This is a genomic window from Plantibacter sp. CFBP 8798 (assembly GCF_014841195.1).
GTDB classification, from domain to species: domain Bacteria; phylum Actinomycetota; class Actinomycetes; order Actinomycetales; family Microbacteriaceae; genus Plantibacter; species Plantibacter auratus.
Genome location: NZ_JACYTS010000001.1, coordinates 1,121,756 through 1,179,426 on the forward strand (window position 1 = coordinate 1,121,756; position 57,671 = coordinate 1,179,426).

A 57,671-nucleotide genomic window follows, 5' to 3' on the forward strand; every position below is an offset into this window, starting at 1 on the left:
CATCGCAGCTCTCGCTCGCGGCTCGCAGCCACGGGCTCGTGATCGTCGCCGGACCACGGTTCGGGATCGACGGGGCGTTCGAGCGCTACCTGCGCATCCCGATCAGCTATCCGTGGGCCCAGACCGAGCAGGCGGTCGAGCTGCTGACGCAGACCTGGCACTCCGCGATGTTCGGGCACGTGCCGGCTCTGGACTACCTCGAAGACGTCGTCTGACCTCGTCGCCGACGAGCGTGACACCGCTCCACACGCAGCGCTCGTGCGTGCCGTGTCCAGCCTCCGCGCGAGACCGCCGTCGGACGGGTGTGCGGTGACATAATTACAGCGTCCGCACCTCTCGCAACAACCGAAAGCGGCTCCGTGCACCTGCTCTCCGTCCTCAGCATGAAGAACCGCGCGTTGATCGCGCTCGTCACCATCGTGGCCGCCGTGTTCGGCGTCCTGGCGGTGGGCGGCCTCAAGCAGGAGCTCATCCCGTCGGTCCAGTTCCCGCAGCTCGCGATCATCACGAGCTACCCGGGTGCGGCACCCGAGGTCGTCAACGACGACGTCTCGACCCCGATCGAGACCGCGATCCAGGGCGTGCCCGGTATCGAGTCCACCTCGGCGACGTCGAGCACGAACTCGAGCCTCATCAGCGCGACCTTCACCTACGGCACGGACCTCGCCACCGCCGAGCAGAAGATCACCCAGGCGATCAACCGCATCAAGTCGACCCTGCCCGACACCGTCGACCCGCAGGTGGTCAGCGGCAGCATCGACGACCTCCCGGTCATCCAGATCGCCGTATCCGGCGCGGCCGACCAGGACTCCCTGGCCGAGGTGCTCTCGAGCTCCGTGGTCCCCGACATCAAGGACGTCGACGGCGTCCGCGACGCGGCGATCGTCGGCGAGGTGGGCAAACGGGTCACGATCACCCCCGACGACGCCAAACTGGCCCTCGCGGGGCAGACCAGCCGGGTCATCGGGACGACGCTGCAGCAGAACGGCTCCCTGCAGCCCGCGGGCGACATCACCGAAGGCGACAAGACGTTCTCCGTGCAGACGGGCACCAAGCTCACCTCGGTCGACGACATCGCCGCCCTGCCGATCACGGGCGCCTTCGCCGCCGACGGCTCCGTCCTGACCATCGGCGACGTCGCGACGGTCGCCCTGAGCGACGACCCGATCACGTCGATCTCGCGCGTCGACGGCGAGCCGGCGCTCACCATCGCCGTCACGAAACTGCCCGCGGCGAACACCGTCGAGGTCTCGCAGGGCGTGCGCGACATCCTTCCCGAGCTCGAGCGGACCATCGGCTCCGACGCCAAGCTCACCGTCGTCTTCGATCAGGCGCCCTACATCGAGCAGTCCATCGAGGCCCTGACGACGGAAGGCCTGCTCGGCCTCGTCTTCGCGGTGCTGATCATCCTCGTGTTCCTCCTCGACGTCCGGGCCACGCTGGTGACGGCGATCTCCATCCCGACGTCCGTGCTCATCACCTTCATCGGTCTCCAGGTCGCCGAGTACTCGCTCAACATCCTCACGCTGGGCGCGCTGACGATCGCCATCGGGCGCGTGGTCGACGACTCGATCGTGGTCATCGAGAACATCAAGCGACACCTCTCGTTCGGCGACAACCGCACGGGTGCACAGCGCGCCGGGTCGATCCTGAGCGCCGTCCAGGAGGTCGCGGGCGCGATCACCGCCTCGACCATCACCACGGTGGCCGTGTTCCTGCCCATCGCGTTCGTCGGCGACGTCACCGGAGAACTCTTCCGACCCTTCGCCCTCACCGTCACGATCGCGCTGCTCGCGTCGCTCCTCGTCGCGCTCACCATCGTGCCCGTGCTCGCCTACTGGTTCCTCCGCGCCCCGAAGGCCCAGCGCCTCGCAGCCGCAGCCGCAGCGGAGGAAGCGCCCTCCGACGCGACGAGCGGACCGGTCCGGAGCCGACGCGAGCGCCGGGTCAGCGTGCAGGACGAAGACGACCTCGAGAAGCCGTCACGGCTCCAGAAGGCCTACCTCCCGATCATCCACTGGACCCTCAAGCACTCGGTCACCACCCTGCTGCTCTCGGTGCTCGTGCTCGTCGGCACCTTCGCGCTGACGCCGTTCATGAAGACCAACTTCCTCGGTGACTCCGGCCAGAACACCCTCACGGTCACGCAGACCCTGCCGGTCGGCACGAGCCTCGACGCCCAGGACGCGGCGGCGAAGCAGGTCGAGACGAAGCTGCGCGACATCGACGGCATCGACACCGTCCAGCTCTCGATCGGGTCGAGCGGAAGCTCGTTGCGCGACGCGTTCTCGGGCGGCGGTGGCGGAGCCATCACCTACTCGATCACGACGAGCGAAGACGCCGACCAGACGGCACTCCAGAAGACGGTCCGCAAGGACCTGTCCGGGCTCGACGACGTCGGCGAGATCGAGGTCGCCGCGTCCGCGGGCTTCGGCGGGTCGAGCGACATCGAGATCGACATCACCTCCGCACGGCAGAGCGATCTCGCGGAGGCCGCCGACGCTATCCAGCAGGCCGTCACCGGCCTCGACGGCATCGACCAGGTCACGAGCAACCTCAGCGAATCGCGGCCCTACGTCCAGGTGGCCGTCGACCGCGACGCCGCCGCCGCAGCAGGGTTCAGCGAGGTCGCGCTCGGTGCGTACGTCTCGCAGCTCATGCAGCCGACGACGGTGGGATCCATCGTCATCGACGACACCACGCTCACCATCTACGTCGACGCCCAGGACCCGCCGACCACCGTCGACGCCCTCGCGGCGACGGAGGTCCCGACCGCCACCGGCCCGAGACGCCTCGACACCCTCGCGACGGTCTCGCAGGTCGACGGACCCGCGACGATCTCGACCGTCAAGGGGCTGCGCTCAGCCACGATCAGCGCGACTCCGGGCAGCGACAACCTCGGTACCGCCAGCGCCGAGGTGCAGACGGCGATCGACGACGTCAAGCTGCCCGCCGGCACCACGGCGACCCTCGGGGGTGTCACGGCATCGCAGAGCGACGCGTTCGGACAGCTGGGCCTCGCGCTCCTCGCCGCGATCCTCATCGTCTACGTCATCATGGTCGCGACGTTCCGTTCGCTGCGGCAGCCGCTCCTGCTGCTCGTGTCGGTACCGTTCGCCGCGACCGGCGCGATCGGGCTCCAGATCATCACCGGCGTGCCGCTCGGCGTCCCGTCGCTCATCGGCGTGCTGATGCTCATCGGTATCGTCGTGACGAACGCGATCGTGCTGGTCGACCTCGTGAACCAGTACCGGCGACGCGGCATGACGGTGATCGAGGCCGTCGAGCACGGTGCCGCACGCAGGCTCCGCCCGATTCTCATGACGGCGCTCGCGACGATCTTCGCCCTCACCCCGATGGCACTCGGCATCACCGGACACGGTGGCTTCATCTCGCAGCCGCTCGCGATCGTCGTCATCGGCGGGCTCGTCTCCTCGACCATCCTGACGCTCGTCGTGCTCCCCACCCTCTACAACCTCGTCGAGGGGTTCCGGGAACGTCGCGAGCAGCGGCGGGCTGCAGCCGAGCCGAAGCCGACGCCACGCACGGTCGCCGCGATCGAGGGGCCGCGGGCAGTGACTGTCCCCGCCGAGGAGCCGGTCCTCGTCGGCGCCGGTGGCGGAAGCGCTGCAACCGCGCCGAGCGTGCCTGACGCATCCGTTCCGTCGGCCTCGGCGGACGTGGCTCCGGTGGACGCGGCTCCAGACGGCGCCGCTCCGGCTGACGCGGAACCGGCGGATGCCGCACCCGAGCCGCCGGTCGTTGCGCCGACTGAGCCGGCGGCGGATCGACCGATGACGCGCCCGGCTGCGCACGAAGCCCACGAAGCCCACGAGGTGCACGGGGCGCATGTGGCGACGGGTGACGAGCTGCCGCGCACCGAGGCGATCACCCTTCCCGACGCGGTCTCCGAAGGCCCTGCGGACGAGGTCGCTCATTCCGGCGAGCACGCAGCCCCTGCGGTGCAGCCTGAGCCGGAAGCGACGGCTGAGCCGGTCGCCGAGCCCGAGCCGATCCTGGAGACGGAGCCGGCCGGAGAGGCTGAGGCGGCGGAGAAGTCCGAGCTCCCTGCTGACTCCAGCCCGACGAGCGACACCCAGCCGACGCCTGACGCTGAGCCGAAGCCCGATGCCGACCCGGCGCCCGGGACTGAGCCGTCTTCGGGCACCGAACGGCCGAAGCGCCGCCGCGCGCAGTGGCCGTGATCGACCACCTCCCGCTCGGTCGATGAGCTGAGGTTCGAGCCCCTCGACACGAAGCCCTCGGGAACGCCGTCACCGGCGCCCGAGGGCTTCGTCGTGTGACGCCCGATTCAGCGGAGATCGCCGACCGCGCCGGTGACCGCCCGCACGACCTCGCCCGACTGCACCAGCGCGGCGACCGCCTCGATCTCGGGGGAGAGGAACCGGTCGGGTCCGGGACCCGTGACCTGCTCACGCACCCGGCGGAGCACCGCCCCGGTGCCGACGGCCGGCTCGAGCGGGCTGCGCAGGTCGAGGCCACGGGCCGCCGTCATGACCTCGATCGCCAGCACGCGGCCGAGACCGTCGATCGCCCGGCGGAGCTTCCGCGCCGCCGCCCAGCCCATCGAGACGTGGTCCTCCTGCATCGCGGAGGACGGGATCGAGTCGACGGACGCCGGGTGCGCCAGCCGTTTCAGTTCACTCACGATGCCGGCCGCCGTGTACTGGGCGATCATGAGGCCCGAGTCGACACCCACCTCGTGCGCGAGGAACGGTGGGAGGCCGTTGCTCCGGCTCCGATCCAGGAAGCGGTCGGTGCGGCGCTCCGACATGGACGCGACATCGGCGACGGCGATCGCGAGGAAGTCGAGCACGTAGGCGACCGGGGCGCCGTGGAAGTTCCCGTTCGACTCGACCCGCCCGTCCGGCGTGAGCACCGGGTTGTCGACGGCACTCGCGAGCTCCCGCTCGGCGACCATCGCGGCGTGGTCGACGGTGTCCCTGGCTGCACCGTGCACTTGCGGGGCGCAGCGCAGTGAGTAGGCGTCCTGCACCCGGGTGCACTCGGGACCCCGGTGGCTCGCGACGATCGGGGAGCCGTCGAGCAGCAACCGCAGGTTCGCGGCGCTCTCGGCCTGACCCGCCTGCGGGCGCAGGGCCTGCAGGTCTGCGGCGAACACCGCGCCCGTGCCGAGCAGGCCCTCGACGCTCATCGCCGCGGCGACGTCGGCGGTGCGCAAGAGCATCCGCAGGTCGTCCACGGCGAGCGCGAGCATCCCCAGCATGCCGTCGGTGCCGTTGATGAGCGCGAGCCCCTCCTTCTCGGCGAGCTGTACCGGCTGGAGGCCGGCGTCCGCGAGCGCCTCCGCAGCGGAGCGCGTGCGCCCGGACGCATCGGTCACCTCGCCCTCGCCCATCACCGCCAGCGCGCAGTGCGCGAGGGGTGCGAGGTCGCCGGAGCAGCCGAGCGACCCGTACTCGCGCACGACCGGGGTGATGTCGGCGTTCAGCATCGCCGCGTAGGCGCGGACCGTCTCCACCCGCACCCCGGTGCGGCCCGTCATGAGCGTCGAGAGGCGCAGCGTCATGAGGGAACGCACGACCTCCCGCTCGACGACCTCGCCGCTGCCTGCGGCGTGCGAGCGGACGAGGCTCGCCTGCAACTGCGCGCGGCGCGCCGGCTCGATGAACGTGGTCGCGAGCGCACCGAACCCGGTCGAGATCCCGTAGTGGGGCTCGGGGTCGGAGGCGAGCGCCTCGATGATCCGACGTGATGCGGCGACACCGTCGAGGGCCGCGCCGTCGAGGTCGATCCGTGCGCCGTGCCGGGCGACGGCGACGACCTCGTCGATCGACAGCGGCCCGGCGCCGAGGGAGACCGAGGTCGGGCCGGGGGGTTCGGAATACGAGCGACCGGAGGTCGTCGGGTCGCTGGTGGTCGGGGTCGCGCCGGGCTGGATGTCCATGTTCCGATGGAACACCCGGGCGCCCACCGCGGCGGTGCGCGTAGAGTCGTCCGTGTCTGGGATGACAGACATGGACGACCAGGCGGCCGCGTCCGAGCCGCGGAGACGAGGTCAACGGTGAGTCAGGTCCCGGCAGCCGACGCCACCCTGCGCGTGCTGAGCCATCTCGCCGGCGCCCGCGGCCCGCTTCCGGCCGCGGCCATCGCCTCGGCACTCGACCTGCCGAGATCGACGGTCTACCACCTCCTCAGCGTGCTGCAGGAGCACGGCTTCGTGGTCCACCTGCCCGAAGCCCGTCGCTACGGGCTCGGGGTCGCCGCCTTCGAACTCTCCGGTGGGTACGCGCGCCAGGAGCCGCTCAGCATGCTCGGGCGCCCGTTGCTCGCCGAGCTGGTCGACCGGGTGGGTGAGAGCGCGCATCTCGCCGTGCTGCACGGCCGGGACGTGCTCTACATCGTCGACGAGCGGGCACCGCGTCGGCCGCACCTCGTCACCGACGTCGGTGTGCGCCTCCCGGCTCACCTGACCGCCAGCGGCTGCGCGATCCTCGCCGCGCTGCCGGCCGGCCAGCTGCGCGCCCTGTTCCCCGACCAGGCGGCGTTCGTCGATCGCACCGGCCACGGGCCGAAGCGGTACCGCGAGCTGCGACAGCTGCTCGCCCAGACGACGCAGGACGGGTATGCGCGCGAGGCGGGCGGGGTGACGCTCGGCCTCGCGAGTGTCGGGGTGGTCGTCCGTGACCACACGGGCTGGCCGGCGGCGGCGATCGCGGTCACCTACGACGCCGATACCGGGCTCGACCCGGCGTGGTTGGCCCGCGAGATCCACCCGGCGGCGGCCGAGCTGTCGCGCCGGATCCGGGGTCGCTGAGCGCGCGGCGGAGCGGGCGGGCGGTGCGGCGGCTCCGGAACCGTGGTCAGGCGACCGAGCGCAGGATGAGCTCGAGTAGTGCGGTCGCATACGCGTCGGGCGCCGTCGCGGCGCTGAACCGTCGCAGTTCGCCGCCGAGCTCGACCACGACGGTGTACGCCTCGGCGTCGCCCAAGGACAGGAGGACGTCGAGTTCGTCGTCGAGGGTCGGCTCACCGTCGGTCGGTGCAGCGGGGGAGACCGCGCGTTCGAGCGACCGGAACGAGCCGCGCAGCAGAGCGCGCAGCTGGTGCTCCGACGGCAGCCAGAGCGTCTCCTCCTGGTCGACGGAGTCCAACGCCCATTCGGTCGTGCCGTTGAAGCCGAAGCTGCGGCCACCCGGGTGCTCGTGCACCTCGACGGTCATCTCGCTCACCGTGAACACGTCGCCGGCGAGCTCGCCGCCGTCGATGGTGAAGCGGTCGCCGGGTTCGGGGGTCCAGCGCAGGCCGGCGGTGCGGAGCGCTCGGGCGAGGTCAGCGGAGATCATCAGTCCAGTATCGCCGACCACCGTGCGATGCGGCTGGCAACCCCTCGATTCGGACGGAACCCTGTGCGAGGGTGGATGAACTCTTCGAAGGGTCCGATGATGCCCGCACCTGATGATGGCCTATCCGGTCGGTTCCCTGCGCGCGGCCGCGTGACCACACGACGGTTCGAGGGTGCGACTGGGATGCAGGAGGCGTCGGGCGCGCTGCGATTCGTGGACGTGGACCCCGACCGGTTCTCGATGACCGTCGACTCGGTCGTGCTCGGCGAGTACGTCCTCCATCGCAACACGGTCGGGCCCGGGACGTTCGACGTCCTCGCCGACGCCTATGGGCTCGATGAGCCGGTCGCGACGATCGTGATGCTCATCGAGGGTGCGGCCAGTCTGGTCCACGGCCGACAGCAACTCGACCTGCTCCCCGGGACCGGGACGCTCACGGAGGGCGCCGAGACCTACCGGACGACGATCCACGACCACGCGACCTATCTGTACGTGTTCGTGCCGATGCGTGCGCTCCGCCGCCTCGGCATCGCCCCGACGAGCGCCCTCGGACCGTTGGCACCGTCGCCGCTGCTGCGGGCCAGCGCCGCATTCCTCGTGGAGGTCATCTCCGCGTTCGAACCGATCGGCGGCGCCGCGCAGCTCAGACTCTGCCGGGTGATCGACACGATGCTCGCGACCCTCTACGCGGAGAACGACCTCTTCCGGGCCGAGGGTGAGGCCGGACGGGTTCCGCTCCGACTCCGGATCATCGAGCACATCGCCGCGTCCTTCGCCGAGCGGGAGCTGCGACCGGAGACGCTGGCGCGTCGCTTCAACATGTCGACCAGGTCCCTGCAACGGGTGTTCGAAGGCTCGGGCACGAGCGCCGCCGGCGAGATCGCCGAGCGGCGGGTGCAGCTCGCGCTCGCCCTCCTGTCGGACCCCGACCACCGGGGCCTGTCGATCGCTGAGGTCGCGGCCCGCTGCGGCTACCACTCGCAGGCGCACCTCCGTCGAGCGGTCGTCGCGCATACCGGTCTCAGCCCGAGCCAGTTCCGAGAGCAGACCAAGGCGGAGGACGCCTGAGGTCGCAGCGCCGTCCGAGTGCGCCGGATCAGCCTGCGGTGCGCCCGCTTCGTCGCGGAGCCGTCAACCAGGGCCGCAGCAGCCTCGTGACGAGTGGCAGGAGCCAGTAGGTCATGATCGGCGTCAGGATGAGCGTCGAGATGAGCACGTGGAGGAACACGCCGAGCGGTTCCCAACCGGGCACGAGGGCCGTGACGAGGAGGGTGAAGACGAGGTTGAGCGGGAAGAAGCCCAACCAGATGCTCACCGCCTGCTTCCAGCGCGGCGGTGCCGGCGGGATCGGGTCCGGGTCGCCGGAGAGCTCGGCCTCCTCGACGCGGAGGATCCCGTCGGGCGCGTCGAACCACCCCTCGATCCCGCTGCGCCGCTCGACGCGGGACTGCTCCATGAACTCGCGGCCGCTCGAGAGCCACCAGGCGCGTTCCTTCGACTCCTCCCAGTCGGTGAGCGTCTGTTCGTCCGCGAAGCGGTAGAGCATGTACCAGACGTCGCTCTCGGCGCCGGCGCGCACCCAGCCGGAGCCGAGGAAGCCGGGGTATCGGTTCGCCAGGTTGATGCCCGCCTGGACCCAGATGGTGGCCTCGGAGATCGACGCCGGGTTGACGCGTCGCTCGATCGAGACGGTGATGGGATCGTGTTCCATGCGCCCAGTAGACCGCACTCGTGTTTCGATCTCGTGTCCCGCTGCGGCCCCCGTAGAGTCGAGGCATGGCGACTCCTGACTTCGTACTGGCCCTCCGCGAGCGGATCGGGCACGCACCCCTCTGGTTGACGGGGGTGACCGCCGTCGTCCTGCGCGGTCTCGGGACGCCTGAGGCGGAGGTCCTGCTCGTCCGGCGACAGGACAACGGGGCGTGGACGCCGGTCACCGGCATCATCGACCCGGGCGAGGAGCCCGCGGTCGCGGCGGAGCGCGAGGTCCTCGAGGAGGCGGCCGTGGTCGCCGTCGCCGAGCGTCTCGCCCAGGTGCAGGTGCTCCCGCAGAACGTCTACGACAACGGCGACGTCACGCAGTACATCGACCTCGTATTCCGATGCCGCTACGAGTCGGGCGAGCCGTATCCGGCTGACGGCGAGAACTCCGAGGCGCGGTGGTTCCCGCTCGATGCCCTGCCCGAGCAGGTCTCGCAGAACTTCCGCACCCGGATAGCGCTCGCCGCCTCCGACGAGCGCGAGGCCCGCTTCACCCGCTGACGTCCCTCCACCTGCCCGCGAACTGTCACTTGAGGCTAGTTCCGGCGCCCGTGACTAGCGTTTGGTGACAGTTCGCGGGCTGGAGGGGGTGGCTGCGGCGATGGCGTCGGCGGCTCGGACGAGGGTGAGGTGCGAGAGCGCCTGCGGAGTGTTGCCGACCTGTCGAGCCTGCTGCACGTCGTACTCCTCGGACAGCAGGCCCAGGTCGTTGCGGAAGGACAGCAGCCGGTCCATCAGCTCGCGGGCGTCGTCGAGTCGGCCCGAGGCCGCGTACTGCTGCACGAGCCAGAACGAGCACGCGAGGAAGGGGTGCTCGTCGCCCGGCAGACCGTCGACCCCGCTCGTCGTGCGGTAGCGCAGGAGCAGACCGTCCTGGAGGAGGTCCTCCTCGATCGCGGCCACCGTCGCGAGCATGCGCGGGTCGTCGGGCGCCACGTAGCCGATCTGCGCGAGGACGAGCAGCGACGCGTCGACCTCGGTCGTCCCGGCATGCTGGACGTAGCACCCGCGTGCGTGGTCGACGTTCTCGCGCTCGATCGTCTCGCGGAGGGTCTCGCGCAGGGCCTCCCAACGTTCGACGGGCCCGTCCATGCCGTGCTCGCGAACCGCTCGGACGCCGCGGTCGAGCGCCGCCCAGATCATGGCGCGCGAGTGGGTGAAGTGCTGCTCGTCGCCCCGCACCTCCCAGATGCCGCGGTCGGGGCGGTTCCAGTGCTCCTCGAGGACGCCGAGCAGCGCGCGCTGGAGGCTCCACGAGAAGTCGTCGTCCGCGAGACCGACCGAGCGCGCCTCGTCGAGGGCGATCATCACAGACCCGAAGACGTCGCCCTGGTACTGCGTGTAGGCGCCGTTGCCGACGCGCACGGGGGCGGCACCGAGGTAGCCGGGGAGGCTGTCGAGCTCCTCCTCCACGAGGTGGCGTTCGCCGGCGAGGCCGTACATGATCTGCAGGTCGTTCGGGTCACCGGCTATCGCCCGGAGGAGCCACCTGCGCCAGTCGTGCGCCTCCTCGGTGAAGCCGTGCTGCATGAGGGCTTCGAGGGTCAGCGAGGCGTCGCGCAACCAGACGTAGCGGTAGTCCCAGTTCCGGACGCCCCCGAACGACTCCGGCAGGCTCGTGGTCGCGGCGGCGACGATGCCCCCGGTGTCCTCGTGCGTGAGGGCGCGGAGGACGAGTAGCGACCGCACGACCGCCTCCTCGTACTCGTCGGCGGGATCGCAGCGGGACGCCCAGTCGCGCCACCAGGCGATCGTGTGGTCGATGCGCGGGCCGACGTCGACCGGGTCCGGCACCTCGCGGTGCGAGGGGTACCAGGTGAGGGTGAGGTCGACGGTGTCGCCCGCGGAGACCTCGACGGTCGCCGAGTGGGCGTGATCGGACGCCGTCAGGTGCACGCCCCGGACCACGACGGCGTCGGGGCCGGCGACGGCGACGATCCCGGATCCGTCCGGGAGCTGCCGCACCCACGGGATCGCGTCGGCGTACCCGAAGCGGAGGCGAACCTCGACGTCGACCGCGACGGTGCCGCTGAGCCCCTCGATCCGGCGGACCACATCCGCCCGGCGGTCGCCGTGGGGCATGAGGTCGGTCACACGCACCTGGCCGTCGGGGGTCGTCCAGACGGTCTCGAGGACGAAGGTGTCGTCGAGGTAGGCGCGGCTCGCCGTCGCCCGAGCATCGGCAGGCCGGACCGTCCAGCATCCGTGGTCCTCGGTGCCGAGCAGCGCACCGAACATCGACGGCGAGTCGAACCGGGGGAGGCACAGCCAGTCGATGCTGCCCTCCGACGAGACGAGCGCGGCGGTGTGGCAATCACCGATGAGGGCGTAATCCTCGATGGGGCTGGGCATGCACCCATGCTGCCACGCCGCCGCGCGCCTGCCTGGGAGTGATGCTCCGTGACTTCTCAGGGTGGATCGGGTAACGTAGGTGAGTCGGCTCTAGACACCGCGTTTGTACCGCGGAGGGTTATGTCAGTCTGGTGGGCCGGTTTCGTCGGAGAGAACTCCGCGAACACACACATGATGTGGACGGCCCCGGCCAGTGATCGCCCGGGTATGAGCATGCCGCAGCGCAGCCGAGGTTTCGGATGGCGCTGTGTGAGTCATGCAGGTTGTTCATGCGAACGAGTTATAACCCGGAAAGCATTTCTCCATGCCCAAGAACAACACCCCCGCCGGCAAACGCCCGGCCAAGAACTTCGACCCCAAGTCCAAGTACGGCGAGAACAAGCGGCCCTTCGGTTCGCGTCCCGGCGCGAAGTCCGGCAGCAAGAGCGAAGGCCACCGCGGCTACCGTCCCGACGCCGGTGGAGCGCCGCAGAAGTCTCGCTGGAACGCAGACGAGCGTGCCGAGCGCGCCGCCCGCTTCGAGTCGGAGGAGCGCGGCGACCGCGCACCCCGCGGCGACCGCAACGAGCGTCCTGCCTACAACCGTGGTGGCGACCGCAATGAGCGTCCCGCGTACAACCGTGGTGGCGACCGCACCGAGCGCCCCGCGTACAACCGTGGTGGCGACCGCAACGAGCGCCCCGCCTACAACCGTGGTGAGCGGACTGAGCGTCCTTCGTACGGCGACCGCAACGAGCGTCCTGCGTACAACCGCGGTGGCGACCGGAACGAGCGTCCTGCGTACAACCGCGGTGGCGACCGGAACGAGCGTCCTGCGTACAACCGCGGTGAGCGGTCCGAGCGTCCGTCGTACGGTGACCGCAATGAGCGCCCGTCGTACAACCGCGGCGAGCGGACCGAGCGTCCCTCCTACGGTGACCGGAACGAGCGTCCTGCCTACAACCGTGGTGAGCGGTCCGAGCGTCCCTCGTACGGTGACCGCACCGAGCGTCCCGCGTACAACCGTGGTGGCGACCGCAACGAGCGTCCGGCCTACAACCGGGGTGAGCGCACGGAGCGTCCCTCGTACGGTGACCGCACCGAGCGTCCCGCGTACAACCGCGGTGAGCGCACGGAGCGTCCCTCGTACGGTGACCGCACCGAGCGTCCCGCGTACAACCGTGGCGAGCGGACCGAGCGTCCGTCCTACGGTGACCGCCCGGCCCGTCAGGGTGACCCGCGTCAGGCGAACCGCACCGACCGCCCCGCGCGTTCCTACGACGACCGTCCGAAGCGTCCCTTCGAGGAGCGTCCGGCGCGTTCGTACGACGACCGCCCGAAGCGGTCCTTCGACGACCGCCCGAAGCGGTCCTTCGACGACCGCGGCGCGTCCGACGCCGGCCGTGGCAGCGACTACTACCCGAAGCGCGACGCCGGCTCCTACACGCCCCAGGACGACGTGGTGCTCGAGCGCCTCGAGGCCGACGCGATCCAGGCCGGCGACGTCGAGGGTGTGACGTTCGAGAGCCTCGGCCTCGGCGGCAACATCGTCCGTGCGCTCGCCGAGCTCGGCGCCGACAGCCCGTTCCCGATCCAGGCGGCGACCATCCCGGACGTCATCGCGGGCCGCGACGTACTCGGCCGTGGCCGCACCGGCTCCGGGAAGACCATCGCCTTCGGTGCCCCGCTCGTCGAGAAGCTCATGGAGAACGGTGGCGGCAAGAACCGCAAGCCGGGTCGCAAGCCCCGCGCCCTCATCCTCGCCCCGACGCGTGAGCTCGCCCTGCAGATCGACCGCACCGTGCAGCCCATCGCGCGCGCCGTCGGCCTCTTCACCACGCAGATCTACGGCGGTGTCCCGCAGGGTCGCCAGGTCGGCGCACTGCAGCGCGGCGTCGACATCATCGTCGGTACGCCCGGTCGCATCGAGGACCTCATCGAGCAGGGTCGCCTCGACCTCTCGCAGGTCACGGTGACCGTCCTCGACGAGGCCGACCACATGTGCGACCTCGGCTTCCTCGAGCCCGTGCAGCGCATCCTGCGTCGCACCGCGCCCGACGGCCAGAAGCTCCTCTTCTCCGCCACCCTGGACAAGGGTGTCGCAGCCCTCGTCAACGAGTTCCTCCCGAACCCGTCGGTGCACGAGGTCGCCGGTGAGGACCAGGCGTCCTCCACGATCGACCACCGCGTGCTGGTGGTGGAGCACAAGGGCAAGGACCGCCTCATCGAGGAGCTCGTCAACCGCACCGAGAAGACCCTCGTGTTCGCCCGCACCCGGGCGTACGCCGAGCGTCTCGCGGAGCAGCTCGGCATGGCGGGTATCCCCGCCGTCTCGCTCCACGGCGACCTCAACCAGGCGCGCCGCACGCGCAACCTGGAGAAGCTCACCTCGGGTCGGGTCAACGTGCTCGTCGCCACCGACGTCGCCGCCCGCGGCATCCACGTCGACGACATCACGCTCGTCGTGCAGGCCGACGCCCCGGACGAGTACAAGACGTACCTGCACCGTGCCGGCCGCACCGGTCGTGCCGGCAAGATCGGTCGCGTCGTCACGATCATCCCCAAGGCCCGTCGCCGCCGGATGACCGAACTGCTCGACCGCGCTGAGATCGAGGCCGCGTTCGACGACGCCGCCCCCGGCGACCAGCTCGTCGAGGACATCGCCACCGCGTAGTCCGCACCGCATCAGGAACGCCCGCCGAGCTCACGCTCGGCGGGCGTTCTCGCGTGTCAGGGGGTGAGGGCCGCGCGTTCGTCGTCGCGCGGCGCGAGGACGACGGCGTCGTCGACTCCGTCGAAGGTCCGGACCGGGCGCGTGGCGTCCCAACGCTGCCAGCCCGGGTCGCCCGCCTTCGCGAACGCGACCCAGGCGTCGTGCATCGCGGTCGCGAGCGACTGCGGCGCCGAGGGGCCCGCCATCCGGACGGCCTCCGGCGAGTCGAGGTGGTCGAACACGAAGCCGATCTCCATCGCGTGGGCGGCTCCGAGGGCACCGTGCCCGTCCTCGCCGACGGGGCTCCGCCAAGCGAACTCGTACACCCACGTGTCCGCACCCGCGGCTGCACGCGCGTCGGCGACCCGGTTGAGTGGCGCGCGCAACAGGACGTCCGTCGCCATCGCACCGAGGATCTCCCCGGTCGAGGCCTTCGGACGGTTCCGTCGGAAGGTGCGGACCGTCGCCGCGGGGATCCCGAGCTTGAGGCGTGCCGCGAGCAGATGGACGCGTTTGATCGTCGGGAGGAGTCCCGTCGGAACGAACCACAGTCGGTACTCCTCCGTCGTGCTGCCGATGAGGACGGGGATGCCGGCCGCCCGTCCGGCGAGCAACGCGTCGAACGGACTGTCCGGTACGAGTGGTGCGGCTGTCGCGACCGCGAAGCCGGCGCCGCCGTTCAGCGGGTTGCCGCCCGCCATGGCCCGCTCCTGCGCGGCCACGAGCCCCTCCGGTGGAACACGTCGGAAGCCTGTTCGGGTGGTGGGGACCCCCAGATCCTTCGCCATGAGCTTCGAGATGCGGCCCGCCCGCTCGCGCGTCTGCGCCTCCAGTGGCCCGCTCTGGATGATCGCCCGGCGCATCACGGCTGGAGCGTCCGGGTGGGTGAGGAGCGTCGCCACCGAGGCGCCGCCCGCGGACTCGCCGAACACGGTGACGTTGTCGGGGTCGCCGCCGAACCGGGCGATCTCGTCCTGGACCCAGGTCAGGGCCGCCAGTTGGTCGGCGATGCCGAGGTTCAGCGGGACGTCGTCGAGCACCGAGAACCCCTCGGACCCGAGACGGTAGTTGACGGAGACGAGGACGACGCCGTCGCGAGCGAATGCGGTGCCGTCGTAGGCGTCCAGCGCGTTCGAGCCGTGGACGAACGAGCCTCCGTGGATCCAGACCATCACCGGGCGCAGGGCGGTCGACGGCTCAGTCGGTGTCCACACGTTGACGTTGAGGATCTCGTTCCCCGGCACGGTCACCGTGGAGAGGAGGTCGCCGACCGCGCCGGCATACGGGGCCTGCGGTGCGGTGGCGCCGGGCCGGGTCGCGTCCCGCGGCTCGTCCCAGGGCTCGACCGGCTGGGGGAGGCGGAACCGGTCGTCGCCGAACGGCGCCGCCGCATACGGGATGCCGAGGAAGCTGGAGACACCGCCCGCACTGCGTCCGGTGACCGGGCCGCTGCCGGTGTCGACGGTGATCGGCGTGGGCTGGTCGTCCGACCGGGTGTCGTCGTCGGCCGGTTCCAGCCCAGGGTCGATGCTCATACGCGTCCGTTCGTCGATGCTCGGGTGACCAACTGTATCGACGGTGGTCGTACGCGCGCCTGTGCATCGGACGGGAGACGGGTGCGGAAGACTGGAACGATGCAGATCCGTCCGTTCACCCCAGCCGACACCGACGCCGTCATCGCCCTCTGGCACACCGTGGGGCTCACACGACCGTGGAACGACCCGGCGAAGGACATCGAGCGCAAGTCGACGACGCAGCCCGAGCTGTTCCTCGTCGCGGTGGATGCCGTCGGTGCCGTCGTCGGCACCGCGATGGTGGGGTACGACGGCCACCGCGGATGGGTGCACTACCTGGCGGTGTCGCCGGCCCAGCAGGGTGGTGGACTCGGTCGGGGGCTCATGGCCGAGGCCGAGCGCCTGCTCATCGGACTCGGGTGCCCGAAGATCAACCTCATGGTCCGGACGGGCAACGACCGGGTGATCGGGTTCTACGAGGCGCTCGGGTACGGCACCGACGAGGTCGCGCTGCTCAGCAAGCGGCTCATCCCCGACGCCTGAGGCTCCGGGTCAGAAGAGGGTCGGCTGGACCTGTAGGCCGGTCGTGACGAACTCCGGGGCGCGCTTCCGCAGCTCGGCCCGCTCGCCGTACCCGTCGCGCAACATGCCGAGCGCCGACGAGCGGACACCCCCGGTGGCCGGGTCCTCGGTGCCGCGCTCGAGCCCGTGGTCGCGGATCATCGGGCGGATGCGCGCTGCCAGCCACTTCCGGTACTCCTTCGGGGCGTAGGCGCCGTCGGCGTACATCGAGGTATACCGCTCGACGAGCTCGGGGTGCTCCCGCGACAGCCACTGCATGAACCAGGGTTTGACGCCGGCCTTCAGGTACAGGGTCGAGAAGAGGACGGTGCTCGCGCCGGCCTCGCGGATGCGCGACAGGGCGAGGTCGAGGTGGTCGACGGTGTCGGTCAGGTAGGGGAGGATCGGCATCATGAAGACCCCGACGTCGAAGCCGAGGTCGGCAGCGGCGCGGACGGTCGCGAGTCTGGCCGCCGCCGTCGGGGTGCCGGGCTCGATCGACTGCTGCAGCTCGTCGTCGTAGATGGCGATCGACATGGCGAGGTCGACCGGCACGCGCTCAGCGACCTCGGCCAGGAGGGGCAGGTCGCGCCGGAGCAGCGTGCCCTTCGTCAGGATCGAGAACGGGGTTCCCGAGTCGGCGAGGGCCTTGATGATCCCCGGCATGAGGCGGTACTTGCCCTCGGCGCGCTGGTACGGGTCGGTGTTCGTGCCGAGTGCCACCGGGTGCCTGCCCCAGCTCGCCTTCGCGAGCTCCTTCTCGAGGACCTCGGCGACGTTCACCTTGACGATGAGCTGCGAGTCGAAGTCCTTCCCGGCATCGAGGTCCAGGTACGAATGCGTCGGTCGGGCGAAGCAGTACACGCAGGCATGGGAGCAGCCCCGATAGGGGTTGATGGTCCACCCGAACGGCATCACGGACTGGCCGGGCACGCGGTTGAGTGCGGACTTCGCGAGCACCTCGTGGAAGGTGATCCCGGCGAACTCGGGCGTCTGGACGCTGCGCACGAGGTTGTTCAGCTTCGCGAGGCCCGGCAGCGCCGACGTCGTCTCAACCCCGAGTTCCTGTCCGCTCCACCGCATGCCTCCATTAGAACATACGTTCGAGTGCTGCGGGTGACTCCGGACGATCAGTTCCGGATGACGGGACCCGGACCGGCGGTGAGGGTGCACCACAGGAGAGCGGCGCTCACGAGCCAGAAGGCGACCATGAAGCACCAGTCTCGGGTGCGGAACGGGATGCGGGTCCGCTCCGTCCGCTGCGGATGGGCGCCGAACGCGCGGGAGTCCATGGCGAGCGCGACCCGCTCCGCGTGACGGATGGCACCGGCCAGCAGCGGCACGACGGTGCCGGCGGCCCGGCGGACGGCGGCGATCGGTCCGCGACCCTCGGCCATGCCGCGGACCCGGTGGGCGGAACGGATGACCTCCAGCTCGTGCCCGAACCGCGGCACGAACCGGTAGGCGGCGAGCGCCGTGTACCCGATCCGGTAGGGCACGTGCAGCTGCTGGATCATCGCGCGCACGAACTCAGGACCGGTCGAGGTGAGGCCGCCGATGCAGGCGAGGAGGAGGAGGGCCGCGAGTCGCAGTGCCGTTGCGAGGCCGACGAGCAGCGCCCCGAGGAAGAACCGGTAGTCGCCGACCTGGAACAGCAGGACGGACTGGTCGACGCGGCTCGGGTCGGTCCACAGGCCGAAGCTGAACGACATGATCGAGACGAGCAGCGGCAGCGCCACGAAGAGCAGGAGGGCGACCGTCCGCGTGAGTCGGGCCCCGACGAGGATGACCACGACCGCGAGGGCGATGAAGAGCGCCGGCGTGACGGGGTCCCTCGTGAACGCGAGCAGGATCATCACCGGGAGCGGAGCGCCGAGCTTCGCGAGCGGGTTCAACCGGTACAGGAATCGACCGGCCGGTGCCGTGCCCGAGGCGTACGGGTCGATCGTCGAGGCGCTCATCGGGCGGCCGCCCCGGGCAGGTCGTCGAGTCTCGACAGGTGGCGCCAGTCGGGGTGGTTCTCCAGCGAGCGCATCGCCTGGGCGAGCGGTGGTGGGCGGAGCCCCGCGCGGCGCAGGAGCTCGTCGTCGCCGAGGACCGCGGCGGTCGTGTCGTGGGCGAGTAGGCGACCACCGGCCATCACCGCGACGTGACTCGCGTGATCGGCGACGAGCTGGAGGTCGTGGGTCACGACGACGACCGTGGTGCCCTGCGCGTTGAGTCCGGCGAGGAGGTCCAGGAGCTCGTTCGCCCGCGCCCGGTCCTGACCGAAGGTCGGCTCGTCGAGCGCGAGCACCGGAGCTCCGGCGATGAGGGCGCTCCCGACGGACAGCCGGCGCTTCTGGCCGCCGGACAGCAGGAACGGATGCACGTCGCGTGCGGATTCCAGGCCGAACCGCCGCAGCAGGTCGTCGACGCGCCGCTCGATCTCGGTGTCGTCGACGCCCCGGATCCGCAGGCCGTGCGCGAGTTCATCGTGGACGGTGTGGGTGATGAACTGGTGCTCGGGGTTCTGGAAGACGAAGCCGATGTGCGCCGCGATCGTCCGGACGTCGCTGCGCCCCGGGTCGATCCCGCCGACGTCGATGCGCCCTCGTGGAGGACGGACCACCCCGGCGATCGCCTGGAGCAGGGTCGTCTTGCCGGCACCGTTCGTCCCGATCACCGCGAGGAAGTCGCCCGTCCCGACCTCGAGGCTCACCTCGTGGAGGATCGGGGTGCGCCGGCGGCCGCGACCGCGTTCGACACTGAGCCGGTCGACGCGGACCGCCACCGACCGCTCGGCGGTGACCGGGGCGGCGGGTGCTGTCGGCAGCGCCGGCAGTGCGGTCGCGTCGAGTGCTGCGGTCAGCTCGGCAGGTGTCAGGGGGAGGGCCGGCAGCAGGACACCGCCCTCCCGCAGTCGCAGGGCCGCGAGCGTCGCGATCGGGAGCCAGACACCCATCGCGAGCAGTTCGTCGAGGTGGCCGAGCAGGATGTCGCGGGTCGGGCCGTCGAAGGCGAGCCGCCCGTCACGATCGAGGACGACGACCCGGTCGACGAGGTCGATGGCGGCGTCGAGGTTGTGCTCGACGAGCAGGATCGCATGCCGCTTCCCGGCGCCGTCGGGTCCGGAGGCGAGTGAGCGGAGGGCGGCGTAGACCTCCTCGATCCCGGCCGGATCGAGGTTCGCCGTCGGCTCGTCGAGGACGAGGAGGTCGCTCCCCATGGCCAGGGCGCAGGCGATCGCGAGTCGCTGTCGGCCTCCGCCTGAGAGCCGGTCGGGGTTCTCGGCCCGGCGCTCCCAGAGCGCGACCTGCCGGAGCGCGCGTTCGGCGCGGGACAGCACCTCCTCGACGGGGAGCAGGAGGTTCTCCGGGCCGAAGCACACCTCGTCGAGGACCGTTCCGGTGACGATCTGCGCGTCGGGGTCCTGGAACACCATCGCCACGTGCTCGCTCAGCTGCGCGACCGTCGAGGTGGCCGTGTCGAGCCCGCCGGTGACCACAGCACCCTCGAACTCGGCCGGGACGGCGTGGGGGACGAGGCCGTTGAGGGCAAGCGCGAGCGTCGACTTCCCCGAGCCGCTCGGCCCGAGCAGGAGGACAACCTCACCGGGTGCGACCTGGAACGACACGTCGTCCGGGGTCCACTCCTCACGCTCGTCGTGGCGGATGCGCACCCGCCGGACGACGGTGGCGGGGTGCGTCGGCGGTACGGGGTCCACTCAGGCCCGCGTGCCGGCCGAGCCGCGGTCGCGCTGCAGGGGTTTCGCGATGGACCGCCCCACACCGGCTCTCGCGAGGGCCGCAGCGACCGCCCGCCCGAGCGCGGTGAAGGCGATCGGGCTGAGGACGAAGAGCGCGATGTAGACCGTCTGGGCGAGGGGCGCGAAGTGCTCGATCCCGAGGACGACGAGCACGGAGCCGCCGAAGACGAGTCCGGCGATGCCCGCTGCCAGGTAGAAGACCCAGGCCCTCCAGACGCGGTAACGCGACACGGCGAAGGGTATCTCCTGCAGGAGCCCGATCGCGAGGCCGGTGCCGAAGTACCGGAAGAACCACTGCGGGCTGAACGCCGCTGAGACGAGGCCGGCGGTGAGCCCGGTCATGAGGGCCACGCCACCACGTCGGAGGAGCGCCTGCGAGACGACGCCCGGCAGGAAGTACACGCCGATGATGAGGCCGTAGAGCACGGGGGCGGTCGCGGAGATCGTGCCGCCGACATACCCGGAGACGACGAAGACGAGGCCGCCGCCGACGCCGATGGCGGCGCAGGTCAGCAGCAGTCGCGTACTCAGACGTTGCATGAGCCCACCTTCACGAGCAGCCGATCTCCTGAGGACAGCCTATCCTTTATCAGCCCGTCGAGACGCCGGTGGACATCGCTCGGAACGGGGTCCCGAGCGCCTCGTCCGGGCGATCAGATCGAGCGCCGGCGCGGGGTCAGACGGACGTTCGGCAAGGGCGGCGCCGGGATGCGGTCCGTGCCGTGGCCGGCGACCGACCCGAAGCGCGGCGACCCCGCCTCCCAGTCCTCCCGGGCGGACGCGATGTCCTCGTGGCTGCGACCGACGAAGTTCCACCACATGACCAGCTCCTCCGGGAACGGCGTCCCTCCGAGGAGCACGAAGCGGGCACCGGTCGCGCTCCGGAGCTCGAGGCGATCGCACCCGGGCGCCAGGTAGAGCAACGGGCCGGAGCCGAGTTCGACGCCGCCGACCTCGAGCGCCCCGTCGATCACCAGGACGCCGTGCTCGAAGGACGGATCCACCGGCACCTCGACGACGGTGTCGGCCTCGATCGTCACGTCGGCACCGAGCAGGGGCGAGTGGACGGTCGCGGTCGACGTCACGCCGCCCAGCGTGCCGATGAGGACGGTCGCCTCCAAGCCTGGAGCGCGGTGGACGGGCAGGTCCGTGTGCTGCTCGAACGCGGCCGGCACCTGGGCGGCGGCCTCCGGGAGCGCCACCCACAGCTGGAGGCCGTGCATGGCGGCCGCCTCCTCGCCCACCGAGAACTCGGAGTGCGACACGCCTCGACCGCTCGTCATGAGGTTGAGCTCGCCCGGGCGGACGACCACGTCGCTGCCCACGCTGTCGCGGTGGCGGATGTCGCCGACGAGCGGCCACGTCACGGTCTGCAGGCCGGTGTGCGGATGCGGCAGCACACGCATCAGCGAGCGGTCCTCGTCGAAGCGGTCGAGGAAGCACCAGGCGCCGATCATCGGCAGCTCGCGCTGCGGGAGGGTGCGATGGACGCTCAGGCCGCGGACGCCGCCGAGGGGGACCTCGCGGGCCTCGAGGAGTCTCGTCCCGGATCCGTCGGGTGCATGGCAGACGCTGGGCGCCGGGTCGGCGTCGAGTCTCGTCATGAGCGCCTCCTTATCACGGACAACGCTACTCCCGCTCGGCCTGACCTCGGCCCGCACCGACGTGGTTGACTGGGCGCGGGGCCCGTCCGGCTCCGCCGCTGCCGAGATTGGGGATCCCATGGGCCTGTTCGACAAGCATGAGGACGCACCGGAACCGCTTGCCCGCGGCCTCTGGCACGACCGCATCGGCACGTTCGCGACCCGGAGCATCCAGACGCTCGCCATCGTCGCGGTCGCCGCACTGATCGTCTTCGCGCTGACCCAGCTCTCCCTCGTGATGATCCCCGTCGTCATCGCACTCATCCTCGCCTCGGCGATCTACCCGCTCATGCGGTGGATGCGGTCGAAGGGGCTCCCGTCGATCCTCGCCACCTGGATCGCCCTCGTTTCGATCCTCGTCGTCCTCGGCGGCATCGGATGGCTCATCGTCTGGGCCGTTCGCAGCCAGTGGGACGACCTCGTCGACTCCGCCTCGAAGGGCTTCGGGCAGCTGCAGGACTGGCTCGGCACCCTGCCGTTCGACATCGACGAGAAGCAGATCGAGGACGCCAAGCAGACCGCGGTCGACTTCCTCACCTCGAGCCAGTTCGGCAGCGGGGCGCTCGCCGGCGTCTCCGCGACGGCGAGCTTCCTCACCGGCCTGGTGCTCATGGTCGTCGTCCTGTTCTTCTTCCTCAAGGACGGACCGCGGCTCTGGGAGTTCCTGCTCCGTCCCTTCACCGGAACCGCGTACGACCGCGCCAAGCGCATCGGCGGCAAGACGGTGGACACCCTCGGCGGGTACGTGCGCGGCACCGCCACGATCGCGGCCGTCGACGCGATCGGCATCGGCATCGGCCTCGCGATCATCGGGGTCCCGCTCGCGCTGCCGCTCAGCGTCATCGTGTTCCTGACCGCCTTCATCCCGATCGTCGGTGCGACCGCCGCCGGCATCCTCGCGGCCCTCGTCGCGCTCGTCGCCAACGGTCCGGTCGCCGCCCTCATCGTCGTCGGCATCGTCGTGCTCGTGAACCAGCTCGAGGGCAACTTCCTCCAGCCCGTCGTCATGGCACGCTCGCTCAAGCTGCACGCCCTCGTCGTCCTCCTCGCCCTGACCGCCGGCACCATCCTCGGCGGCATCGTCGGCGCGGTCCTCGCCGTCCCGATCGCCGCGGTCGCGTGGGGCATCATCGGCGTCTGGAACGGTCCGGACCAGCCGGCCGAGCCCATGCGGCAGAAGCGACCCGAGTCCGTCTGAGGGAGGCCGTCCGGGTCGTGGGTCCGCCCGCCGGATAGCATGTGATCGTGGACCCCCACGATCTCCTCGGCCTCGTCTTCGAGGTCTTCACCTGGATCGGCTTCGGCAGCGCCGTCGTCGTGCTGCTCGTCATGCTCATCGCGCGGGCCGCGGACGGCAGCTGGGTCGAGACGCACGGGGTCATCGTGGATCTGCCGGAAGACGCGGGCGGCGGGGACGTCGATCGAGGTCCGGGGCGCGAGGTCCGCTGGATGACCGAGGCGGCCGAGCTGTACTCACGACCCGTCACGGATGCGGAGTTCGACTCCCTCCGCGACCCCGAGGAGCCGAACGTCTTCTACGCCCGCCGGGAACCGTCGCGCGCACGCTTCCGCCGGACGGCCGATCACACGAGGGCGCTCCGGCTGCTCTTCGGAGTGACCTTCGGCATCGGCGTCGTCTGCTCCATCGCCTCGATCGTGCTGCTGTTCGTCGCCGACACCGGGGCCTGAGCGCCCGCTCCCTGGTGCCTGACCACCCCCTCCCCGGTCCCTGAGCCTGTCGAAGGGCGACGCTCGGGTAGGCTGTGTGCACGAGCGTGGACACCTGGTCCGCTCGCTCTCCCGGAGGCATCGCATGACGGAACGGTGGGCCCGTGTCGCCCGCGGCACCGCCGCAGCCGCGTTCGCCACCTTCGCCGCAGCCCTCTCGCACACGATCGGCGGGGCCGCCGCACCGTCTGCGTTCGTCCTCCTGGTCGGCGGCACCTTCGCCGTCCTGGTCTGCGTCCTCCTCGCCGGCCGCCGCATCACCGCACTCGGGGTCGTCGCCTCCGTGCTCGTGAGCCAGCTCGGCTACCACGCGCTCTTCACCCTCGTCCCGAGCACCGTCAGTGCCACGGTCGCATCCGGCGGTGCGACCGGCCCCGCGAACTGGCACCGGCACGGGGTCGTCGAACTCGCGTCCGGCGGCGTCACCGCGGCGCACACCCACGGCGACACCACGATGTGGGCGGCGCACCTCGTCGCGGCCGTCGCGACCATCGCAGCCATCCTGTTCGCCGAACGCGCGACGCTCGCCGCGCTCGCCGCGCTGACCGTCCGGATCCTCGCCCGCCGTGCCGCACAGACGCACCTCGTCCCCGCGCCCCGCCGGGTGCGCTGGGTCCGCGTCAACCGTCGTCCCCGCAACCTCGGGGTGGTCCTGCTCCACCTGCGACACCGCGGTCCGCCGGCGTTCGCCGCCGCCTGACCGACGCACCACCCTCCGACCGGGACGGGTGCCGTGCGTGGCCGGTCGGCCCCGACGCAGCAGCACCCTTCGGCGCGCCATCCGGCGTGACCATCCCCTTTCCGCACGCTCGACGCCGTGCGGAGCAGTCGACAGGACGATCATGAACGCAACCACCCCCCGCCCCACCTTCCGCAAGCCCGCCGTACTCGGTGCCATCGCCATCGGCGCCGGCGCGCTCCTCGCGGTCGGCGCACCGCTCGCCGCCAGCGCCCACGTCAGCGTCACGCCGACCTCCACGGCCGCCGGCTCCTACACGGTGCTGAGCTTCGCCGTCGGTCACGGCTGCGACGGCTCGCCCACGACGAGCCTCTCCTTCGAGATCCCCGAGGAGATCAACGCCGTGACGCCGACGGTCAACCCGAACTGGACCATCGACAAGCAGATGGCCCCGCTCGCGAAGCCCATCACCGACAGTCACGGTGAGCAGCTCGCCGAGCGCGTCGGCACGGTCGTCTACACGGCCAAGACGCCCCTCGCCGACGGCTACCGCGACACCGTCTCCTTCCAGGTCCAGCTGCCGGCCGACGCCGAGGGCAAGACGCTCGTCTTCCCCGTGACGCAGACGTGCGAGGTCGGCCAGACCGACTGGACCGACGTCGCGAAGGACGGTCAGACCGAGGACGACCTCGAGTCACCGGCGCCGGTCGTGGTCGTGACCGCTGCCGAGGCCGGCGACCACCACGGTGGTGCTGCCATGGACGACGACGGCGACGGCGACCACACTGAGGCCGCTGCCTCGACCGACGCCGGCACCACCGACGTGCTGGGCCGCGTGCTCGGCATCGCCGGTCTCGTCGTCGGCGCCGCCGGCATCGTCATCGCTGCCTCCGCACGCCGCGCAGCGTCCGACGCGAAGCGCCAGGCCTGATGACGGTCTCCCGTCGTCGCCGTCTCGTCGGCACCGCTGCGACCGCGTTCCTCGCGGTCGCGGCGGTGCTCGCCGTGGCTCAGCCGGCCTCAGCGCACAACAGCATCATCTCGACGACGCCGGCCGAGGGCTCGACGATCACCGAACAGCCGGAGCAACTCGTCATCACGACGAACGACAACCTGCTCGACCTCGGGGATGCCGGCCAGTCCAACCAGATCCAGGTGACCGGTCCCGGCGACGAGCGGCTCTACTACGGCACCGCGTGCGCAGCCGTGAACGGCCCTGCGCTCGTCATGCCGCTGCAGCTCGGGCAAGCCGGTGAGTACACCGTCGTCTGGCAGCTCGTCTCGACCGACGGCCACCCGCTGTCGGGCAGCTACACCTTCGAGTGGGCGCCGGCCGAGGGCCAGGAACTCGCCGCGGGGAGTGCGAAGCCCGCGTGCGCGACGAGCGGTGCCTCCACGGTCGAGCCCTCGTCGGAGGCGGGCGGTGTCGAGCCGGAGTCGTCCGCTGGCGGGCTCAGTGGCGATGTGTGGTGGATCGTCGGCGCGATCGGCGTCGTCCTGATCGCCGGCATCGGCGTGCTGCTCGTGACCCGGCGGAAGCCGGAGCCGACCTCGGACGACCAGGGCACGGACACCTCCGCGCCCTGAGCCGCGCCCGTTCCGGTCCCTGAGCCGCACCCCGTCCGGTCCTGGGCCGGCACCCCGTGCGTTCCCTGAGCGCCACCCCGTTCGGTCCCTGAGCTTGTCGAAGGGCAGTCCGGTCGATGGTGTCCTCGGACGGCGAGGTGCTTCGTGGGCACTTCGACAGGCTCAGTGACCGGTGGAGGTAACACGCTTCGGTCCCTGAGCTTGTCGAAGGGCGGTCCGGTCGATGGTGTCCTCGGATGGCGAGGTGCTTCGTGGGCACTTCGACAGGCTCAGTGACCGGTGGAGGTGACACGCTTCGGTCCCTGAGCTTGTCGAAGGGCGGTCCGGTCGATGGTGTCCTCGGATGGCGAGGTGCTTCGTGGGCACTTCGACAGGCTCAGTGACCGGGGGAGGTGACACGCTTCGGTCCCTGAGCTTGTCGAAGGGCGGTCCGGTCGATGGTGTCCTCGGCTGGCGAGGTGCTTCGGGGGCACTTCGACAGGCTCAGTGACCGGGGGTGGTCGGGCGAGCGGGTCCCGGTCCCGACACAACGGAACAGCCCCGCCATCCTGGAGAGGATGACGGGGCTGTTCGATTGTTACCGGTGTAGCGTGCGGGTGAACCCGCGGTCGGCTACTTTGCCGGCGGCATCAGCACCGAGTCGATGAGGTACACGGTCGCGTTGGCGGTCTTGACGCCACCGCAGATGACCTTGGCACCGTTGACGGTGATGTTGTCACCCGAGCCCTCGACCTTGACGGTTCCACCCTCGACGGTGGTCTGCTCACCGTCGATGTCGGACGGAGCGATCTGGCCGGGGACCACGTGGTACGTGAGGATCGAGGTCAGCATCGCGGCACCCTCGGGCGTCTTGAGGCTGTCGATCGTCGCGGCGTCGATCTTCTTGAACGCGTCGTCGACCGGGGCGAAGACGGTGAACTCGGAGCCGTTCAGCGTGTCGACGAGGTTGACGTCGGGGTTCAGCTGGCCGGAGACCGCAGCGGTGAGCGTGGTCAGCAGCGGGTTGTTGGACGCGGCGACGGCGACCGGGTCGGCCGACATGCCGGCGACGGAGCCAGCACCGTCCGGGACGGCGTCAGCGTAGGCGGCGCAGCCCGAGCCGACGAGGTCCGCTGCGGGGTCTGCAGCCATCGACTCGGTGGGAGCGGAGCTCGGCTCCATCGAGGAACCGCTGTCGGAGCTGGAGCCGCTGGAACAGGCTGCGAGGCCGAAGGTCGCGACGGCGGCGAGTGCGAGCACTGCCATGTGGTTTCGCTTGATGGTACGCATGTGATTCTCCTTTGATGAGGTTTGGACCGGTTGTCGAGTGCCTCTCAGAACCGGCCCTCGATGACACTTCGGAGCCCCCACGGGGGTGGTTTGGAAAAAGATCCGATCGCGTGTCGGATGGGGTCGCGCATTAAGAGGAGCGAAATTCTTCGGATCCGTTCCTGTGGAGGGGCACCGGGGTGTCAGCTGCTGCGGCTACGATCGACGGATGAGCTGGAGCACCGAACCCGACTGGATCCCGGACGACGCGGACGCTCCCGACGACTTCGACGCCCCACCGCCCGACGACGCGTACCTCGGCGGTGGTGTCGCGTGGGGGAGTGGAGTGGTCGGGTCCGCTCCGCCCGCAGCGGCTCCGGTGGCTGCCCGTGCGGCCGGCCAGAAGTTCGCCACGGCGCAGGAGGCACTCCACACCGTCTTCGGGTACGACGCGTTCCGCGGCGAGCAGCAGCAGATCATCGAGCAGGTCGCCGGCGGCGGCGACGCGGTCGTCCTCATGCCGACGGGTGGGGGCAAGAGCCTCTGCTACCAGATCCCCGCCCTACTCCGACCGGGCACCGGCATCGTCGTCTCCCCGCTCATCGCCCTCATGCAGGACCAGGTCGACGCGCTCCTCGCCGTCGGCGTCCGCGCCGCGTTCCTCAACTCGACGCAGGATCCCGCTGAGCGTTCGCGGGTCGAACAGGCCTACCTCGCCGGCGAGCTCGACCTCCTCTACGTCGCGCCCGAGCGCCTGAGCTCCGAGGCGACCCGGCGGTTCCTCGGCCAGGGCACCATCGCCCTGCTCGCGATCGACGAGGCGCACTGTGTGTCGCAGTGGGGGCACGACTTCCGCCCCGACTACCTCATGCTCGGCGAGCTCGCCGAACGCTGGCCCGACGTCCCGCGCATCGCGCTCACCGCGACCGCCACCGACGCGACGCACCAGGAGATCACGCAGCGGCTCCATCTCGGCGAGGCGAAGCACTTCGTCTCAAGCTTCGACCGCCCGAACATCCAGTACCGGATCGTCGGCAAGAACGAGGTCCGCAAGCAGCTCGTCGCGTTCGTGAAGGAACAGCCGGCCGGCACCGCCGGGATCGTCTACTGCCTCAGTCGCAAGACGGTGGAGCAGACGGCGCAGCTCCTGCGCGACAACGGGGTGGACGCCGTGGCGTACCACGCCGGACTCGACGCCTCCGTGCGAGCGGCTGCGCAGTCCCGCTTCCTCCGCGAGGACGGTGTCGTGGTCGTCGCGACCATCGCCTTCGGGATGGGCATCGACAAGCCCGACGTCCGGTTCGTCGCCCACGTCGACCTCCCGAAGAGCGTCGAGGGCTACTACCAGGAGACCGGCCGGGCGGGGCGCGACGGCGAGCCGTCCATCGCCTGGCTCGCCTACGGACTCCAGGACGTCGTCCAGCAGCGGCGCATGATCGCGGAATCACCGGGCGACCTCGCGCACCAGCGCAACCTCAGCGCCCACCTCGACGCGATGCTGGCCCTCTGCGAGACCGTCGACTGCCGCCGGGTCAACCTGCTGCGCTACTTCGGTCAGCCCTCCACGCCGTGCGGCAACTGCGACACCTGCCTCGAACCACCGGTCACCTGGGACGGCACCGTGCCGGCGCAGAAACTCCTCTCGACGATCGTGCGCCTGAAGCGCGAGCGCAACCAGTCCTTCGGCGCGGGGCAGATCATCGACATCCTCCGCGGCAAGCGGACCGACCGCGTCGCCCAGCAGCGGCACGACGAACTCGCGACCTTCGGCATCGGCGAGGACCTCAGCGACCAGGAGTGGCGCGGCGTGGTCCGTCAGTTGCTCGCACGCGACCTCCTGGCCACCGTCGGCGAGTACGGCACGCTCGGCCTCACCGACGGGAGCGCCGAGGTGCTCGCAGGGAACCGACCGGTGGCCATGCGTCGCGAGCCGGAACGTGCCGCCCGCTCCTCGTCGAGGTCGTCCTCGCGCTCGTCGAGCGCGAACGCCGAGCTCGAGCCGGCCGCGGCCGAGTTGTTCCAGGCCCTGCGTGCCTGGCGCGCCGGGGTGGCGAAGGAGCAGGGCGTCCCCGCCTACATCGTCTTCGGCGACGCGACGCTGCGCGAGGTCGCGACGGCGAAGCCCGACTCGCTCGGTGCGCTCGACGGCATCAGCGGCATCGGTGCGAAGAAGCTCGACGCCTACGGGCAGGCGCTCATCGAGGTCGTCGCCGCCAACGCCTGACGCCGCTCCTGGGAGCGAGCTGCGACAGCTGTGGGGGAGGACCAAGTCGATCGACGACGATGGGGCGGGCCCTTGTCCACATCCCACAGGCGCTTTCACCCATCGTTATGACAGTCCTACCATTGTGGGAGGTTTTCATGGGTGAAAGGCAGGACACAGCGATGGTCGACACAGCGATCCGGACGAGCGTCAGCGGTACCACGGCAGCGACGGTCGAGGTGGCGCCGTCCGACGCGCGGATCGACGTTCCGGCGCTCGCGCACCAGCTGCTCGGCACCTGGCCGGAGGCCCGTCTCGCATCGCGCGCACTCGCCGCCAAGCCCGAGATGCAGCGGATCGAGGGCCAGTCGATGGACGACCACCGCGACCGCGTCTTCCACCAGCTGAAGCTCCTCGTCGAGAACGGTCAGGTGCTCAAGGCCTTCCCGAAGCGCCTCGGCGGCGCCGACGACCACGGCGGCAACATCGCCGGGTTCGAGGAGCTCGTCCTCGCCGACCCGTCCCTTCAGATCAAGTCCGGTGTCCAGTGGGGCCTCTTCGGTGCGGCGATCCTGCACCTCGGCACCGAGCCGCACCACGACGCGTTCCTGCCCGGCGCGATGAACCTCGACGTCCCCGGCGCATTCGCGATGACGGAGTCCGGTCACGGCTCCGACGTCGCCTCGATCGCGACGACCGCGACGTACGACCCGGAGACCCAGGAGTTCGTCATCGACACCCCGTTCCGCGCGGCGTGGAAGGACTACCTCGGCAACGCGGCCGTGCACGGCAAGGCGGCGACCCTGTTCGCGCAGCTCATCACGAACGGCGTGAACCACGGCGTGCACTGCTTCTACGTGCCCATCCGCGACGACGAGGGCGCATTCCTTCCCGGGATCGGCGGCGAGGACGACGGCCTGAAGGGTGGGCTCAACGGCATCGACAACGGCCGGCTGCACTTCACCGGCGTCCGCGTGCCGCGCACCAACCTCCTCAACCGCTACGGCGACGTCGCCGAGGACGGCACCTACTCCTCGCCCATCACGAGCCCCGGGCGTCGCTTCTTCACCATGCTCGGCACGCTCGTCCAGGGCCGGGTGTCCCTTGACGGAGCCGCGACGTCGGCCTCCGCCCTCGCCCTGCAGATCGCGATCACCTACGGCAGTGAGCGTCGGCAGTTCAACGCGGGCAGCGACACCCAGGAGGAGGTCATCTTCGACTACCAGCGCCACCAGCGCCGGCTCCTGCCGCGCCTCGCGACGACGTACGCGCAGATCTTCGCCCACGACCGACTGCTCGTGAAGTTCGACGAGGTGTTCAGCGGCAAGGCCGACTCGGACGACGACCGTCAGGACCTCGAGACGCTCGCGGCGGCCCTCAAGCCGCTGTCGACCTGGCACGCGCTCGACACGCTCCAGGAGGCGCGCGAGGCGTGCGGTGGCAACGGCTTCCTCGCGGAGAACCGCCTCACCGGCCTGCGCGCCGACCTCGACGTCTACGCGACCTTCGAGGGCGACAACAACGTGTTGCTGCAGCTCGTCGCGAAGCGCCTCCTCACCGACTACAGCCGGAAGTTCGCGAAGGTCGACGCCGGTGCGCTCGCCCGCTACGTCGTCGAGCAGGCGACCGACCGCGCCGTGCACAGCAGTGGACTCCGGAGCCTCGCGCAGACCGTGAAGGACTTCGGGTCCACCGCACGCTCGGTGAGCCAGCTGCGCGACACGAACGTCCAGCGCGAGCTGCTGACCGAGCGCGTCGAGTCGATGATCGCCGAGGTCGCGACGAAGCTGCGCGGAGCGAACAAGCTCTCCAAGCAGGCCGCGTCCGACCTGTTCAACGCGCACCAGAACGAGCTCATCGAGGCGGCGCGCGCTCATGGCGAGCTCCTCCAGTGGGAGGCGTTCACCGAGGGTGTCGAGCAGATCCAGGACCCCGGCACCAAGCAGGTGCTGACCTGGGTGCACGACCTCTTCGGGCTCTCGCTCATCGAGAAGCACCTTGCCTGGTACCTCATCCACGGGCGCCTCTCCCCGCAGCGCGGCCAGGCCGTCAGCGCCTACGTCGACCGCCTCATCGCCCGCTTGCGTCCGCACGCCCTCGACCTCGTCGAAGCGTTCGGCTTCGCCCCCGAGCATGTGCGCGCACCCATCGTGACCGGCCAGGAGGCGCAGCGCCAGCAGGAGGCCGCCGACTACTTCGCCGAGCTCCGTGCCTCGGGCGACGCACCCGTCGACGAGAAGACGCTCACGAAGAAGTCCCGCTGACCACGCGCGGTTGACGGGAGGCAGATCGTCGTCGGCGCAAGGGTCCGGCGACGATATGCCTCACCTCGCGCCGCGCGATAGGGTGCCGACATGACGTTCAACGACAACGCCGACATCAGCGGGAACAAGGTCAAGCGACGGGGCCGCACGACCGGCATCGCCGTCGGTGGCGGCGCGGTCGGCGTCATCGTGATCGCGCTCATCTCGCAGTTCCTCGGGGTCGACGTCTCGGGCATCCTCGGCGGCGGCGGCATCGGCGGGGGCCAGCAGGAGGAGAGCCAGCTCTCCGACGAATGCCAGACCGGTGCCGACGCGAACGCGAACGTCGACTGCCGCATGGGCGGTGCCTACTCGTCGCTCGACGCCTACTGGGCCGAGGAGCTGCCCGCGCTCGGCGCCGACTACACCTCGCCGGCGGACTTCATCATCTTCGACCAGCAGACGAACACGGGTTGCGGTGCCGCCACGAGCGCCACGGGCCCGTTCTACTGCCCGCCGGACCAGACCATCTACATCGACACCAGCTTCTACGCCGAACTGCGTGACCGCTTCGGCGCCTCGGGCGGACCGCTCGCCGAGATGTACGTCGTCGCCCACGAGTGGGGGCACCACATCCAGGCGCTCACCGGCATCATGGACCGCGCCGACCGCAGCGGTACGGGTCCGGCCTCCGACTCCGTCCGCATCGAGGTCCAGGCCGACTGCTTCGCCGGCGCGTGGGTCGCCGCGGCATCGGACACCGAGGACGCGAAGGGGGTCGCCTTCCTGAAGCCCGTGACCCAGCAGGAGATCGACGACGCCCTGAGCGCTGCGGCCGCCGTCGGTGACGACCGTATCCAGGAGGCCGCGACCGGCCAAGTGAACCCCGAGGCGTGGACCCACGGTTCGGCCGAGCAGCGGCAGCGCTGGTTCATGACCGGCTACCAGTCCGGTCCGTCCGCGTGCGACACCTTCTCGGTGTCGGCCGACCAGCTCTGACCGGCGTGCCGGGTGCGGCATGCTAGATGAGACACGTGTCGTGAACACAGGAGGAAGTGGACCGTATGGGTGAGCCGTATCCCGAGATCGAGCCGTACGAGACCGGCATGCTCGACGTCGGCGACGGGCAGTCGCTGTACTGGGAGACCTCCGGCAACCCCGACGGCAAGCCCGTCGTGTTCCTCCATGGTGGCCCGGGTGGCGCGACGAGCCCGATCCACCGTCGGCTCTTCGACCCGAAGCGCTACCGCATCGTCCTCGTCGACCAGCGCGGCTGCGGCAAGAGCACCCCGCATGCGAGCGATCCGGCGGCCGACCTGTCGACGAACACCACCTGGCACCTCGTCGCCGACCTCGAGGTCCTCCGGAAGGCGCTGAAGATCAAGCGCTGGATGGTGTTCGGCGGGTCCTGGGGCTCGACGCTCGCGCTCGCGTATGCGCAGAAGCACACGAAGCGTGTCACCGAGCTCGTGCTCCGGGGCATCTTCACGCTGCGCGACGCCGAGCTCGACTGGTTCTACGAGGGTGGTGCCTCCGCGGTCTTCCCCGACCTGTGGGAGGGCTACCTCGAGCCGATCCCGGTCGGTGAGCGCCGCCACCTCATCGAGGCCTACCACCGGCGTCTGTTCGACGAGGACCCGGCCGTCCACGGGCCGGCGGCGGTCGCCTGGTCGCGGTGGGAGTCCTCGACGATCACCCTGCTCCCGCAGGAGGAGACCGTCGCCCGGTTCACCGACCCGCACTTCGCGGTGGCGTTCGCGCGCATCGAGAACCACTTCTTCACGAACAAGGGCTGGTTCGAACCCGAGCAGCTCATCCGCGATGCCGGCAAACTCGCCGGGGTCCCCGGCGTGATCGTCCAGGGCCGCTACGACATGTGCACCCCGGTCTTCACCGCGTGGGACCTGCACCGGGCCTGGCCGGAAGCGGACTTCACGATCGTCCCCGACGCGGGGCACGCCTTCGACGAGCCGGGCATCCTGTCGGCACTCATCGATGCGACGGACCGCTTCGCGAAGGACTGAGGGGCTGCTCCGGTCCCTGACGACGCCCTTCGACAGGCTCAGGGACCGGGGTCGGTTCAGGGACCGGGGTCGGTTCAGGGACCGGAGTCGGTTCAGGGACCGGGGGCGATCACTCCGTGAAGTGTGCCCGGCGGACGGCCTTGCCCACGCGCAGGGCCTCGCCGAGCGACCGGCCGACGAGACCCTCGCGGGCGAAGCCGCTCAGCAGCTCGGCTGCGAGCGCGCCGCGGTCGACCTCGGGCTCCGGACCGTCGTCGACGCCGTCGGCCGGGCCCGCGAAGCCGTCGTGGGCGAGCAGGATCGAGCCCTGGTGGCAGTGCCGAACGGCGTGGGCGACGCGCTCGTGCTCGCCGACGTCCTTGACGTCCCAGGCGGTCGCCGTCCAGAGCACCGTCTGCAGACCGGCTCGTTTGACGGCCTGCCACGTCTCGATGCTCTGTGAGCCGTAGGGCGGCCGGAACCACTCGATCGACTGGCCGCTCAACTGCTCCAGCTCCTGTTTCGCCGCGAGGGTGCGCCGGTAGGCGACCTCCTCGGAGAAGTCGGTGAGGCGTACGTGGTCGTCGCCGTGCAGGGCGAGCTCATGCCCACCTGCGACGATGCGTTCGAGGAGTTCCGGGTACTTCCGCGCGCGGCCGACGAGGACGAAGAACGTGGCGGTCGCGCCGGCCTCGGCGAGGGCGTCGAGGACCCCTGGCGTGCCGTCGGGGCTCGGACCGTCGCCGTAGGTCATGACGACCGTGCGCTCCTCGGTGGCGACACCGACGATCGAACCGTGGACGGGGAGTGAACCGGTGAGGCGTGCGAGCAGCGCCTGCCGAGCCTTCGTCATGTGTCCACCGCCCTGTGAGTCGATCCGTCCAACAGTACCTCGCTGTCGTGGCGAACGGGAGCGCGGCCGCGGCGGCGGGGCGGACCGCGGGAGCTCGGGTGTCAGGCCTGGACGAGCGTCGTGTCGAGCTCGCGCTGCTCCTCGAGCTGGGCGAGTGCACGGCGGAGTGCCGTGCTCGAGGTGCTCATCGTGTACGGGAAGTAGACGACCTCGACGCCGACCTTGGCGAACTCCGCCTCGAGCCGGAGGCCCTCGGCGGTCCCGCGCCAGTCGTCGCCCTTGAAGAAGATGTCGAACCGGAGCGCTTCCCACGCCTGGAGCTTGTCCTCCCAAGTCTCCTCGACGGCCTCGTCGACGAAGCCGATGTGGCGGACGATCTCGAGACGCTCAGTCAGTGGGACGATGGGCTCGATGCGCTTGCGGGTGCGCAGCAGTTCGTCTGAGACGACCCCGGCGATGAGGTAGTCGCACGCGCTCTTGGCGTGACGGAGGATGTTCAGGTGCCCGACGTGGAAGAGGTCGAAGGCGCCTGCTGCGTAGCCGACGCGTCCGACTGCACTGCGATCCGTCATGGTCTGCCCCCTGGCATGCTCGTGGTGGTGTGCGCACGGGGCCGTCGGGATCGACTCCGGCATTCGGCACATCCATCGGGCCTCTTGCGAGCCTATGAGGGTCATCAGCGCTTGCCGAGTCCACTTTCGAGTGGCACCCGGACGGGGCGCAGGGGCGATCCCCGCGCAGCTCTGCCGAGTGTCAGGAGGAGAAGACGGCGCTCTTCACCGGGCGCCCCTGCACGAGCGCATCGGCGAGGGACCGACCGACCCAGCCGCGCGCCCGGAACTCGGTGAGCAGGGTCGCGATGAGCGCCCCACGGTCGACCTCGGGCTCGGCCCCGTCGTCGACACCGTCGGCCGGGCCGGCGAAGGCGTCGTGCGCCAGCAGGATCGTGCCGGGGCGGCAGTCGGACAGGGCGTGGGCGACGCGCTTCTCGGAGGCCACCGCACGTGCGTCCCAGGTGGTCGCCGACCAGAGGACGGATTCGAGACCGGCCCGACGGATGGCGCGCCAGGTCGCGAGATGTTGCGCGCCGTACGGCGGCCGGAACCATCGGATGGGCGTGCCGGCGAGGTCCTCGAGCTCGTGCTTCGCGTCGACGGTGCGACGGGTGACCTCCTCGGCGGTGAACGCCGTGAGACGACGGTGGTCGACACCGTGCAACGCGATCTCGTGCCCCTCCGCGGTGATCCGCGGGATGAGCTCCGGGTGACGGCGAGCGCTGCTCAGCAGGACGAAGAACGTGGCGGTCGCCCCGGCGTCGGCGAGGGATCGGAGGACGCCGTCCGTGCCGACCGGATGCGGACCGTCGTCGTAGGTCAACACGACGGTCGGGGTGGCCGTCTCGACCTCGATGATCGAGCCCAGGACCGGCAGTGACCGCTTCACGCGATCCTTGAGTCGTGCTCCGAGACTGCTCATGACCGCTCGTCCCGCGCATACTCCCGGAAGACCACGCCGAAGGCGCCGACGAACATGCCGCCGCCCTTCCGGATGGCTCGCGCGCCACGCGCCCGGTGATGGAGCGAGCCGGTGAGCGTTCCGAACACGGAACGTGCCACACCGACCGCGGCCCGAGCGGCACCGCCGACCGCCGCGACGACGCGGATCCGTGTCCGGTCACGACGTCCTGCCGCGAAGTACCGCTCCACCGTGATCCTGGTGTTGCCATGGCTCCACGCGCGCTGCAACGCCCAGCGCTTCGTCGCGCGGTCCCGTTCGACGAAGTCGTGGGTGACGGACTCGTTGCACCAGACGATCCGCCCACCCCGCCGGACGAGGTGTTTGCTGAAGAGCGTGTCCTCACCACCGCCCAGTTCGAGCTTCGACTCGAACCGCACGCCGAGTGCCCGCACCTGATCGAGGTCCAGGAGCAGGTTGCCCGCCGCGGCCTCGCCGATGACGGTGCCCGTCGTGCGCTGCACGCGGTCGAAGAACCCACCCGCGACGACCCACGGGTCGGTGCCCTCCGGCAGGTGCGACTGCACGCGGCCCATGACCGCCGCAGCGCCCGTCTCCCGCCACGTCTCGACGATCGGGAGCAGCCAGTGCTCGCCCGGTTCCTCGTCGTCGTCGATGAAGACGAGGAGCTCCGCCTGGTCCGCCTCCGAGAGCGCGCGGTTCCGTGCCGCCGCGATGCCCGGTGTGGGTTCCACCACGTAGCGGACGCCGGGCGTCGAACCGGCGACCTCCCGGGCGCTCGCCGCGGGGTCGTTGTCGATCACGAGGACCTCGGTGCTCACGACGGACTCGTCGGCGTCGCGGAGCCACCGGGTCTGCTCCAGCACCTTCGGCAGGCTCGCGGCGAGGGTCGCCGGGCGTCGGAAGGTGAGGATGCCGACGACGAGGCGGACCTCGGCCGTGCGGGCGTCGGGCCTGCCGGCGGACGACTCGGTCATCGCGCGGCCCTGACCGTGGGCGCCGGAGTTCCGCGTCGCGCGGCGATCGCTCGTCGGTAGGCCTCGACGTGTCGTGCGGCTCCGAGGTCCCAATCGCGGTCGATGAACGTCACCGGGCCGCGAGCCGAGGCGCGGACGTGCTCCATCGCCGAGAGCAGTGCCTCGGCGTCGAGCTCACCGGAGAACCGATGCACCCAGCCGGGCCCGACCTCGGCTTCGAGGAGTCGGTTCACGGCGTTGTCCGGCACGAGCACCGGGCGGTCCAGTGACAGGGCGGCGAGGGTGCTGCCGGAGTTGTGCATGAATCGGTACGGGAGGACCACGAGCTCCGACGAGGTCGCGATGTCCACGAGTTCGTCGTCACCGAGGAAGTGGAGGTCGAGGAGGACGTCGTCTCCCTCGCCCGCGAGCGCGGTCAGGGTGTCGGCGAGTTCGGTGGTCGACGGTTTGCCGCCGACGCGGAGCGAGAGTCCTCGGGTCGTGGCCGCCGCGGATCGGAACGCCTCGATGAGGGTCTCGACACCCTTGTAGCGGCGGATGAGGCCGAAGTAGCCGAACCGACCGTCCTGCTGTGCCGCGCGCGGGTGACGGGCGAACCATTCACGGTAGTGGCCGTGGGGGATCAGGAGGGACGGTTGGTTCTCGGGCAGGGTCGTCGTCTCGTTGAGCGTGATCCGGAAGTCCGTGCGTCGGTCGATGAAGCGGAGCAGCGCGACCTCGACCCGCGAGATGCCCTGCGGGAGTTCGACGTTGTGTACCGTCCTGACGATCGGGGTCCGGGTGATCGCGAGCCGGATGACGAGCAGCACGGTGAGGCACTGACGGAGAAACTGCTTCAGCGGGGTGTGTCCCGACACGAGGATCTCGGGCCAGTGGATGTGGAACGCGTCGTACCGCCCGAGGAGCGCGCCCCTCCAGCTGAAGTTCTGAACCGAGACCCCGGGGACCGCGCGGAGGTGGTCGGCAAGCATCACGAGATAGGGGTTCGTCGTCGGGCGTGGCACGGGGAACTGCTGCAGGACGGTCAGGTGTCCGCTCATGAACCCTCCAGGGGTCGGTGCTCGGGTGCATCGGTCGCGCTCGGCGTTCGTCGGAGCCTTCCGGCATCCGAGGGTCCGCTGCGAGATCGGGGAGGCGTCGGGTGGTGTGAGCCATTGTGACATGAGCGGCAGCCGAGGTCGCGAGCCGGACGAGGCTGCGCACGGAGCCGAGGCAGTACACTCGGGGCATCGAGCGCCGGGTGGCCGTCGTCGAGGAGAGGTACGGGCGTGAGCGAGCCGGCAGCAGAGCAGCAGATCCCCACGTCGAGCACGCCCGACCCGAGGCGCCGACGCCGGGCGGTCGTCATCTCGGTGCTCGCAGCGGTCGTCGTCGCGGTGGTGGCCGTGGTCGTGGTGTTCGCGGTGAACGCCAACCGTGTCGGCACCGGCGACGTCGTGAATCCGCCGGCCATCACGGGCACCCCTACGCCGAGTCCGATCATCACCGACCCGGCCGAAGCACTTCCCGAGCGCGACCCGGTCGCCGGCGACGCACCGGTCGAGATCGTCAGCGGCGTGACCGTCAGCCTGGGCGCGCTCGAGGCCGTCGACGGTGAGGCGAACGCACCCGGTGAGACCGCGGGACCGGCGGTCCGGTTCACGGTCACGATCGTGAACGACAGTGATGCGAGCATCGACCTCAGCACCGTCGTGGTCACCGCGTACTCCGGAGCCGACCGCGTGCCCGCGGAGCCCCTCACCGAACCCGGTGCTGTGCCCTTCGAGTCGGAGGTCGCGGCGGGGGACACCGCCACCGCGACGTTCGTGTACACGGTGCCCGTCGAGCAGCGGGACGACGTCACGATCATCGTCGACTACCAGGCCGGCGTCCCCGCCGCCGTGTTCCAGGTCACCGCTCCCCGCTGACCCGATCCGGATCCACGCTGACCCCCGCAGGATCCCCGGGAAATCGGACCTGTTTTGGGGGTGACGCCCCTGATGCCCCCCGCGTTATGGTTCACGAGCGAGGCACCCCTGCACCTGGCCGGCGATCGTGGATCCGAAACACGATCGCATCCCTCGGCCCGTCCGCGGAGCCCTGTCGCGCCCCGAGCCCGCCTCCAGCGAAACCCGAGAACCCGTGTCCAGATTTCTGCGATCCCAGGATCGACCGAGCGCGCACGCGCCGAGCCGCAACGACGCCCGCGGCGTCCCGTCCAAGCTGAAGAAGCCCCTGGCACTCGGCGTGATCGGTGCGGTGTTCGCCGCGCTCCTCACGTTCACCGCCACGGCGGCTCCGGCGGTGGCCGACACGGTCCCCCAGGGCGCAGGCGAGGCGTCGACCGTCTCGGCGGACGCGCTTCCCACGGTGCAGATCAACAAAACCGTGTGGTCGCAGGTCGTCGTCGGGAACACCGTCTACGCGGGTGGAACCTTCACCAAGGCCCGTCCGGCCGGCAACGCGGCCGGCGTCGGCGAGGTCGACCGCACCTACCTGCTCGCCTACGACCTCACCACCGGCGTGCTCATCAACTCCTTCGCTCCGGTCCTCAACGCCGAGGTCAAGGCCGTGACGGCCTCGCCGGACGGTAAGACCCTCTACGTCGTCGGTAGTTTCACGAAGGTCAACGGGCAGGACCGCTCGCGCATCGCCGCGTTCGACACGGCGACGGGCGCCCTCAAGTCCTTCGCTCCGATCCTCAACTACATCGGCTACAGCGTCGCGGCCACGAACAGCACCGTGTACGTGGGTGGAGGCTTCACCAACGCGGCCGGCCAGACCCGCAAGGGAGCGGCTGCGTTCACCAACGCCGGTGCTCTCCTGCCCTGGGCTCCCGTCACCGAGGGTGGCGTCGTCCGCGCCCTCGCGATCGCGCCCGACCAGTCCAAGGTGATCCTCGGTGGCGCCTTCACGACACTCAACGGCAGCAGCAATCCCGGTTACGGCCTCGGCGCCGTGGACGCGACCGCCGGCGCGCTCCTCCCGTGGAATGTCAACGGCCTCATCCGCAACGGTGGCGCGAACGCCGCGATCTACTCGCTCACGAGCGACGCGAACAACGTCTACGGGACCGGCTACGTCTTCGGTTCGGGCGGCAACCTCGAGGGTGCCTTCAACGCCGGCTGGGCGAACGGCGACATGAACTGGGTCGAGGACTGCCACGGCGACTCCTACTCGGTCGCCTCTCACGGCGACGCCGTCTACATCGCCGGCCACCCGCACTACTGCGGGAACATCGGCGGTTTCCCGCAGACGCAGCCGTGGACCTTCCAGAACGCACTGGCGTTCTCGAAGACCACCACCGGCACGGCCACGGCAGACCCGTACGGCTACTACAACTACGCCGGTCAGCCGACGCCGAGCATCCTGAGCTGGTTCCCGGACTTCACCCCGGGTACCGCGACCAACCAGAACCAGGGTCCGTGGAGCGTCGCCGCGAGCACGAACTACGTCGTCTACGGCGGAGAGTTCCTCGCCGTCAACAACAAGTCGCAGCAGGGACTGGTCCGGTTCGCGACGAAGGCGGTCGCACCGAACCTCGAGGGTCCGAAGCTCAAGGGGAGCGCCTTCCCCATCACCGCGATCTCCCTCGCCAGCGGCACCGTGCGCGTCTCCTGGAAGACGAACAACGACCGCGACAACGAACTCCTGAAGTACGAGCTGATCCGCAACAACCAGACGGCCACGCCGATCATGACGAAGTCCGTCCGCTCGACCTTCTGGAAGGTCAGCAACCTCATGTACACCGACAGCGGCCTCGCACCGGGGACGACCGTCAACTACCGCGTCAAGGTGACCGACCCGCTCGGCAACTCGACGATGAGCGACAACGTCCCGGTGACCGTGTCCGCCGACGGCTCGACGTCCGCGTACGCGCAGGCGGTCCTCGCGTCCGGTCCCACGTCGTTCTGGCCGCTCGGCGAAGCCAGCGGCACCGCCGGCTACGACTGGGCCACGGGCGACGACCTGACGCTCACGAACAACACGACGCGTGGGACGGCAGGCGCGATCATCGGCTCGAACACGACCGCGACGACGTTCGCCGGCACGAGCGACAGCGCCGCCTCGACGACGACGGCGCAGAAGGCGCCGAACACCTTCACCGCTGAGACGTGGATCAAGACCACCACCGACCGCGGCGGCAAGATCCTCGGGTTCGGTGGGAACTCCACCGGGACCTCCGGCAACTACGACCGCATGATCTTCATGAACAACGACGGGCGCCTGATGTTCGGCGTCTACCCGGGCTCCGTCCGGACCGTGCAGTCCTCGAAGGCCTACAACGACGGCGAGTGGCACCACGTCGTCGCAACGCTCGGTGCGAACGGCATGCAGCTGTTCGTGGACGGCAAGAAGCTCGACAGCCGCACGGACACGACGAGCGGCCAGGACTTCACCGGCTACTGGCGGGTCGGCGGCGACAACCTCGGTGGTTGGCCGGGCTCGCGCTCGAGCGACTACTTCGCCGGCGCCATCGACGACACCGCGATCTACCCGACGGTCCTCGACCGCGACACAATCGTGAACCACTACGTGGCCTCCGGCCGGACCTCGCCGGTCCCGGCCGCTCCCACCGACGCATACGGTGCCGCGGTGTTCAACCTCGACCCCACGTCCTACTGGCGCTTCGATGAGACGACCGGCACCACGGCGAAGGACTCCGGCCGGAACGACGGCCCGGCGACCTACTACGGTGCCGTCGCGAAGGACCAGAACGGTGCGCTCGCCGGCGTCGCCGGGAACCGCTCCGCACAGTTCGGTCCCGATGGTTCGGGTGTCGCCAGCGACACCGCTTACTCCAACCCGACGAGCTACGCGCTCGAGGCGTGGTTCAACACCACGACCACCAACGGCGGGAAGATCATCGGTTTCGGCGCCAACCAGCAGGGCGGATCGGGCGGCTACGACCGACACGTCTACATGGAGAACGGCGGTCAGTTGACCTTCGGGACCTGGACGGGCCAGACCAACACGATCACGACGCCCGCCGCGTTCAACGACGGCGCCTGGCACCACGTGGTGGCCGAGCAGTCCTCGGCGGGCATGAAGCTCTACGTCGACGGTGTCCTCCAGGGCACCAACCCGCAGACGAGCGCCCAGGACTACACCGGGTATTGGCGTGTGGGCTCCGACACGACGTGGGGCGGGACCGCCGGCACGTTCAGCGGACGCATCGACGAGGTGGCCGTCTACGCACAGCCGCTCACGTCGGCGCAGGTCACCCAGCACCACGACCTCGGCCTGGGCATCCTGCCGAACGTCGCTCCGACCGCCGGTTTCGCCGTCACGAACACCGACCTCACCGCGCACTTCGACGCTTCGAGCTCGGTCGACACCGATGGGACCATCGCGACCTACGCCTGGGACTTCGGCGACGGCACCACCGGCACCGGGGTGACGGCCGACCACGCCTACGCGGCAGCCGGAACCTACACGGTGACCCTCACCGTGACCGACAACCGCGGCGGCACGGGGACACTGCAGCACCCGGCGACCGTCGTCGCACCGAACGTCGCCCCCACGGCGTCGTTCACCGCAGCGGTCAACGCGCTGGGCGTCCAGTTCGACGCCAGCGCCTCCGTCGACACGGACGGCACGATCGCCTCGTACGCCTGGGACTTCGGCGACGGCACGACCGGGACCGGCGTCAACCCGGGCCACACGTACGCCGCCGCCGGCTCGTTCACCGTGCACCTGACGGTGACCGACGACAAGGGGCTCCTCGGAGAGACGAGCCAGGCGGTCGTCACGACCGTCCCCGTGAACCAGCCGCCGGTGGCCGCGTTCACGCCGACCGCGACGGGCCTCACGGTCACGGTCGACGGCTCGGCGTCGAGCGACCCGGACGGCACCATCGCCTCGTACGCCTGGAACTTCGGTGACGGCGCGACCGGCACCGGTGCGACGGCCGCTCACGCCTACGCCGCCGGCGGGACGTACACGCTCGCGCTGACGGTCACCGACAACGGTGGGGCCAGCACGACGACCTCGCAGTCCGTAACCGTCGTCGCTCCGCCCGCGGCGACCGTGCTGGCGAAGGACACCTTCGCCCGCTCGGTCACCGGCGGATGGGGTTCCGCCGATGTGGGAGGGGCCTGGACCCTCGATGCGGCGTCCAACTACTCCGTCGCAGGTGGCAGCGGTCTCATCTCGACCGCGGTCGGCCTGACCCGGACCGCCAAGCTGACCACGGTCGGCGCCACGGACACCGAGACGCAGGTCCGCCTGTCCTTCGACAAGAGCTCCACCGGTGGCGGAAACTACGCCTCGGTCATGGGCCGCGTCGTCGGAGCCGACAACTACGCCGCGCGGATCTGGATCCGGAACAACCAGGGCGTGCAGCTGCAGCTGATGAACGGCAACACGATCCTCAAGGCGGTGAACATCGACGGCTTGACCTACCTGCCCGGCACCCAGCTGCAGGTCCGCTTCCAGGCCGTCGGGACCTCGCCGACCGAGCTCAAGGCGAAGGTCTGGGCGATCGGATCCACGGAGCCCGCGGCCTGGCAGCTCACGGCCACGGACAGCACCGCATCGCTGCAGGCGGCCGGCTCGGTGAGCCTCCGCTCGTACATCTCGGGGACCGCCACCGGCGGCACCGTCGTGACGCGCTTCGGCAACCTGATCGCGCAGCCCTCCGGCTCGGTCACGGCCCCGCCGGCGAACGTGCCGCCCACCGCGGCGTTCACGCAGGCGGCGACGTTCCTGACCGCCTCCTTCGACGCTTCGACGTCGACCGACTCGGACGGCTCCATCGCGTCCTTCGTCTGGGACTTCGGAGACGGCGCCTCGGGGACGGGTGTCACCACGAGCCACGCCTACGCGGCCGCCGGTGCTTACCCGGTGAAGCTCACCGTGACCGACAACGCGGGAGCCTCCGCTACCAAGACCAGCACGGTCACGGTGCAGGCGCCGCCGCCGAACGTCGCACCGACCGCCGCCTTCACGACGAGCGTGACCGGCCTCGCCCTGACGACCGACGGGTCGGGATCCACCGACACCGACGGCACCGTCACCGCGTACGCCTGGGACTTCGGAGACGGGGCCACCGCCACCGGAGCGACCGCGAGCCACACGTACGCGGCCGACGGCACCTTCACGGTGACGCTGACCGTGACCGACAACGCCGGTGCCACCGCGGTGACCCAGAAGCAGGTCACCGTGGCCGGAACGGTCGTCGTGCCCCCGGTCACCCCGGCCACCGCGCAGGACGCCTTCGAGCGTCCGGCCGGTGCCGGGTGGGGGACGGCCGAGGCGGGTGGCGCCTGGACACCGGCGAACAACCCGTCCGCGTTCAGCCTCGCCGACGGCAAGGCCGTGATCACGACCCCGGCCGGCCAGACCCGGGCCACCACGCTCAACGGCGTGAGCCAGACGAGTTCCGACAGCAGCGTCAAGGTCTCGTTCGATCAGGGACCGACCGGCGGCGGCAACTACGTCTCCGTGATCGGCCGTCAGGTCGGTTCGGCGAACTACGCGGCGCGCGTCTGGATCCGCTCGAACAGCGGGGTGCAGCTGCAGCTCCTGCAGGGCGGGACCACGCTGTCCGCGGTCAACATCGCCGACCTCGTGTACGTCCCCGGCCAGCAGCTGCAGGTCCGCCTGCAGGTGTTCGGCACCTCGCCCACCACGGTGCGGGCGAAGGTCTGGGCGGCCGGCACGACCGAACCGACGAACTGGCAGCTGACGAGCGTCGACTCGACGGCCGCGCTGCAGGCGGCCGGCACGGTCGGACTGAACCAGTACATCTCGGGCACCGCGACCAACGGCCCGATCATCGCCCGGTTCGACGAGTACCTCGTCAAGCCGACGGTCTAGTCCACCGCGGATGAACGGCCGGTCGCCATTCGGGATGACCGGCCGTTCGTTCGTGCGGGGAGGCGTCCAGGTGTCGCGGACGATACCGAAGCGACGGTGTTCGTCAGCGACCGCGCGCGGCGGCCTTCGAGAGCCGGAGCCCGTCGACGACCCCGCGGACACCCGCACGGAGCGGGCTGCGGGTGCTGAGGAACTGCCGACGACCTCCCTGCAGGAGCACGGACCAGGCCACGGGGATGGTCGAGCGTCTCCAGGCCCGCACCTCGGCCGGTGGGAGGTGCTCGGCCGCGTAGAGGAGTCGGTTCCGGATGTTGAAGTAGTAGTAGGTCGTCGACTTGGCACGCGCCGAGGCGGCGTCCGAGCGGTCGTGGGTGCCGCCTTCGTCGTGGACCGCGGTGGCCTCCTCGACGACGGCCAGCGAACCGCCGACGGCGACCACTCGGTGCGACAGGTCGACGTCCTCCCAGTAGAGGAAGTAGGCGTCGTGGAAGCCGCCGGTGCGCGCCCAGAGTTCCACGCTCAGCATGAGACAGGCGCCGCTCAACCAGGGCGCCACGGCTGCCCCTGGGTGGTCCTCGCGTCGTCTCCGCGATCGGATCGTCCCGTCGTGCAGGTACAGATCCACCCCGTCGAACCAGAGGCTGCCGTCCGGTCGCTCGATCCGCGGAGCGAGCATCGTCATCGGCTGCTCAGCGCAACGATGCGAGAGCACGTCGAGCGCCTCGGGCGTGAGGGATGCGTCCGGGTTGAGGAGCAGCACCTGCTCGACGCCGAGTCCGATCGCCCGGGCGACGCCGAGGTTCATACCGGCACCGAACCCGAGGTTGTCGTCGGGCAGGAGGAGATCCCAGCGCTCCGCGTCGGCGAGCCGCGTGACGGCGTCGCGTGCGGCAGGGGAGGAGTAGTTGTCGACGACGACGGTCCGGAGGCCGGGTACGGCGCGGGTCAGGGTCGCGAGGTTCTGCTCGAGGAGTGCGGGGTCGCCGTAGTTCACGACGACGATGCCGATCCGCTCGGGTGAACGCACGGGTCCGGTCATGCTGTGCCTCCCCGGCGGTGCTCGGACGCGAGGACCGGGGGTCGTCCCGCCGTCGGGCCGTCGGTGCCGACCTTCAGGATGAGGGCGAGCCCCAGGAACAGGGTGAGCGTCGGGACGGAACTGTAGAGCGGACTGAAGAAGAGGTCCCAACAGGTCCGCACCCCCAGGAAGATGACGACAGCGCTCGCGTTGCGTCGTGCGATGCCGTGCCCGAGGCCGTAGATGGTCAGCCAGGCGATCAGCACGGCCAGGGCGAGCCCGATGAGGCCGAAGCGGACCCAGAGGTCGCCGATGGTGGAGTGGACCTCGAACCCGGTCCCGAACATGAAGCGTTCGACGTAGCCGTTGTTCGGGTCGTACCCGATGGAGGCCATGCCGGTCTTGGCGACCAGCACGTCGCTCAGGGAGGCGTAGGTGCCGCTCCCGTACCCAGTCGGCTGGTGGAGGAAGAGGGCGGCGGTCGCGGCGAGCTCCGGTCGTCCGCCGAGGAGGATGGATCCCGACTGGTCGAGTTGCGCGACCGTGCGGCTCTGGGTCTCCGCGCCGAACACCCCGTCGAGGAGGAGGGCCTGGCCGATGTTGAACACGAACGCCGCGGCGATGCCGATCCCGATGATGACCCGGGCGGTCGACGCCTTGCGGCTCTTGCCGGCGGAGCGCATCTGCCAGGCGACGAGGCAGAGGGTCAGGAGCAGGATCGCGAACAGCGACCGCGAGTCGTTGAGGATCGACACGGCTGCGAGCGCGGCCACGACGGCGACCTCGATCCAACGGCGGCGGGTGGCCAGGGCCAGTCCGAGCAGGATCACGGTCAACGGCACCGAGTACTGGAACTTCCACACGTTCGACATGTAGGCGGTACCGCCAGGGCCGGCGATGACGGCACGGACGAGCAGCCCGAGGCCGTAGAACACGATGATGTGCGACGGCGTCAGCACCGTCCGGGTCCAGACGATGCACGCGACCGACACGAGCGGGCCGAGGAGCACGATGGTCGCGCCGATGGCGACGCCCTGGCCGGTCTGGTGGTCGTCGGCCATGGCGGCCGTGAGCCAGAGCCCCGACACCGCTGCAGCGACCCCTCCGAGGAGCAGGACCACCCCGCCGCGGTACCTCCGGAGCTCGCCCACCCAGAGGGGGAGCAGGATCAGGGCCACACCGAAGCCCACGGTGAAGCCCTGGAAGACCTGGAGGCGAGCGCCGAGGAGCACGAGGAACACGATGGCGATGATGCGGTGGACCGTCGCCATGGTCGGATCGGTCGGTGGTCGGAGGACGGGGAGCGGTTCGAGCCGCTCGTCCGCGGGTGCTCCGACGACGCCGGGTGACGCGGGACGGGGCCGCGCCGCGCGCCACCGCGGGACGGCGGCGGCCTTCGGGCCCGCGTTCGTCTTCGGGGCCAGGTTCGTCTTCGGGTCACTGAGCGACATCGACGGGCTCCGCTTCCGCAGCGAGCCGGCGTCGCTTCGCGAGGTCGCGCTGGACGTACCAGAGGTTCGGGACGACCTGGCAGATCGCGACGGCGACCGCGGATCCGACGATGGGACCTGCGGCCCCGAGGACGGGGATGAGCACCCAGGAGAGGCCGAGGTTGAGCGGCACCATGAACAGGATGGGGAGGACCTGGAACTGGAGGCCCTTCGCGTCCGTCATGTACATCCCGACCGGGTACTTCGCGGCCTGGAGGGCGACGAACACGACGTAGGAGACGAGGATCGGCCAACCGAGGGTGATCTCGCCGTCGGAGACGAACCCGGCGATCCACGGGGAGATCGCCGCGAGGACGACCGCGAGGGCGAGCCCGCCGCCGAGGAACCACAGCGTCGGGACGAGTGGCGATTCGACGCGCTTCGCGGACCGCGCCTTCGCGTAGATCGGCCACAGCGCCAGCCCGGCCGCACCGATCGTCTGGATGACGAGGCCGAAGAGCTGGGTCGCGAGGTTGTACTGGGCGAGTTCCGGTCCGGTCGTCAGGTGGCTGAGCAGCAAGCGGTCGGTCTGCATGGCGATGGGCAACGCGATCATCTGGACGACCATCGGCCAGGCGAGGGCGAACGCGGGGACGCCCGGAGCGCTGCGGAGCCTCGGCACCTCCTTCATCGCCTGCCAGACCTGCGGGCTGATCGAGCGCGCGGCAAGTACCAGGCAGACGGCGGCGACGATCCCGCTCGCGGCGTAGGAGAGGACGGCGACGAAGGAGCCGCCGTCGAACCCGGTGACGACGAAGAGCCACACGCCGAGGAAGATCGCCGGAGCGGCGATCGCCTGCGTCGCGACCTGGGTGCTCGTCTTGCCGACCCCGATGAGGATGCGTTGACCGACGGTCATCGGCAGGACGAGTCCGAACGTCGCGAGGCAGAGGAACGCCGCGACGCTGCCGCCGTCGGGTGCGAGGCCGTTGCCGAGGATCGCCGGCCACAGGTCGAGGACGGTGATGAGGATGGCGACGAGCATGATGACCGCGCCCGACACGGTGAGGATCCGGAACGCCGTCACGATCGAACGCCGCACCTGCAGGTCGCGCTTCGGGTCGTCGGATCCGGCGATGGCGTTGATGACGACGGCGGCGATGCCGAGGTCGGCGAACGGCAGCAGGGCCGGCAGGCTCGTCAACAGCCCGTACTGGGCGTAGGCGCCGGAGCCGAAGTGTTCGATGATCATCCGGCTCGTGAAGATGCCGAGGACGCCGGAGAGCCCCATCACGAAGATCTTCGCGATGGCCGTCTGGCTGACGGAGGCCCAGATGCCGCCCCTGCCGCGCGCCATCAGCGATCACCGCCGGCGTCACGGAACAGCCAGGTGTCGGCGGCAAGACGGCCGTCACGGGCGGGAAGGTCCGCGAGCACGTCCTCCGGGGTCCGGGTGCTGGCGATCGTCGCGAGGATGGCCTCGGCGAGTGCCACCGCGTCGTCCCCCGGCTCGACGACCCGGTGGCCGTGCTCGTCCAGCCAGCCGGCGATGCCCGTCTCCGTCGTGGTCACCACGAGGCAGCCGGCGGCGAGGCCCTCGACGATCGGCAGGCCGACCTGCTCGCGCCAGTCGGGACGCGGCTGGGACGGCAGGACGAGCGTGCGGCTCGCGGCGAGGGTGTCGAAGATCACGGAGCGTGCCGGGTCGCGGTGGAAGGTGACCGACGGGTGGCGGTCGCTGAGTGCGGCCGCCGCGGGCTCGAGCTCGCCGGAGCCGAGGATGACGAGGGAGGCGCGCGGTTCGCGCTGCAGGACGGTCGACCACGCGTCGACGAGCAGGGGGAATCCCTTCCGCCCGACGAGGGCCCCGAGGAAGACGATCTGCAGAGGGTCCCGGACGACCTCGCTCCGCGCCGGCATGGGCGCGGGCAGGGCTTCGATGACCGTGGACTCGAGGTCGGGTCGCAGGGGCAGGACCCGGGCGTGCAGATCGCGGGCCCCCGTCGTCCCGTAGACGATCCGGTCGAGACGACGCCACACCCGACCGGCGGCCCATCGCTGCGCCCGGAGTTTGACGCGGGACCGCAGGCGGGCGGGACGGGCGGACATCGGGTCGAGGTTCTCGATGGCGTACGTCACCACGAGCGGCCGTGTTCCCCGGAGGCGTCCTCGCAGGTCGAGGGCGAGCAGGGTGCTGAGCGTGGCGATGGCGGAGGACAGTTGGAGCGGCTCGTTGACCTCGAGCGCGGTCACGCCGGAGCGGACGAGCAGCCGTGCTGCGGCCATCGGCTCGGCCTGGACGAGCTCGACGCCCGGAGCGACGCTCGGATCGAAGTCGTAGCGGCGACGACGGTAGACGATGCTCGCAGGCGCCAGTTCACGGGCGCGTTCGAGGTGCGCGGTGCGGACGACCTCGTACAGCCTGGCGCGGGGATGGCTCAGGCGAGCGGGTGTTGGCATCGTTCGTCGGTCCCTTCGGGCGCGTCGTCGGGCAGCGGCTCAGCGGCCGGCCATGGACGGCGTGCGCGCCGAGTCGTTCGCCGCGGGGGCGGCCGTTCCCGTCGCGGCGGGGCCGAGCGCACCGGCGTCGGGAGCCAACCGGTACGAGTTGTAGCGGTAGTAGGAACTCGTCTCGTCCTGCTTGAGGCCGTTGAGGACCAGCCCGATCGTGCGGGCGTTCGCGCCGTCGAGCGTCTCGAGCGCGCGGTGGAGCTGCTGGCGGCGGGTGGACTTGTACCGGGACACGACGATCGCACCGTCGGTCATGTGCGTGAGCCAGAGCGGGTCGGTGACCGGGATGATCGGCGCGGTGTCGATGATGACGAAGTCGTACGACTCCTTGGCGCGGTCCACCAGCTGGCGCATCGCGTCGGAGGCGAGGAGCTGGCTCGGGTTCGGCGGCACCCCACCGGAGGCGAGGACGTCGAGGTTGCCCCGACCCCAGGGCTGCACGGCCTCCTCGAGGGTGATGTCGCCGACGAGGACACTGGTCAGTCCGACCTCGCCTTCGATCTGCGTGTAGCCGGCGATCGAGGGGCGGCGGAGGTCGGCGTCGATGAGGAGGACGCGCGGTGCGCGTTCGGTCATCGCGAGGGCGAGGCCGAGCGCGACGGTGCTCTTGCCCTCACCGGGGAGTGCGGAGGTGACGATGACGGAGGTGATCCGTTCGTCGACGTCGGCGAAACTGAGGTTCGTCGCGAGACTCCGGAAGCCCTCGGCGATCATGCCGTTCGGGTTCCGCATCATCGCCTGCGTCGGCAGCTCACCCTTCCGCGTGCGGGCGACCGTCGTGAGGACGGGGGTGTCGGAGACCTGCTGCAGCTCGCGCAGCGACCGGATCCTCGTGTCGAGGAGCTCCCGGCCGAAGGCGTACAGCACGCCGATCAGCAGGCCGCCGAGTCCGCCGCCGGCGACGAGGAGTTTGGTGTTGGGCGCGAAGGCGAAGATGGGGAGCTTGGCCGGTGCGATGATCGTGAGCTGGACGGCGGGGCGGTCCTGATCGTCCCTCGGGGAGATGCCGTCCACCGCGGAGGACAGGGAGTTCGCTACGGCCGCCGCGATGCTCTGCGCCTGCTCGGCACTGGTCGACACCGCGGAGATCTCGACGATCACGGTGTTGAGGGGCGCATCGGCGCTGACCGACTCCGCGAGGTCCTGGACACTCATGTCGAGGCCGAGCTCGTTGATGACCGGCTCGAGCACGATCGGGGAGGACGCGAGGACGGCGTAGGACTGCACGAGGTTCTGCACGTACGTGGATCCCTGGACCAGTTCGGTCGTGGAGTTGCCGGCCTCGGTGGTCACGAACACGCTCGTCGTGGAACGGTACTGCGGTGCCATCGTCTGTGCGAACACGTAGGCTCCGGTCGCGCCGACGAGTGCGAGCACCACGATGACGATCCACTGCTTGCGCAGCGTTGCGATGTAGTCGCCGAGATCCATCTGACTCCCCCTGGTTTGTTGACACCCAACACCTCAGCGTACCGACGATTTTCGGGTTTATCAGGGGAAAGACGCCCCCACTCAGGGGGGTACGGGCTGTTTGATGACCCCCAGTCCGAGGGTGTCCACCCCCGCGGATGACCCCCGTTCGACGGGGTTCACGGAGGCCTCGGACCGCTTCGGTGAAGGGGGTGCAGTGCTCACGCTACGATTGTCGGAATTCTTCCCCCGAGCGAAAACCGAAGGACGTCATGGCGCGGATCCTCGTAGTGTGCAGTGCCAACGTCTGTCGCTCCCCGCTCGCGGAACAGCTCCTCCAAGCCCGACTCTCGACCATTCCCGGCTTCGACCGCCTCGTCTGCTCGAGCGCCGGCATCGAGGTCAGTCGCGGGCACGAGATGTGCGCTGACGCGGCCGCGGTCCTCGGCCTGCCGTCGGAGGGACCGAAGGCGGCAGCTCATCGTGCACGCCGCGTCACCAAGTCGATGATCGGTGGTGCGGGGCTCGTGCTGACCGCGAGCCGCGCCGAGCGCTCCGCCCTCGCCAAACTCTCTCCCGAGGCCCGTTCGAAGGTCTTCACCCTCCGCGAGGCGGCAGCGCTCGCCGAAGCGCCCGACCAGGCGATCGCCACCTGGCGCCCCGGTGCCGGCACGACGGCCGATCAGCGTCTGTCCGACCTGGCGGCCCTGCTCAACGCCCGTCGCGGTCTCGCTCCTGCTCCGAAGCCGGAGCGCACCGGGTTGTTCGCGCGATTCGGGAGCGACGTCGACCCGCTCGACATCGCCGACGGACACAACCTCGGCAAGCGGGCGCACCGGACGACCCTGCGGTCCGTCCAGCGCTCGGTCGAGCGGTTCGGCGCCGCCGTGGAAGCCCTCACGCGGTAGCGGTTCGAGGGTCATCACTACCCCTGTCTTTGGGGGTACGCAGGGCGCGATTTTCCCGTTTTCCGACGAATGTTGGGCGGTAGGCTCTTCAGCATTCCAGCCGAGACACGCTTCGTGTCCGCGCCGCCCGAACGGCGCCTGGAGCGATGAGGAGAAGCTCGATGGGGGACAACGCTGCACGGCGTCAGTGGCAGCCGACGGTTCGCATCCTCGGCACGCACGGGATCCCGGCGGCCTACGGCGGGTTCGAGACGGCAGCCGAGAACATCGCCGTCTTCCTCCGGGATCAGGGGTGGCGCGTCATCGTCTACTGCCAGTCCGACGGCGACGGACCGATAGTCGAGGACGAGTGGCGCGGCATCGAACGCGTGACGATCCCCGTCGGCCCCGACGGGTGGAAGGGCACCTCCCTGTTCGACCTGAAGTCGATCAGACACGCCTCGCGGTTCGACGACGTCTGCCTCACGTTCGGCTACAACACCGCCGTCTTCAACGTCCTGCAGCGCCTCAAGGGCATCCCGAACGTCATCAACATGGACGGCATCGAATGGTCACGGGCGCGCTGGGGTTTCATGAAGCAGGCGATCCTCTACGTGAACGAACGCATCGCGTGCTGGGTCGGGAACACGCTCATCGCCGACCACCCCGAGATCGAGACCTACCTCGCGAAGAAGGCGAAGCGGTCGAAGCTGACGACGATCACCTACGGCGCACACCGGGTCGACTCGGCACCCGTCGCTCCGCTGACGGCTCACGGGCTGACGCCGGGGGAGTACCTGACGCTGATCTGCCGCCCGATCCCGGAGAACACGATCCTGGAGCTCGTGCAGGCGTTCTCGGCCGAACGACGTGGCGTCACCCTCGCCGTCTTCGGCACCTACACCCCGGAGACGGACCCGTACCACCGCGCGGTCGTCGACGCCGCGAGTGACGAGGTCGCGTTCGTCGGGTCGGTCTACGACCCCGAGGAGCTCGCCGCCCTCCGATTCCACGCGCTGGGCTACCTCCACGGGCACACCGTGGGCGGCACGAACCCCTCGCTCGTCGAGGCGATGGCCGCCGGGAACGCCGTGATCGCCCACGACAACCCGTACAACCGATGGGTCGCCGGCGACGGCGCCCTCTACTTCACCACCGCCCGTGATGCCGCCGCACGGATCGGCGAGCTGCTCCAGAACCCCGCCCGCCGTGCCGCCCTGTCCTCCGCCGCGTCCGCGCGGCACGCCGAGGAGTTCACCTGGGAGCACGTCGCCGGCCAATACGAAACCGTCCTGCAGACCTACCTTGGAGGTGCACGTGTCGCACGTGTCTGAAACGAACGCCCCGGCCGCGGAAGTGCCCATCGAGACAGCCCGAGTGCGGGTCGGCGTGATCGGTCTCGGCAAGATGGGCCTCTCCCACCTCGCCATGATCAAGGCCCACCCGTGGGTGAGCGTCGATGCGGTCGTCGACTCGACCGGCTACATCCTCGACGTCCTCGGCAAGTACACCGGCCTCAAGACCTTCACCTCGGTGGACGAGATGCTGGCCGCGGTCGAGCTCGACGCGGTCATCATCGCGACGCCGACGAAGTTCCACGCACCCATGGTGAAGTCGGTGCTCGAGCGCGGTCTCCACATCTTCTGCGAGAAGCCGCTCAGCCTGAGCGCGGCCGACTCCGATGAACTCGCCGCACTCGCCGAGCGTCGCGGCGTCGTGACCCAGGTCGGGTACCACAACCGCTTCGTGGGTGCGTTCCGCGAGGTCAAGCGTCTGCTCGACCTCGGTGCCATCGGTCGCGTCACGCACATCCAGGCGGAGGCCTACGGTCCCGTCGTGTTGAAGTCGCGCGGCTCCACCTGGCGGAGCAACCGCAACGAGGGTGGTGGCTGCCTGTACGACTACGCCGCCCACCCGGTCGACCTCCTCACCTGGTACGCCGGCGAGCCGATCGGCGTCGGCGGCACGGTCCTCGGCAGCGTGTTCTCCGAGCACACCGAGGACGAGGTCTTCTCGACCCTGTTCTTCGACGCCGGCGTCAGCGCGCAGCTCTCCGTCAACTGGTCGGACGAGTCCTACCGCAAGATGACCACGCAGATCACCATCACCGGGACCGCCGGTCGTATCCACGCGGACCGGCAGGAATGCCAGGTCTACCTGCGCGACACCGCGCCCGAGATCGAGGGCTACGAGACCGGCTGGAACGTCAAGTACACCACCGAGCTCACCGACGAGGTCTGGTACTACCTGCGCGGCGAGGAGTACAGCGCACAGCTGGACCACTTCGTCACCCGGGTCGTCGAGGGCGCCGTGCTGGGGACGAACTCCTTCACCAGCGCGGCCGCCACCGACCACGTCCTCGAACTCCTCACCATCGACGCGGCGGCAGGCCCGTCCACCCGAGCCGCGACGGCCGCACCCGCTCCCGTCGCGAAGAAGAAAGGCCTCCTCCCATGGCGACGAGCGTAGAGACCCAGACCGGCGCGGCCGCGACCGCTGCCCCGAAGCTTCCCCGGCTCCTGTTCGGAGACAACCAGTTCTTCGGCGTCAACCACATGTCGGAGGAGAAGGCGCGCGCCCAGGCCATGCGCTTCCAGGACACCGGCGCGATCATGGACGTGCTCGACGTCGCGTACGACGAGGGCATCACCTCGTTCATGTGCACCACGCACGACCGGATCGCCGAGGTCGCGGAGCGGGTGCGGCTCGACCCGACGCGGTACGCCGACTTCACGTTCCAACCGTGCATGCCGTACGCGCACAAGTACGCGGACGCCGTCACGGAGAACGGCATGCTCGGCGCGCTCAAGCGCTTCCTGCCTGAGGAGGGCCTCATGAACGCCGCCCTGCGTGGCGGCAAGGCGTTCGCCACGAAGGACGTCGAGGGCATCATCACGCTGCTCATCGACGCCGAGATGGCGATGTTCCGAGGCGTCGACACGCCGGTGATCTGGCTGCAGAACGTCGTCGTGGACCTCCTGCTCGGCCTCGGCTTCAAGGACGCGTTCGCCATCTTCGACCACCACGTGCGCACGAAGTACCACGCGCAGCCCGGGTTCATCACGATGAACCTGCCCCTGCTGCTCGACGCCCTGGACGAGGCCGGCCTCGAGAACCCGATCGTGTGCTCGAACATCAACAAGATCGGCTTCCGCATGTCGGGAGGGATCGAGGGCTACCAGCGGGTGCTCGAGGAGCGTCGGTTCCGTGCCGTCGCGATGTCCGTCTACGCGTCCGGCGCGATCCCGCCGCGCGAGGCGATCGAATGGCTCTCCGAGCAGCCGAACATCGAGTCGATGGTGTTCGGCGCCTCCAGCCGGCAGAACATCCAGAGCACGCGCCGCCTGGTCGACGAGTTCTTCGGGGCCTGATCGGGCGCGAGTCCAGGTGACACGAGGAACGGCCCCTGGCATGCCAGGGGCCGTTCCTCGTGTTGTGGTCGTTGCGTCGGCCGGTCGGTGACCCCGCCGTCAGACGCGGACGCGCCGGACGGACTCGACCACCTGGATGATCTCGGATCGGTAGCGCTCCGGGGAGAAGTGCTCCTGCGCCGAGCGGCGGGCCCGGTCGGCGATCCGTGCGCTCCGGTCCGGATCGTCGAGGAGCTCGGCGACCGCTGCGGCCATGGCCTCGGCGTCACCCGCCGGCACGAGCAGGCCGGTCGCGCCGTCCTCGATGCTCTCCAGATGACCGAGCGCTGCTGATGCGACGACGGGTCGCAGCGCCAGCTGGGCCTCGACCACGGCGTTGCCGAAGGGTTCCCGGAGCGAGGGGGCGACGACGAGGTGCGCGCGCTCCAACGCCGGCCAGATCGGGGAGACGTAGCCGGAGAAGGTGACCGCGCCACGGAGGTCCGGTTGGTCGGCACGGTCCCGGAGCTGCTGCTCGAACCACTCGTACCCCTCGAACGGCGTGCCCGCGATCTCGATCCGCACATCGCGCCCGGCACGGCGCAGGATCCCGACCGCGTCGAGGGCGATGTCGGGCCCCTTGCGTGGGGAGAGCCTGGCCACGATCGCGAGTCGATGCGGTTCGGAGCCGATCGGCGCCGGCGTGGGATCGACGTCGGGGCCTGCGACGCCGTTGAAGACGAGGCGGACCTTCCGGGCAAGCCCGGGTGCGGCCGTGGTGGTCGCCTCGACCGCTGCGCGACTGATGACGATGAGCGCGTCTGCGAGGATCAGCGGCGAGTTCAGGGCGAACCGGACCAGCCTGCCGTCCGTGGTCTCCGCCTCGTGCACGTGGCAGACCACCGGTGTGCGCGTCAGACGTGCGGCGAGGATCCACCATGGGAGCGTCACCGTGTTGACGTAGACCGCGGTCGGCGCGATCTCCTCGATGACCCTCCGCAGGAAGCGGACGGAGCGCAGGCCTTCCATCGCGAGCGAGGCGACGCCGCCCAGCGAGGCGTTGGCCCGCCGCAAGACGGGGAAGGGGACGAACCGGACCTCCGCGCCGCGGGCGAGCAACCTCGGGACCAGCTTGCCGTCGGCGGGGAGGGCGACGATCACCCGGTACCCGCGCCCGACGAACGCGCTGATGCTCTCGAGCATCTGCAGGTCCGACCCGTAGACGTCGCCCGACGGATTCGCGATGAGGACCGTCTGACCGGCATCGGTGGCCGAGGTGCCGGCGAGCTCGTGAGCGTCCAGGGTGGTCTCCGATGCGTCGATGGCGGTCACCGGCCGAGCGCGACGGGCTGGCCGCCGGACGCGGTCCCGACCGAGCCGAGCCGCTCCATGTCACGGAACCACTTCACCGACGCGAGCAGCAGGTGGCCGGCGTTGGCGAGGAACATGAGGGTGTAGGCGGCGAAGAACACCTGCGGGGCACCCAGGAGCACGAAGATCAGGCAGAGGAAGCCGTAGTCGGTCGGGATGACGAGCAGCGAGCGCAGGATGGTGCTGTGGCCGTTCTCCGGAGCCGGGTCGGCACCGTAGACACGCTTGAGCTGCTCGTTGAGGATGATCGCGAAGAACGCGACGGCCGCCACGACGCAGTAGCCGATGGGGATGAGCAGTAGCGCAGGGGTCGGCAGCTCGAAGAACCGGAACGCGCTGATGAGGACGGCGAGGTGGAGGGACGAGATCTTCGTCGCATCGATGACGTGGTCGAGCCACTCACCGGACGGTGATCCGCCGCCGCGCAGTCGCGCGACCTGGCCGTCGGCCGAGTCGAAGGCGTACCCGATCGCGAGACAGAGCCACACGCCGACACCGAGACCGATGGTCGGGGGCAGGGTCGCGAGCATGATGATGCCGCTGAACGTGAAGACCGCGCTGATCACGGTGACCATGTTCGGCGTGAGACCGAGCTGGTACGCCGCCGCGGCGAGGTAGCGACCCGCCTTGCGGTTGACGTAGATCGAGTACGCCGGAGCGCCTCGCGTCCGCTTCTTCTGTGCACCGGCGAGACGGGCGACGATGTCGGAGTACCGCTCGGCGACGTCGGGGTCTTCCGTGGGCTGAGTCATGGGGGCAGTTCGGGTCATGCCGGTCCTTGTGTTCTCATGTGGGCGCTGCAGACGATCGCTGATTCGGGTGAGCGGTCGTGAGCGGTCGGGCGACGAAGGCGCGCCCGGGTTCGGGTGTTCCGCGACCGGACGGGTGCCGGAGTGCGGGAATCGTGGCGAGGCGCGCACGGTGCCGGACGTGATGCGCCGACGGCTCGGGTAAGTCGTCGCTGCAGTGCGTCGCGGGAGGGTTCGGGTGTGCGGGTCTCGCCGGTGAGCAGCTGTGCGATCGAGCCGTTTTCGGGTGACTCGCCGTGTGACTGCGGGCGGTGATGGTGACGACTGTATCGAAGTGTTGCCCCCTCTGGAAGGGGATTTGTCCTCTTTTCGCAGGACACCCCTCGCTTTGGGGGCATCACCGACAGAAGTCCTGACATCAGTACGCGCCGACCGGTTTGAGCACGACCTTGACGGTCTGCCACATGATCATCAGGTCGCCCGTGATGGACCAGTTCTCGACGTAGTAGAGGTCCAGGCGGACGCTCTCCTCCCACGTCAGGTCGGAAC

General features: G+C 70.2%; 46 protein-coding genes (2 of these 46 running past the window's edge). 22 read left to right on the plus strand and 24 right to left on the minus strand.

What is annotated here, in order from left to right; genetic code table 11:
- Window positions 1-215: the end of a MocR-like transcription factor YczR gene (yczR, locus tag IFU30_RS05360; RefSeq protein ID WP_159877738.1), read on the plus strand. Its footprint begins 1,228 nt before the window's first position; the window shows 215 of its 1,443 coding nt (coding positions 1,229-1,443); its start codon lies beyond the left edge, outside the window; its stop codon occupies window positions 213-215.
- 144 nt (window positions 216-359) lie between these two features.
- Window positions 360-4,205 (plus strand): efflux RND transporter permease subunit, encoded by a 3,846-nt coding sequence (locus tag IFU30_RS05365; RefSeq protein ID WP_192004556.1) that lies wholly within the window; start codon window positions 360-362, stop codon window positions 4,203-4,205.
- A gap of 107 nt (window positions 4,206-4,312) precedes the next feature.
- Here the strand turns inward: IFU30_RS05365 and hutH are convergent, their stop codons facing one another.
- Window positions 4,313-5,929 carry a histidine ammonia-lyase gene (gene hutH, locus IFU30_RS05370; protein ID WP_192004557.1) on the minus strand — a complete coding sequence of 539 codons (1,617 nt, stop codon included), beginning with the start codon at window positions 5,927-5,929 and terminating at the stop codon, window positions 4,313-4,315.
- A 117-nt stretch (window positions 5,930-6,046) separates the two neighbouring features.
- Here hutH and IFU30_RS05375 point away from each other — a divergent pair, with 117 nt between their 5' ends.
- Window positions 6,047-6,799: an IclR family transcriptional regulator gene (locus tag IFU30_RS05375; RefSeq protein ID WP_124768687.1), complete on the plus strand. Its 753-nt coding sequence runs from the start codon at window positions 6,047-6,049 to the stop codon at window positions 6,797-6,799.
- Window positions 6,800-6,845: 46 nt separating this feature from the next.
- Here the strand turns inward: IFU30_RS05375 and IFU30_RS05380 are convergent, their stop codons facing one another.
- Window positions 6,846-7,328 carry a hypothetical protein gene (locus tag IFU30_RS05380; protein ID WP_064294230.1) on the minus strand — a complete coding sequence of 161 codons (483 nt, stop codon included), beginning with the start codon at window positions 7,326-7,328 and terminating at the stop codon, window positions 6,846-6,848.
- 150 nt (window positions 7,329-7,478) lie between these two features.
- Here IFU30_RS05380 and IFU30_RS05385 point away from each other — a divergent pair, with 150 nt between their 5' ends.
- Window positions 7,479-8,396 carry a helix-turn-helix domain-containing protein gene (locus IFU30_RS05385; protein ID WP_192004559.1) on the plus strand — a complete coding sequence of 306 codons (918 nt, stop codon included), beginning with the start codon at window positions 7,479-7,481 and terminating at the stop codon, window positions 8,394-8,396.
- A gap of 28 nt (window positions 8,397-8,424) precedes the next feature.
- Here IFU30_RS05385 and IFU30_RS05390 read toward each other — a convergent pair whose 3' ends face one another.
- On the minus strand, window positions 8,425-9,039 hold the full coding sequence (locus IFU30_RS05390) for an antibiotic biosynthesis monooxygenase (protein WP_086474605.1): 615 nt from the start codon (window positions 9,037-9,039) through the stop codon (window positions 8,425-8,427).
- A 65-nt stretch (window positions 9,040-9,104) separates the two neighbouring features.
- Here IFU30_RS05390 and IFU30_RS05395 point away from each other — a divergent pair, with 65 nt between their 5' ends.
- A complete protein-coding gene (locus IFU30_RS05395) occupies window positions 9,105-9,590 on the plus strand; it encodes an NUDIX hydrolase (protein ID WP_124768689.1) in 486 nt (161 codons plus the stop codon).
- Between the two features lie 54 nt (window positions 9,591-9,644).
- On the opposite strand, the gene IFU30_RS05400 is transcribed toward IFU30_RS05395, so the two are convergent.
- Window positions 9,645-11,501: a glycoside hydrolase family 15 protein gene (locus IFU30_RS05400; RefSeq protein ID WP_256386834.1), complete on the minus strand. Its 1,857-nt coding sequence runs from the start codon at window positions 11,499-11,501 to the stop codon at window positions 9,645-9,647.
- Between the two features lie 244 nt (window positions 11,502-11,745).
- On the opposite strand from IFU30_RS05400, the gene IFU30_RS05405 reads away from it, so the two are divergent.
- Entirely contained in the window at window positions 11,746-14,094 is a 2,349-nt protein-coding gene (locus IFU30_RS05405; RefSeq protein WP_192004560.1) for a DEAD/DEAH box helicase, read from the plus strand.
- Window positions 14,095-14,150: 56 nt separating this feature from the next.
- On the opposite strand, the gene IFU30_RS05410 is transcribed toward IFU30_RS05405, so the two are convergent.
- The gene (locus IFU30_RS05410; protein ID WP_192004561.1) at window positions 14,151-15,668 is read right to left on the minus strand and encodes a carboxylesterase/lipase family protein; all 1,518 of its coding nucleotides are present in this window, start codon (window positions 15,666-15,668) and stop codon (window positions 14,151-14,153) included.
- Between the two features lie 99 nt (window positions 15,669-15,767).
- Between IFU30_RS05410 and IFU30_RS05415 the strand changes: the two genes are divergently transcribed.
- Complete coding sequence (locus IFU30_RS05415) at window positions 15,768-16,190, plus strand: GNAT family acetyltransferase (RefSeq protein WP_192004562.1); 423 nt, start codon at window positions 15,768-15,770, stop codon at window positions 16,188-16,190.
- A gap of 9 nt (window positions 16,191-16,199) precedes the next feature.
- On the opposite strand, the gene IFU30_RS05420 is transcribed toward IFU30_RS05415, so the two are convergent.
- The 5 genes from IFU30_RS05420 to IFU30_RS05440 form a co-directional block, all read right to left on the minus strand.
- A complete protein-coding gene (locus IFU30_RS05420; protein WP_192004563.1) occupies window positions 16,200-17,291 on the minus strand; it encodes an Rv2578c family radical SAM protein in 1,092 nt (363 codons plus the stop codon).
- A 47-nt stretch (window positions 17,292-17,338) separates the two neighbouring features.
- A complete protein-coding gene (locus tag IFU30_RS05425; protein WP_192004564.1) occupies window positions 17,339-18,169 on the minus strand; it encodes an energy-coupling factor transporter transmembrane component T family protein in 831 nt (276 codons plus the stop codon).
- Window positions 18,166-19,914: an energy-coupling factor transporter ATPase gene (locus IFU30_RS05430; RefSeq protein ID WP_192004565.1), complete on the minus strand. Its 1,749-nt coding sequence runs from the start codon at window positions 19,912-19,914 to the stop codon at window positions 18,166-18,168. The genes IFU30_RS05425 and IFU30_RS05430 overlap by 4 nt, the downstream gene beginning before the upstream one ends.
- The gene (locus IFU30_RS05435) at window positions 19,915-20,496 is read right to left on the minus strand and encodes an ECF transporter S component (RefSeq protein WP_079705103.1); all 582 of its coding nucleotides are present in this window, start codon (window positions 20,494-20,496) and stop codon (window positions 19,915-19,917) included.
- A gap of 113 nt (window positions 20,497-20,609) precedes the next feature.
- Entirely contained in the window at window positions 20,610-21,560 is a 951-nt protein-coding gene (locus IFU30_RS05440; RefSeq protein ID WP_192004566.1) for a pirin family protein, read from the minus strand.
- Window positions 21,561-21,678: 118 nt separating this feature from the next.
- Here IFU30_RS05440 and IFU30_RS05445 point away from each other — a divergent pair, with 118 nt between their 5' ends.
- From IFU30_RS05445 to IFU30_RS05465, 5 genes are all read left to right on the plus strand, one after another.
- On the plus strand, window positions 21,679-22,797 hold the full coding sequence (locus IFU30_RS05445; RefSeq protein WP_079705105.1) for an AI-2E family transporter: 1,119 nt from the start codon (window positions 21,679-21,681) through the stop codon (window positions 22,795-22,797).
- Between the two features lie 47 nt (window positions 22,798-22,844).
- Window positions 22,845-23,288, plus strand: a complete 444-nt coding sequence (locus IFU30_RS05450) for a DUF3592 domain-containing protein (RefSeq protein ID WP_192004567.1) — start codon at window positions 22,845-22,847, stop codon at window positions 23,286-23,288.
- 124 nt (window positions 23,289-23,412) lie between these two features.
- The gene (locus IFU30_RS05455; protein ID WP_192004568.1) at window positions 23,413-24,027 is read left to right on the plus strand and encodes a hypothetical protein; all 615 of its coding nucleotides are present in this window, start codon (window positions 23,413-23,415) and stop codon (window positions 24,025-24,027) included.
- Between the two features lie 142 nt (window positions 24,028-24,169).
- Window positions 24,170-24,937, plus strand: a complete 768-nt coding sequence (locus IFU30_RS05460; protein ID WP_124768700.1) for a YcnI family copper-binding membrane protein — start codon at window positions 24,170-24,172, stop codon at window positions 24,935-24,937.
- Window positions 24,937-25,593: a copper resistance CopC family protein gene (locus IFU30_RS05465; RefSeq protein ID WP_192004569.1), complete on the plus strand. Its 657-nt coding sequence runs from the start codon at window positions 24,937-24,939 to the stop codon at window positions 25,591-25,593. Before IFU30_RS05460 ends, IFU30_RS05465 begins: the two co-directional genes overlap by 1 nt.
- Window positions 25,594-26,205: 612 nt before the next feature.
- On the opposite strand, the gene IFU30_RS05470 is transcribed toward IFU30_RS05465, so the two are convergent.
- Window positions 26,206-26,862: a fasciclin domain-containing protein gene (locus IFU30_RS05470; RefSeq protein WP_192004570.1), complete on the minus strand. Its 657-nt coding sequence runs from the start codon at window positions 26,860-26,862 to the stop codon at window positions 26,206-26,208.
- Between the two features lie 208 nt (window positions 26,863-27,070).
- Between IFU30_RS05470 and recQ the strand changes: the two genes are divergently transcribed.
- The 4 genes from recQ to pip all read left to right on the plus strand — a co-directional run bounded on the left by recQ (window position 27,071) and on the right by pip (window position 33,311).
- A complete protein-coding gene (gene recQ / locus IFU30_RS05475; protein ID WP_192004571.1) occupies window positions 27,071-29,065 on the plus strand; it encodes a DNA helicase RecQ in 1,995 nt (664 codons plus the stop codon).
- 161 nt (window positions 29,066-29,226) lie between these two features.
- Window positions 29,227-31,308 carry an acyl-CoA dehydrogenase family protein gene (locus IFU30_RS05480; protein WP_192004572.1) on the plus strand — a complete coding sequence of 694 codons (2,082 nt, stop codon included), beginning with the start codon at window positions 29,227-29,229 and terminating at the stop codon, window positions 31,306-31,308.
- 90 nt (window positions 31,309-31,398) lie between these two features.
- Window positions 31,399-32,286 (plus strand): KPN_02809 family neutral zinc metallopeptidase, encoded by an 888-nt coding sequence (gene ypfJ, locus IFU30_RS05485; protein ID WP_079705113.1) that lies wholly within the window; start codon window positions 31,399-31,401, stop codon window positions 32,284-32,286.
- A 65-nt stretch (window positions 32,287-32,351) separates the two neighbouring features.
- Entirely contained in the window at window positions 32,352-33,311 is a 960-nt protein-coding gene (gene pip / locus IFU30_RS05490; protein WP_079705114.1) for a prolyl aminopeptidase, read from the plus strand.
- Window positions 33,312-33,420: 109 nt separating this feature from the next.
- On the opposite strand, the gene IFU30_RS05495 is transcribed toward pip, so the two are convergent.
- The 5 genes from IFU30_RS05495 to IFU30_RS05515 form a co-directional block, all read right to left on the minus strand.
- Window positions 33,421-34,143: a polysaccharide deacetylase family protein gene (locus IFU30_RS05495; RefSeq protein ID WP_192004573.1), complete on the minus strand. Its 723-nt coding sequence runs from the start codon at window positions 34,141-34,143 to the stop codon at window positions 33,421-33,423.
- A gap of 101 nt (window positions 34,144-34,244) precedes the next feature.
- Complete coding sequence (locus IFU30_RS05500; RefSeq protein WP_079706219.1) at window positions 34,245-34,715, minus strand: adenylyltransferase/cytidyltransferase family protein; 471 nt, start codon at window positions 34,713-34,715, stop codon at window positions 34,245-34,247.
- Window positions 34,716-34,896: 181 nt separating this feature from the next.
- Window positions 34,897-35,619, minus strand: coding sequence for a polysaccharide deacetylase family protein (locus tag IFU30_RS05505; RefSeq protein WP_192004574.1), 723 nt, complete (start codon window positions 35,617-35,619; stop codon window positions 34,897-34,899).
- Window positions 35,616-36,596 carry a glycosyltransferase family 2 protein gene (locus IFU30_RS05510; RefSeq protein WP_192004575.1) on the minus strand — a complete coding sequence of 327 codons (981 nt, stop codon included), beginning with the start codon at window positions 36,594-36,596 and terminating at the stop codon, window positions 35,616-35,618. The genes IFU30_RS05505 and IFU30_RS05510 overlap by 4 nt, the downstream gene beginning before the upstream one ends.
- The gene (locus tag IFU30_RS05515; protein WP_192004576.1) at window positions 36,593-37,636 is read right to left on the minus strand and encodes a glycosyl transferase; all 1,044 of its coding nucleotides are present in this window, start codon (window positions 37,634-37,636) and stop codon (window positions 36,593-36,595) included. Before IFU30_RS05515 ends, IFU30_RS05510 begins: the two co-directional genes overlap by 4 nt.
- Before the next feature lie 228 nt (window positions 37,637-37,864).
- Here IFU30_RS05515 and IFU30_RS05520 point away from each other — a divergent pair, with 228 nt between their 5' ends.
- Together IFU30_RS05520 and IFU30_RS05525 are read left to right on the plus strand one after the other, a co-directional pair.
- Window positions 37,865-38,503, plus strand: coding sequence for a hypothetical protein (locus IFU30_RS05520; RefSeq protein WP_079705119.1), 639 nt, complete (start codon window positions 37,865-37,867; stop codon window positions 38,501-38,503).
- A gap of 214 nt (window positions 38,504-38,717) precedes the next feature.
- Window positions 38,718-44,396: a PKD domain-containing protein gene (locus IFU30_RS05525; protein WP_192004577.1), complete on the plus strand. Its 5,679-nt coding sequence runs from the start codon at window positions 38,718-38,720 to the stop codon at window positions 44,394-44,396.
- Between the two features lie 103 nt (window positions 44,397-44,499).
- Here IFU30_RS05525 and IFU30_RS05530 read toward each other — a convergent pair whose 3' ends face one another.
- Genes IFU30_RS05530 through IFU30_RS05550 form a run of 5 tightly spaced genes read right to left on the minus strand, consistent with a single transcriptional unit; the run spans window position 44,500 to window position 50,786 of the window.
- Window positions 44,500-45,435 carry a glycosyltransferase gene (locus tag IFU30_RS05530; RefSeq protein WP_137242276.1) on the minus strand — a complete coding sequence of 312 codons (936 nt, stop codon included), beginning with the start codon at window positions 45,433-45,435 and terminating at the stop codon, window positions 44,500-44,502.
- Window positions 45,432-46,865, minus strand: coding sequence for a hypothetical protein (locus tag IFU30_RS05535; protein WP_192004578.1), 1,434 nt, complete (start codon window positions 46,863-46,865; stop codon window positions 45,432-45,434). The genes IFU30_RS05530 and IFU30_RS05535 overlap by 4 nt, the downstream gene beginning before the upstream one ends.
- A complete protein-coding gene (locus IFU30_RS05540; RefSeq protein ID WP_192004579.1) occupies window positions 46,852-48,201 on the minus strand; it encodes an oligosaccharide flippase family protein in 1,350 nt (449 codons plus the stop codon). The genes IFU30_RS05535 and IFU30_RS05540 overlap by 14 nt, the downstream gene beginning before the upstream one ends.
- Window positions 48,201-49,304 carry a glycosyltransferase family 4 protein gene (locus IFU30_RS05545; protein WP_192004580.1) on the minus strand — a complete coding sequence of 368 codons (1,104 nt, stop codon included), beginning with the start codon at window positions 49,302-49,304 and terminating at the stop codon, window positions 48,201-48,203. The genes IFU30_RS05540 and IFU30_RS05545 overlap by 1 nt, the downstream gene beginning before the upstream one ends.
- Window positions 49,305-49,343: 39 nt before the next feature.
- Window positions 49,344-50,786 (minus strand): polysaccharide biosynthesis tyrosine autokinase, encoded by a 1,443-nt coding sequence (locus IFU30_RS05550; protein ID WP_192004581.1) that lies wholly within the window; start codon window positions 50,784-50,786, stop codon window positions 49,344-49,346.
- A gap of 251 nt (window positions 50,787-51,037) precedes the next feature.
- On the opposite strand from IFU30_RS05550, the gene IFU30_RS05555 reads away from it, so the two are divergent.
- The 4 genes from IFU30_RS05555 (at window position 51,038) to IFU30_RS05570 (ending at window position 55,023) form a co-directional block, all read left to right on the plus strand.
- Window positions 51,038-51,673, plus strand: coding sequence for an arsenate reductase/protein-tyrosine-phosphatase family protein (locus tag IFU30_RS05555; protein WP_161578552.1), 636 nt, complete (start codon window positions 51,038-51,040; stop codon window positions 51,671-51,673).
- A gap of 161 nt (window positions 51,674-51,834) precedes the next feature.
- The gene (locus IFU30_RS05560; RefSeq protein WP_192004582.1) at window positions 51,835-52,986 is read left to right on the plus strand and encodes a DUF1972 domain-containing protein; all 1,152 of its coding nucleotides are present in this window, start codon (window positions 51,835-51,837) and stop codon (window positions 52,984-52,986) included.
- Entirely contained in the window at window positions 52,979-54,121 is a 1,143-nt protein-coding gene (locus IFU30_RS05565) for a Gfo/Idh/MocA family protein (protein ID WP_197977383.1), read from the plus strand. The genes IFU30_RS05560 and IFU30_RS05565 overlap by 8 nt, the downstream gene beginning before the upstream one ends.
- Window positions 54,106-55,023, plus strand: a complete 918-nt coding sequence (locus tag IFU30_RS05570; RefSeq protein ID WP_192004583.1) for a hypothetical protein — start codon at window positions 54,106-54,108, stop codon at window positions 55,021-55,023. Before IFU30_RS05565 ends, IFU30_RS05570 begins: the two co-directional genes overlap by 16 nt.
- A gap of 99 nt (window positions 55,024-55,122) precedes the next feature.
- On the opposite strand, the gene IFU30_RS05575 is transcribed toward IFU30_RS05570, so the two are convergent.
- The 3 genes from IFU30_RS05575 to IFU30_RS05585 all read right to left on the minus strand — a co-directional run.
- Window positions 55,123-56,334, minus strand: a complete 1,212-nt coding sequence (locus IFU30_RS05575; protein ID WP_192004584.1) for a glycosyltransferase — start codon at window positions 56,332-56,334, stop codon at window positions 55,123-55,125.
- Window positions 56,331-57,125, minus strand: a complete 795-nt coding sequence (locus tag IFU30_RS05580) for a CDP-alcohol phosphatidyltransferase family protein (RefSeq protein WP_079705129.1) — start codon at window positions 57,123-57,125, stop codon at window positions 56,331-56,333. The genes IFU30_RS05575 and IFU30_RS05580 overlap by 4 nt, the downstream gene beginning before the upstream one ends.
- Window positions 57,126-57,540: 415 nt before the next feature.
- A protein-coding gene (locus IFU30_RS05585; protein ID WP_192004585.1) for a sugar transferase crosses the window boundary here: on the minus strand, window positions 57,541-57,671 show its 3' end. Its footprint extends 1,402 nt past the window's final position; only the last 131 of its 1,533 coding nucleotides appear in the window; its start codon lies off the right edge, out of view — the gene reads right to left on this strand; it ends in the stop codon at window positions 57,541-57,543.

Coding starts and splice junctions, on each gene's coding strand:
- IFU30_RS05415 (WP_192004562.1), top strand. CDS start 15,768: ATGCAGATCCGTCCGTTCACCCCAGCCGACACCGACGCCGTCATCGCC.
- IFU30_RS05405 (WP_192004560.1), top strand. CDS start 11,746: ATGCCCAAGAACAACACCCCCGCCGGCAAACGCCCGGCCAAGAACTTC.
- ypfJ (WP_079705113.1), top strand. CDS start 31,399: ATGACGTTCAACGACAACGCCGACATCAGCGGGAACAAGGTCAAGCGA.
- IFU30_RS05395 (WP_124768689.1), top strand. CDS start 9,105: ATGGCGACTCCTGACTTCGTACTGGCCCTCCGCGAGCGGATCGGGCAC.
- IFU30_RS05495 (WP_192004573.1), bottom strand. CDS start 34,143: ATGACGAAGGCTCGGCAGGCGCTGCTCGCACGCCTCACCGGTTCACTC.
- IFU30_RS05390 (WP_086474605.1), bottom strand. CDS start 9,039: ATGGAACACGATCCCATCACCGTCTCGATCGAGCGACGCGTCAACCCG.
- IFU30_RS05380 (WP_064294230.1), bottom strand. CDS start 7,328: ATGATCTCCGCTGACCTCGCCCGAGCGCTCCGCACCGCCGGCCTGCGC.
- IFU30_RS05530 (WP_137242276.1), bottom strand. CDS start 45,435: ATGACCGGACCCGTGCGTTCACCCGAGCGGATCGGCATCGTCGTCGTG.
- IFU30_RS05515 (WP_192004576.1), bottom strand. CDS start 37,636: ATGAGCGGACACCTGACCGTCCTGCAGCAGTTCCCCGTGCCACGCCCG.
- IFU30_RS05470 (WP_192004570.1), bottom strand. CDS start 26,862: ATGCGTACCATCAAGCGAAACCACATGGCAGTGCTCGCACTCGCCGCC.
- IFU30_RS05580 (WP_079705129.1), bottom strand. CDS start 57,125: ATGACTCAGCCCACGGAAGACCCCGACGTCGCCGAGCGGTACTCCGAC.
- IFU30_RS05435 (WP_079705103.1), bottom strand. CDS start 20,496: ATGCAACGTCTGAGTACGCGACTGCTGCTGACCTGCGCCGCCATCGGC.
- IFU30_RS05545 (WP_192004580.1), bottom strand. CDS start 49,304: ATGCCAACACCCGCTCGCCTGAGCCATCCCCGCGCCAGGCTGTACGAG.
- recQ (WP_192004571.1), top strand. CDS start 27,071: ATGAGCTGGAGCACCGAACCCGACTGGATCCCGGACGACGCGGACGCT.
- pip (WP_079705114.1), top strand. CDS start 32,352: ATGGGTGAGCCGTATCCCGAGATCGAGCCGTACGAGACCGGCATGCTC.
- IFU30_RS05560 (WP_192004582.1), top strand. CDS start 51,835: ATGGGGGACAACGCTGCACGGCGTCAGTGGCAGCCGACGGTTCGCATC.
- IFU30_RS05550 (WP_192004581.1), bottom strand. CDS start 50,786: ATGGATCTCGGCGACTACATCGCAACGCTGCGCAAGCAGTGGATCGTC.
- IFU30_RS05455 (WP_192004568.1), top strand. CDS start 23,413: ATGACGGAACGGTGGGCCCGTGTCGCCCGCGGCACCGCCGCAGCCGCG.
- IFU30_RS05465 (WP_192004569.1), top strand. CDS start 24,937: ATGACGGTCTCCCGTCGTCGCCGTCTCGTCGGCACCGCTGCGACCGCG.
- IFU30_RS05555 (WP_161578552.1), top strand. CDS start 51,038: ATGGCGCGGATCCTCGTAGTGTGCAGTGCCAACGTCTGTCGCTCCCCG.
- IFU30_RS05500 (WP_079706219.1), bottom strand. CDS start 34,715: ATGACGGATCGCAGTGCAGTCGGACGCGTCGGCTACGCAGCAGGCGCC.
- IFU30_RS05460 (WP_124768700.1), top strand. CDS start 24,170: ATGAACGCAACCACCCCCCGCCCCACCTTCCGCAAGCCCGCCGTACTC.
- IFU30_RS05425 (WP_192004564.1), bottom strand. CDS start 18,169: ATGAGCGCCTCGACGATCGACCCGTACGCCTCGGGCACGGCACCGGCC.
- IFU30_RS05420 (WP_192004563.1), bottom strand. CDS start 17,291: ATGCGGTGGAGCGGACAGGAACTCGGGGTTGAGACGACGTCGGCGCTG.
- IFU30_RS05510 (WP_192004575.1), bottom strand. CDS start 36,596: ATGACCGAGTCGTCCGCCGGCAGGCCCGACGCCCGCACGGCCGAGGTC.
- hutH (WP_192004557.1), bottom strand. CDS start 5,929: ATGGACATCCAGCCCGGCGCGACCCCGACCACCAGCGACCCGACGACC.
- IFU30_RS05445 (WP_079705105.1), top strand. CDS start 21,679: ATGGGCCTGTTCGACAAGCATGAGGACGCACCGGAACCGCTTGCCCGC.
- IFU30_RS05410 (WP_192004561.1), bottom strand. CDS start 15,668: ATGAGCATCGACCCTGGGCTGGAACCGGCCGACGACGACACCCGGTCG.
- IFU30_RS05480 (WP_192004572.1), top strand. CDS start 29,227: ATGGTCGACACAGCGATCCGGACGAGCGTCAGCGGTACCACGGCAGCG.
- IFU30_RS05505 (WP_192004574.1), bottom strand. CDS start 35,619: ATGAGCAGTCTCGGAGCACGACTCAAGGATCGCGTGAAGCGGTCACTG.
- IFU30_RS05570 (WP_192004583.1), top strand. CDS start 54,106: ATGGCGACGAGCGTAGAGACCCAGACCGGCGCGGCCGCGACCGCTGCC.
- IFU30_RS05440 (WP_192004566.1), bottom strand. CDS start 21,560: ATGACGAGACTCGACGCCGACCCGGCGCCCAGCGTCTGCCATGCACCC.
- IFU30_RS05540 (WP_192004579.1), bottom strand. CDS start 48,201: ATGGCGCGCGGCAGGGGCGGCATCTGGGCCTCCGTCAGCCAGACGGCC.
- IFU30_RS05535 (WP_192004578.1), bottom strand. CDS start 46,865: ATGTCGCTCAGTGACCCGAAGACGAACCTGGCCCCGAAGACGAACGCG.